63 protein-coding genes (1 of these 63 only partly in view) are annotated in these 52,800 nt (G+C 68.6%); 38 read left to right on the top strand and 25 right to left on the bottom strand.

The window, feature by feature from the left end:
• Positions 1–646, top strand: the 3' end of a protein-coding gene (locus tag AC1RUS_RS15700) for a dihydroorotase (RefSeq protein ID WP_492917513.1). It extends 689 nt beyond the left edge of the window; 646 of the gene's 1,335 nt are visible here — the last part of the coding sequence; its start codon lies off the left edge, out of view; the stop codon is at positions 644–646.
• Between the two features lie 133 nt (positions 647–779).
• Here AC1RUS_RS15700 and AC1RUS_RS15705 read toward each other — a convergent pair whose 3' ends face one another.
• Together AC1RUS_RS15705 and AC1RUS_RS15710 are read right to left on the bottom strand one after the other, a co-directional pair.
• Entirely contained in the window at positions 780–1,994 is a 1,215-nt protein-coding gene (locus AC1RUS_RS15705) for an RNA polymerase sigma factor (RefSeq protein ID WP_492917514.1), read from the bottom strand.
• Entirely contained in the window at positions 1,991–2,341 is a 351-nt protein-coding gene (locus tag AC1RUS_RS15710) for a YciI family protein (RefSeq protein ID WP_492917515.1), read from the bottom strand. Before AC1RUS_RS15710 ends, AC1RUS_RS15705 begins: the two co-directional genes overlap by 4 nt.
• A gap of 146 nt (positions 2,342–2,487) precedes the next feature.
• Between AC1RUS_RS15710 and AC1RUS_RS15715 the strand changes: the two genes are divergently transcribed.
• From AC1RUS_RS15715 to AC1RUS_RS15725, 3 genes are read left to right on the top strand one after another with little or no spacing between them, the layout of a single operon-like run.
• Positions 2,488–4,269, top strand: a complete 1,782-nt coding sequence (locus AC1RUS_RS15715) for a feruloyl-CoA synthase (protein WP_492917516.1) — start codon at positions 2,488–2,490, stop codon at positions 4,267–4,269.
• Positions 4,247–4,381, top strand: a complete 135-nt coding sequence (locus AC1RUS_RS15720; RefSeq protein ID WP_492917582.1) for a hypothetical protein — start codon at positions 4,247–4,249, stop codon at positions 4,379–4,381. Before AC1RUS_RS15715 ends, AC1RUS_RS15720 begins: the two co-directional genes overlap by 23 nt.
• Positions 4,382–4,401: 20 nt before the next feature.
• Positions 4,402–5,943, top strand: coding sequence for an acetolactate synthase large subunit (locus tag AC1RUS_RS15725; protein ID WP_492917517.1), 1,542 nt, complete (start codon positions 4,402–4,404; stop codon positions 5,941–5,943).
• A gap of 172 nt (positions 5,944–6,115) precedes the next feature.
• On the opposite strand, the gene AC1RUS_RS15730 is transcribed toward AC1RUS_RS15725, so the two are convergent.
• Positions 6,116–7,453 carry a hypothetical protein gene (locus AC1RUS_RS15730; protein WP_492917518.1) on the bottom strand — a complete coding sequence of 446 codons (1,338 nt, stop codon included), beginning with the start codon at positions 7,451–7,453 and terminating at the stop codon, positions 6,116–6,118.
• Positions 7,454–7,561: 108 nt separating this feature from the next.
• On the opposite strand from AC1RUS_RS15730, the gene AC1RUS_RS15735 reads away from it, so the two are divergent.
• The 6 genes from AC1RUS_RS15735 to AC1RUS_RS15760 all read left to right on the top strand — a co-directional run bounded on the left by AC1RUS_RS15735 (position 7,562) and on the right by AC1RUS_RS15760 (position 12,423).
• On the top strand, positions 7,562–8,653 hold the full coding sequence (locus AC1RUS_RS15735) for an MBL fold metallo-hydrolase (protein WP_492917519.1): 1,092 nt from the start codon (positions 7,562–7,564) through the stop codon (positions 8,651–8,653).
• A gap of 31 nt (positions 8,654–8,684) precedes the next feature.
• On the top strand, positions 8,685–9,128 hold the full coding sequence (locus AC1RUS_RS15740) for a MarR family winged helix-turn-helix transcriptional regulator (protein WP_492917520.1): 444 nt from the start codon (positions 8,685–8,687) through the stop codon (positions 9,126–9,128).
• Positions 9,125–9,895 carry an enoyl-CoA hydratase gene (locus AC1RUS_RS15745; protein WP_492917521.1) on the top strand — a complete coding sequence of 257 codons (771 nt, stop codon included), beginning with the start codon at positions 9,125–9,127 and terminating at the stop codon, positions 9,893–9,895. Before AC1RUS_RS15740 ends, AC1RUS_RS15745 begins: the two co-directional genes overlap by 4 nt.
• Positions 9,896–10,070: 175 nt before the next feature.
• On the top strand, positions 10,071–11,042 hold the full coding sequence (locus AC1RUS_RS15750) for an SDR family NAD(P)-dependent oxidoreductase (RefSeq protein WP_492917522.1): 972 nt from the start codon (positions 10,071–10,073) through the stop codon (positions 11,040–11,042).
• On the top strand, positions 11,042–11,569 hold the full coding sequence (locus tag AC1RUS_RS15755) for a hypothetical protein (protein WP_492917523.1): 528 nt from the start codon (positions 11,042–11,044) through the stop codon (positions 11,567–11,569). Before AC1RUS_RS15750 ends, AC1RUS_RS15755 begins: the two co-directional genes overlap by 1 nt.
• On the top strand, positions 11,566–12,423 hold the full coding sequence (locus tag AC1RUS_RS15760; RefSeq protein WP_492917524.1) for an SDR family oxidoreductase: 858 nt from the start codon (positions 11,566–11,568) through the stop codon (positions 12,421–12,423). The genes AC1RUS_RS15755 and AC1RUS_RS15760 overlap by 4 nt, the downstream gene beginning before the upstream one ends.
• 115 nt (positions 12,424–12,538) lie before the next feature.
• On the opposite strand, the gene AC1RUS_RS15765 is transcribed toward AC1RUS_RS15760, so the two are convergent.
• A complete protein-coding gene (locus AC1RUS_RS15765) occupies positions 12,539–12,868 on the bottom strand; it encodes a TfoX/Sxy family protein (RefSeq protein ID WP_492917525.1) in 330 nt (109 codons plus the stop codon).
• Between AC1RUS_RS15765 and AC1RUS_RS15770 the strand changes: the two genes are divergently transcribed.
• Positions 12,867–13,346: a GNAT family N-acetyltransferase gene (locus AC1RUS_RS15770; protein WP_492917526.1), complete on the top strand. Its 480-nt coding sequence runs from the start codon at positions 12,867–12,869 to the stop codon at positions 13,344–13,346. The two genes, AC1RUS_RS15765 and AC1RUS_RS15770, sit on opposite strands and share 2 nt — an antisense overlap.
• Here the strand turns inward: AC1RUS_RS15770 and AC1RUS_RS15775 are convergent.
• Positions 13,343–14,611 (bottom strand): MFS transporter, encoded by a 1,269-nt coding sequence (locus tag AC1RUS_RS15775; protein ID WP_492917527.1) that lies wholly within the window; start codon positions 14,609–14,611, stop codon positions 13,343–13,345. The two genes, AC1RUS_RS15770 and AC1RUS_RS15775, sit on opposite strands and share 4 nt — an antisense overlap.
• A gap of 97 nt (positions 14,612–14,708) precedes the next feature.
• Between AC1RUS_RS15775 and AC1RUS_RS15780 the strand changes: the two genes are divergently transcribed.
• The 7 genes from AC1RUS_RS15780 to AC1RUS_RS15810 all read left to right on the top strand — a co-directional run bounded on the left by AC1RUS_RS15780 (position 14,709) and on the right by AC1RUS_RS15810 (position 19,329).
• Positions 14,709–14,753 carry a hypothetical protein gene (locus tag AC1RUS_RS15780; RefSeq protein WP_199223529.1) on the top strand — a complete coding sequence of 15 codons (45 nt, stop codon included), beginning with the start codon at positions 14,709–14,711 and terminating at the stop codon, positions 14,751–14,753.
• A gap of 57 nt (positions 14,754–14,810) precedes the next feature.
• A complete protein-coding gene (locus AC1RUS_RS15785) occupies positions 14,811–15,335 on the top strand; it encodes a GNAT family N-acetyltransferase (RefSeq protein WP_492917528.1) in 525 nt (174 codons plus the stop codon).
• Positions 15,336–15,378: 43 nt separating this feature from the next.
• The gene (locus tag AC1RUS_RS15790; RefSeq protein ID WP_492917529.1) at positions 15,379–15,969 is read left to right on the top strand and encodes a DUF1285 domain-containing protein; all 591 of its coding nucleotides are present in this window, start codon (positions 15,379–15,381) and stop codon (positions 15,967–15,969) included.
• Complete coding sequence (locus AC1RUS_RS15795; RefSeq protein WP_492917530.1) at positions 15,966–16,616, top strand: CoA pyrophosphatase; 651 nt, start codon at positions 15,966–15,968, stop codon at positions 16,614–16,616. Before AC1RUS_RS15790 ends, AC1RUS_RS15795 begins: the two co-directional genes overlap by 4 nt.
• Before the next feature lie 82 nt (positions 16,617–16,698).
• The gene (locus AC1RUS_RS15800) at positions 16,699–17,952 is read left to right on the top strand and encodes a CCA tRNA nucleotidyltransferase (RefSeq protein ID WP_492917531.1); all 1,254 of its coding nucleotides are present in this window, start codon (positions 16,699–16,701) and stop codon (positions 17,950–17,952) included.
• Positions 17,952–18,653, top strand: coding sequence for a type 1 glutamine amidotransferase (locus tag AC1RUS_RS15805; RefSeq protein WP_492917532.1), 702 nt, complete (start codon positions 17,952–17,954; stop codon positions 18,651–18,653). The genes AC1RUS_RS15800 and AC1RUS_RS15805 overlap by 1 nt, the downstream gene beginning before the upstream one ends.
• 34 nt (positions 18,654–18,687) lie before the next feature.
• Positions 18,688–19,329 carry an Isoquinoline 1-oxidoreductase subunit gene (locus AC1RUS_RS15810; protein WP_492917533.1) on the top strand — a complete coding sequence of 214 codons (642 nt, stop codon included), beginning with the start codon at positions 18,688–18,690 and terminating at the stop codon, positions 19,327–19,329.
• A 105-nt stretch (positions 19,330–19,434) separates the two neighbouring features.
• Here AC1RUS_RS15810 and hemF read toward each other — a convergent pair whose 3' ends face one another.
• Both hemF and AC1RUS_RS15820 read right to left on the bottom strand, forming a co-directional pair.
• Positions 19,435–20,307: an oxygen-dependent coproporphyrinogen oxidase gene (hemF, locus tag AC1RUS_RS15815; RefSeq protein WP_492917534.1), complete on the bottom strand. Its 873-nt coding sequence runs from the start codon at positions 20,305–20,307 to the stop codon at positions 19,435–19,437.
• Between the two features lie 74 nt (positions 20,308–20,381).
• Positions 20,382–20,861, bottom strand: a complete 480-nt coding sequence (locus tag AC1RUS_RS15820; protein ID WP_492917583.1) for a tRNA (cytidine(34)-2'-O)-methyltransferase — start codon at positions 20,859–20,861, stop codon at positions 20,382–20,384.
• 204 nt (positions 20,862–21,065) lie between these two features.
• Between AC1RUS_RS15820 and petA the strand changes: the two genes are divergently transcribed.
• Genes petA through AC1RUS_RS15835 form a run of 3 tightly spaced genes read left to right on the top strand, consistent with a single transcriptional unit; the run spans position 21,066 to position 23,781 of the window.
• Positions 21,066–21,617 carry a ubiquinol-cytochrome c reductase iron-sulfur subunit gene (petA, locus tag AC1RUS_RS15825; protein WP_492917535.1) on the top strand — a complete coding sequence of 184 codons (552 nt, stop codon included), beginning with the start codon at positions 21,066–21,068 and terminating at the stop codon, positions 21,615–21,617.
• Positions 21,618–21,622: 5 nt separating this feature from the next.
• Positions 21,623–22,921, top strand: a complete 1,299-nt coding sequence (locus tag AC1RUS_RS15830; RefSeq protein WP_492917536.1) for a cytochrome b — start codon at positions 21,623–21,625, stop codon at positions 22,919–22,921.
• A 5-nt stretch (positions 22,922–22,926) separates the two neighbouring features.
• Positions 22,927–23,781, top strand: a complete 855-nt coding sequence (locus tag AC1RUS_RS15835) for a cytochrome c1 (protein WP_492917537.1) — start codon at positions 22,927–22,929, stop codon at positions 23,779–23,781.
• Between the two features lie 189 nt (positions 23,782–23,970).
• On the opposite strand, the gene AC1RUS_RS15840 is transcribed toward AC1RUS_RS15835, so the two are convergent.
• Positions 23,971–24,738, bottom strand: a complete 768-nt coding sequence (locus AC1RUS_RS15840) for a hypothetical protein (protein ID WP_492917538.1) — start codon at positions 24,736–24,738, stop codon at positions 23,971–23,973.
• 63 nt (positions 24,739–24,801) lie between these two features.
• Between AC1RUS_RS15840 and AC1RUS_RS15845 the strand changes: the two genes are divergently transcribed.
• From AC1RUS_RS15845 to AC1RUS_RS15855, 3 genes are read left to right on the top strand one after another with little or no spacing between them, the layout of a single operon-like run.
• On the top strand, positions 24,802–25,674 hold the full coding sequence (locus AC1RUS_RS15845) for an S-methyl-5'-thioadenosine phosphorylase (protein WP_492917539.1): 873 nt from the start codon (positions 24,802–24,804) through the stop codon (positions 25,672–25,674).
• 12 nt (positions 25,675–25,686) lie between these two features.
• Positions 25,687–26,382 carry a TMEM175 family protein gene (locus AC1RUS_RS15850; protein WP_492917540.1) on the top strand — a complete coding sequence of 232 codons (696 nt, stop codon included), beginning with the start codon at positions 25,687–25,689 and terminating at the stop codon, positions 26,380–26,382.
• A 52-nt stretch (positions 26,383–26,434) separates the two neighbouring features.
• On the top strand, positions 26,435–27,010 hold the full coding sequence (locus tag AC1RUS_RS15855) for a DUF1579 domain-containing protein (RefSeq protein WP_492917541.1): 576 nt from the start codon (positions 26,435–26,437) through the stop codon (positions 27,008–27,010).
• Positions 27,011–27,013: 3 nt separating this feature from the next.
• On the opposite strand, the gene AC1RUS_RS15860 is transcribed toward AC1RUS_RS15855, so the two are convergent.
• From AC1RUS_RS15860 to ychF, 3 genes are all read right to left on the bottom strand, one after another.
• On the bottom strand, positions 27,014–27,691 hold the full coding sequence (locus AC1RUS_RS15860; RefSeq protein ID WP_492917542.1) for a dienelactone hydrolase family protein: 678 nt from the start codon (positions 27,689–27,691) through the stop codon (positions 27,014–27,016).
• A complete protein-coding gene (locus AC1RUS_RS15865; RefSeq protein ID WP_492917543.1) occupies positions 27,691–28,371 on the bottom strand; it encodes a dienelactone hydrolase family protein in 681 nt (226 codons plus the stop codon). The genes AC1RUS_RS15860 and AC1RUS_RS15865 overlap by 1 nt, the downstream gene beginning before the upstream one ends.
• Positions 28,372–28,551: 180 nt before the next feature.
• Positions 28,552–29,652: a redox-regulated ATPase YchF gene (gene ychF / locus AC1RUS_RS15870; RefSeq protein WP_492917544.1), complete on the bottom strand. Its 1,101-nt coding sequence runs from the start codon at positions 29,650–29,652 to the stop codon at positions 28,552–28,554.
• Positions 29,653–29,772: 120 nt separating this feature from the next.
• Between ychF and AC1RUS_RS15875 the strand changes: the two genes are divergently transcribed.
• Positions 29,773–30,603 (top strand): pirin family protein, encoded by an 831-nt coding sequence (locus AC1RUS_RS15875; RefSeq protein WP_492917545.1) that lies wholly within the window; start codon positions 29,773–29,775, stop codon positions 30,601–30,603.
• A 31-nt stretch (positions 30,604–30,634) separates the two neighbouring features.
• Here the strand turns inward: AC1RUS_RS15875 and pth are convergent, their stop codons facing one another.
• The 7 genes from pth to lgt all read right to left on the bottom strand — a co-directional run bounded on the left by pth (position 30,635) and on the right by lgt (position 37,488).
• A complete protein-coding gene (pth, locus tag AC1RUS_RS15880; protein WP_492917546.1) occupies positions 30,635–31,249 on the bottom strand; it encodes an aminoacyl-tRNA hydrolase in 615 nt (204 codons plus the stop codon).
• Positions 31,250–31,456: 207 nt separating this feature from the next.
• Positions 31,457–32,053 (bottom strand): 50S ribosomal protein L25/general stress protein Ctc, encoded by a 597-nt coding sequence (locus AC1RUS_RS15885; protein ID WP_492917547.1) that lies wholly within the window; start codon positions 32,051–32,053, stop codon positions 31,457–31,459.
• A gap of 170 nt (positions 32,054–32,223) precedes the next feature.
• Complete coding sequence (locus tag AC1RUS_RS15890; protein ID WP_492917548.1) at positions 32,224–33,300, bottom strand: hypothetical protein; 1,077 nt, start codon at positions 33,298–33,300, stop codon at positions 32,224–32,226.
• Between the two features lie 165 nt (positions 33,301–33,465).
• Positions 33,466–34,404 carry a ribose-phosphate pyrophosphokinase gene (locus tag AC1RUS_RS15895; protein ID WP_421739317.1) on the bottom strand — a complete coding sequence of 313 codons (939 nt, stop codon included), beginning with the start codon at positions 34,402–34,404 and terminating at the stop codon, positions 33,466–33,468.
• A gap of 238 nt (positions 34,405–34,642) precedes the next feature.
• A complete protein-coding gene (gene pgeF / locus AC1RUS_RS15900) occupies positions 34,643–35,428 on the bottom strand; it encodes a peptidoglycan editing factor PgeF (protein ID WP_492917549.1) in 786 nt (261 codons plus the stop codon).
• A gap of 1 nt (position 35,429) precedes the next feature.
• Entirely contained in the window at positions 35,430–36,602 is a 1,173-nt protein-coding gene (locus AC1RUS_RS15905) for a class I SAM-dependent methyltransferase (RefSeq protein WP_492917550.1), read from the bottom strand.
• A complete protein-coding gene (gene lgt / locus AC1RUS_RS15910) occupies positions 36,589–37,488 on the bottom strand; it encodes a prolipoprotein diacylglyceryl transferase (RefSeq protein ID WP_492917551.1) in 900 nt (299 codons plus the stop codon). The genes AC1RUS_RS15905 and lgt overlap by 14 nt, the downstream gene beginning before the upstream one ends.
• Before the next feature lie 116 nt (positions 37,489–37,604).
• On the opposite strand from lgt, the gene AC1RUS_RS15915 reads away from it, so the two are divergent.
• From AC1RUS_RS15915 to AC1RUS_RS15940, 6 genes are all read left to right on the top strand, one after another.
• The gene (locus tag AC1RUS_RS15915) at positions 37,605–37,862 is read left to right on the top strand and encodes an accessory factor UbiK family protein (RefSeq protein ID WP_492917552.1); all 258 of its coding nucleotides are present in this window, start codon (positions 37,605–37,607) and stop codon (positions 37,860–37,862) included.
• A gap of 131 nt (positions 37,863–37,993) precedes the next feature.
• Positions 37,994–38,500: a type III secretion system chaperone family protein gene (locus AC1RUS_RS15920; protein ID WP_492917553.1), complete on the top strand. Its 507-nt coding sequence runs from the start codon at positions 37,994–37,996 to the stop codon at positions 38,498–38,500.
• Positions 38,501–38,629: 129 nt separating this feature from the next.
• On the top strand, positions 38,630–39,412 hold the full coding sequence (proC, locus tag AC1RUS_RS15925) for a pyrroline-5-carboxylate reductase (protein ID WP_492917554.1): 783 nt from the start codon (positions 38,630–38,632) through the stop codon (positions 39,410–39,412).
• A 99-nt stretch (positions 39,413–39,511) separates the two neighbouring features.
• Entirely contained in the window at positions 39,512–39,760 is a 249-nt protein-coding gene (locus AC1RUS_RS15930; protein WP_492917555.1) for a hypothetical protein, read from the top strand.
• Complete coding sequence (locus AC1RUS_RS15935) at positions 39,757–40,632, top strand: SPFH domain-containing protein (protein WP_492917556.1); 876 nt, start codon at positions 39,757–39,759, stop codon at positions 40,630–40,632. Before AC1RUS_RS15930 ends, AC1RUS_RS15935 begins: the two co-directional genes overlap by 4 nt.
• A 56-nt stretch (positions 40,633–40,688) precedes the next feature.
• Positions 40,689–41,231: a TetR family transcriptional regulator gene (locus AC1RUS_RS15940; protein ID WP_492917557.1), complete on the top strand. Its 543-nt coding sequence runs from the start codon at positions 40,689–40,691 to the stop codon at positions 41,229–41,231.
• 112 nt (positions 41,232–41,343) lie between these two features.
• Here AC1RUS_RS15940 and AC1RUS_RS15945 read toward each other — a convergent pair whose 3' ends face one another.
• Genes AC1RUS_RS15945 through AC1RUS_RS15955 form a run of 3 tightly spaced genes read right to left on the bottom strand, consistent with a single transcriptional unit; the run spans position 41,344 to position 43,893 of the window.
• On the bottom strand, positions 41,344–42,684 hold the full coding sequence (locus AC1RUS_RS15945) for an ATP-binding protein (protein ID WP_492917558.1): 1,341 nt from the start codon (positions 42,682–42,684) through the stop codon (positions 41,344–41,346).
• A 4-nt stretch (positions 42,685–42,688) separates the two neighbouring features.
• Entirely contained in the window at positions 42,689–43,390 is a 702-nt protein-coding gene (locus AC1RUS_RS15950) for a response regulator (protein ID WP_492917559.1), read from the bottom strand.
• Complete coding sequence (locus AC1RUS_RS15955) at positions 43,387–43,893, bottom strand: MarR family winged helix-turn-helix transcriptional regulator (RefSeq protein ID WP_492917560.1); 507 nt, start codon at positions 43,891–43,893, stop codon at positions 43,387–43,389. The genes AC1RUS_RS15950 and AC1RUS_RS15955 overlap by 4 nt, the downstream gene beginning before the upstream one ends.
• Positions 43,894–43,973: 80 nt before the next feature.
• Between AC1RUS_RS15955 and AC1RUS_RS15960 the strand changes: the two genes are divergently transcribed.
• Positions 43,974–44,870, top strand: a complete 897-nt coding sequence (locus tag AC1RUS_RS15960) for a branched-chain amino acid aminotransferase (RefSeq protein ID WP_492917561.1) — start codon at positions 43,974–43,976, stop codon at positions 44,868–44,870.
• Between the two features lie 74 nt (positions 44,871–44,944).
• Here the strand turns inward: AC1RUS_RS15960 and AC1RUS_RS15965 are convergent, their stop codons facing one another.
• Both AC1RUS_RS15965 and AC1RUS_RS15970 read right to left on the bottom strand, forming a co-directional pair.
• Positions 44,945–45,559, bottom strand: coding sequence for a peptidylprolyl isomerase (locus AC1RUS_RS15965; protein WP_492917562.1), 615 nt, complete (start codon positions 45,557–45,559; stop codon positions 44,945–44,947).
• 82 nt (positions 45,560–45,641) lie between these two features.
• A complete protein-coding gene (locus AC1RUS_RS15970; RefSeq protein WP_492917563.1) occupies positions 45,642–46,193 on the bottom strand; it encodes a glutathione peroxidase in 552 nt (183 codons plus the stop codon).
• Between the two features lie 1,189 nt (positions 46,194–47,382).
• Here AC1RUS_RS15970 and AC1RUS_RS15975 point away from each other — a divergent pair.
• Positions 47,383–47,901, top strand: coding sequence for a hypothetical protein (locus AC1RUS_RS15975; protein ID WP_492917564.1), 519 nt, complete (start codon positions 47,383–47,385; stop codon positions 47,899–47,901).
• Between the two features lie 73 nt (positions 47,902–47,974).
• Here AC1RUS_RS15975 and AC1RUS_RS15980 read toward each other — a convergent pair whose 3' ends face one another.
• Together AC1RUS_RS15980 and AC1RUS_RS15985 are read right to left on the bottom strand one after the other, a co-directional pair.
• The gene (locus AC1RUS_RS15980) at positions 47,975–49,414 is read right to left on the bottom strand and encodes an aldehyde dehydrogenase family protein (protein ID WP_492917565.1); all 1,440 of its coding nucleotides are present in this window, start codon (positions 49,412–49,414) and stop codon (positions 47,975–47,977) included.
• 206 nt (positions 49,415–49,620) lie between these two features.
• Positions 49,621–50,094 carry an NUDIX domain-containing protein gene (locus tag AC1RUS_RS15985; protein ID WP_492917566.1) on the bottom strand — a complete coding sequence of 158 codons (474 nt, stop codon included), beginning with the start codon at positions 50,092–50,094 and terminating at the stop codon, positions 49,621–49,623.
• Between the two features lie 101 nt (positions 50,095–50,195).
• On the opposite strand from AC1RUS_RS15985, the gene AC1RUS_RS15990 reads away from it, so the two are divergent.
• The 5 genes from AC1RUS_RS15990 (at position 50,196) to AC1RUS_RS16010 (ending at position 52,695) form a co-directional block, all read left to right on the top strand.
• Positions 50,196–50,492 carry a type II toxin-antitoxin system RelE/ParE family toxin gene (locus tag AC1RUS_RS15990; RefSeq protein WP_492917567.1) on the top strand — a complete coding sequence of 99 codons (297 nt, stop codon included), beginning with the start codon at positions 50,196–50,198 and terminating at the stop codon, positions 50,490–50,492.
• Positions 50,493–50,500: 8 nt separating this feature from the next.
• Positions 50,501–50,809 (top strand): HigA family addiction module antitoxin, encoded by a 309-nt coding sequence (locus AC1RUS_RS15995; protein ID WP_492917568.1) that lies wholly within the window; start codon positions 50,501–50,503, stop codon positions 50,807–50,809.
• Between the two features lie 155 nt (positions 50,810–50,964).
• Complete coding sequence (locus tag AC1RUS_RS16000; protein ID WP_492917569.1) at positions 50,965–51,720, top strand: SDR family oxidoreductase; 756 nt, start codon at positions 50,965–50,967, stop codon at positions 51,718–51,720.
• Positions 51,721–51,734: 14 nt separating this feature from the next.
• Positions 51,735–52,142: a dihydroneopterin aldolase gene (folB, locus tag AC1RUS_RS16005; RefSeq protein ID WP_492917570.1), complete on the top strand. Its 408-nt coding sequence runs from the start codon at positions 51,735–51,737 to the stop codon at positions 52,140–52,142.
• Between the two features lies 1 nt (position 52,143).
• Entirely contained in the window at positions 52,144–52,695 is a 552-nt protein-coding gene (locus AC1RUS_RS16010; protein WP_492917571.1) for a hypothetical protein, read from the top strand.
• Positions 52,696–52,800: the final 105 nt, after the last annotated feature.

Genomic DNA, 52,800 nt, shown 5'->3' on the forward strand with positions numbered 1-52,800 from the left:
CCACGTGCTGCACGTGACCACCAAGGAAGAGATCGACTTCCTGGCCCAGAACAAGGACGTCGCCTCGGTCGAGGTCACGCCCCAGCACCTGACCCTGGTGGCGCCCGAGGCCTATGAGCGGCTGAAGGGCTTTGCGCAGATGAACCCGCCGATCCGCTCGGCCGACCACGTGGCCGGGATCTGGCGCGGCATCGAGGCCGGCATCGCCGACGTGCTGGGCTCCGACCACGCCCCCCACACCCGCGAGGAAAAGGCCCGGCCCTATCCGGCCTCGCCCTCGGGCATGCCGGGCGTCCAGACCCTGGTGCCGATCATGCTGACCCACGTGGTCGACGGCCGCCTGAGCCTGGAGCGCTTCGTCGATCTCACCAGCCACGGCGTCAACCGCGTGTTCGGCCTGGCAGACAAGGGCCGCATCGCCGAGGGTTTCGACGCCGACTTCACCATCGTTGACATGAAGGCCCGCCGGGTCATCACCCACGACTGGATGGCCACCCGCTCGGGCTGGACCCCGTTCGACGGCTTCGAGGCCAAAGCCTGGCCCAAGGCGACCATCGTGCGCGGCATCGTGGTGATGCGCGACGACGAGATCGTCGCCGAGGGCAAGGGCGAGCCGGTGCGGTTCCTGGAGACGTTGGCGGGCTGACCGCCCGCTAAAATCTTGTCATCCCGGCCGTAGCGAAGCGGAGAGCCGGGACCCAGGGCAACCGCAGCGCGCCGGCCCCTGGGTCCCGGACAGCGCTACGCGCTTCCGGGATGACAAGGATTTTGAGCAAAAGTCAGACTTTACTCCGCCTGCGGATCAACCACGCCCGCTCCGCCACCCCAGGCTCCAGCTCCAACGCCCGGTCATAAGCCGCCATCGCCTCGTCACGTCGCCCAAGCCGCGCCAGCAGATCCGCCCGCACCGCGTGGAGCGGCTGGAACTTAGCCAGCTGCGCCGCGTCCAGCCCGTCCACCTCGGCCAGGGCCGCCGCCGGCCCCACGATCTCGGCCAGCGCCACGGCGCGATTGAGCCGCACGAACGGATCTTCCCGCCAGTCCAGCAGCAGGTCGTAGAGCGCCAGCACCGCCGGCCACGGCGGCGGCTCCGTCAGGGAGCGGCGCACACACCACACCGCGTGCAAAGCCGCCCGCAGCTGGCGCGGACCAGGAGCGTTGAGCCGCGCGGCCCGTCGCAGCAACGTGTCGCCCTGCGCGATCAGCGGCCGCCGCCACAGCGCGGGATCCTGCTCCGACAGCGGAACCATCACCCCCTCGGCGTCCAGCCGCGCAGGGCGGCGGGCCTCGGCGAAGCGGACCAAGGCGGCGAAGGCCAGGCACTCCGGCTCTTCGGGCAGGAGCTCGATCAGCACGGCGGTCAGGTCCAGCATTTCGCGGGCGTAGCCGGCATGGGCGCCGGCCCCGGCGGCGTCCTCGTGTGCCCGGGCGTAGGCGACCTCCAGGGTCGACAGCACCGCCGCCAGGCGCTCGGGCCAGGCCTCGGGACCGGGGACCTCGAATGAGACGCCGGCTTCCGCGATCTTCTTCTTGGCTCGGGTCAGGCGCTGAAGCATCGCCGGCTCGGCGACCAGGAAGGCCTGGGCGATCTCGCGCACGGACAGGCCGCAGACCAGCCGCAGTGTCAGGGCCGCGCGGGCCTCGGCCGTGACGGCCGGGTGGCAGCAGACGAAGATCAGCCGCAGCCGCTCATCGGGGATCAGCCGAGCGTCGGAGGCCAGCACATCCTCGGCCGAAGCTTCCGGTTCCGGCGCATCGGGCGCTAAGCGCCGGCGAACGCTCTGCTTGCGGATCATATCCAATGCGCAGCGGCGGGCGGTGGCATAGAGCCAGGCCGCTGGGTCGAGGGGCGGGGCGTCGGACCAGACGGCGGCGGCCCGCGCGCAGGCCTCAGCGAAGGCCTCCTCGGCCAGGTCGAGGTCGCGGAAGGTCGCGGCCAGGGCGGCGACAATGCGCCCGCCACTCTGCCGCGCCGCCTGGTCGAGCGTCTTCACCCCTCGTCGATCATCGGGCGAACCTCGACGGCCCCGTCGCCGGCCAGCGGGATGCGCTTGGCGATGGCGAGGGCCGCGTCGAGGTCGGGCACGTCGACCAGATAGAAGCCGCCCAGCTGCTCGCGGGCCTCGGCATAGGGGCCGTCGTGCAGGGCGTGTTCGCCGCCGGCCTTGCGCACGGTGGTGGCGGTGTCGGCGGTCTTCAGGCCCTGGCCGCCGCGCAGGACGCCTTGGGCCGCCAGCTCGCCGGCCAGGGCGCGGTGGGCGGCGATGATGTCGTCGAACGAGCGGCCGTTGTCGGCGCGGTAAAGGTCTTCGTTCTCATAGATCAGCAGGGCGTATTGCATGGCGTGTCGTCCTCGAGGCCCGCGACCATCGCGGCGCTTCGTGGGAGAGACGCGCCGGGTCGGCGGGATTCGACAGGCGCGCGCAAAAAATGTCGAGCGTCGTTCGTCGATTGAACAGTCGTATGAGCCGTCCCATAACTGCGGACATGGACGGATCGACCCCCAGCCCAGCGCCCTTCCGCGACGCCCGTTACGCGCCGCGCGCCCTCGAGGTCGAACAGCGTGGCGAGGCGTTGATCCTGCGCAATCCCATGCCCTATTCGGACGCTGTCCAGACGGTCACGGCGCCGCTGGCGCGCTGGGCCGTCGAGGCGCCGGACCGCGTCTGGCTGGCCGAGCGCGACGGCGAGCGCTGGCGAACGGTGACCTATGGCGACGCCAAAACCCGGATCGAGGCCCTGGCCGGCGGGCTGAAAGCCCTGGACCAGGGTCCCGGCAAGCCGCTGCTGATGCTGGCCCGCAACACCATCGATCACGCCCTGATCGGCTACGCCGCCATGAGCCTGGGCGCGCCGATCGCGCCGGTGTCGCCGCAGTACGGCCTGCTGGGCGCGGACCTGTCGCGCCTGGCCTTCGCGGTCGAACGGTTGAAGCCGGCGGCGGTTTATGCCGACGACGCGGTCGCCTTCGCCGAAGCCCTGGCCGCGCCGTTCCTGGCCGGTCTTCCGGTGATCGCCAGCCTGAACGCGCGCGACGCCGACATTCCGTTCGCCGACCTGCTCGAGGCGCCGCCCGTCGCGCCGGTGTGCCAGCCCGGCGACGTCGCCAAGCTGCTGCTCACTTCCGGCTCGACCGGCAAGCCCAAGGCGGTGGTGTGCACCCACGCCAACATCGCGTTGAACGCGGCGCAGATTCAGGGCTGCTACGACGATCCCGACTATCCGGTTCTGGTCAATTCCGCGCCCTGGAGCCACAGCCTGGGCGCCAACGCCATCCTGCACATGGTGCTGCACCGGGGTGGGACTTTGTACATCGACGCCGGCCAGCCGACGCCAGCGCGGTTCGCCGAGACGATCCGCAATCTGCGCGAGGTCTCGCCGACCTATCACAACATGGTTCCGGCCGGTTGGGGGCTGCTGGTGGGCGAGCTGGAGCGCGACGCGGCCCTGGCGCGGCGGTTCTTCGACAAGGTCCGGGTGCTGCAATATGGCGGGGCGTCGATGGCCCAGTCGATCCTCGACCGGGTCCAGGCCGTGGCCGTGCGCACCATCGGTGAGCGGGTGACCTTCGCGGCCGGCTATGGCGCGACCGAGACGGGCCCAACGGCCTGCAACATCCACTGGCTGAACGCCCGCTCGGGCATGGTCGGCCTGCCCACGCCGGGCACGTCCGTGAAACTTGTCCCCGCCGGCGACAAGTTCGAGATCCGCGTGAAGGGACCGCAGGTCTCGCCCGGCTATCTGGATCAGCCCGAGGCGACGGCGGAGGCCTTCGACGAGGACGGCTTCTACCGCCTGGGTGACGCCGCGCGGCTGGCCGATCCGGAAGACCCGGCGGCGGGCCTCGTCTTCGACGGGCGGCTGGTCGAGAATTTCAAGTTGGCCAGCGGCACCTTCGTGGCGGCCGGGGCCCTGCGGGTGGCGGCGGTGTCGGCGATCGGCGGCGCGGTGTCCGACGCCCTGGTCTGCGGCGAAGGGCGCGACGGCGTGGGGCTGATGCTGTTCCTCGATCCCAAGTCCTGCGAGCGGCTGGGCGATGAGACGGCGGTGCGCGCGGCGATCGTCGAGGGCTTGTTGCGCCTGAACGCCTCGGCCAAGGGCGGCGGCAAGGTCGCGCGTGCCCTGATCCTGGACGGCGCGCCGGACGCGGCCTCGGGCGAGCTGACCGACAAGGGCTATATCAACCAGGCCCTGGCCCGCGAGCGGCGGCCCCAGGCGCTGGAGCGGCTGTTCGCCGAGACGCCGGATCGCGACATCATCGTGCTCTAGAGGCTGTCATCCCGGCCGCAGCGCAGCGGAGAGCCGGGACCCAGGGACAACCGCAATGCGCCGGCCCCTGGGTCCCGGATCGGCTACGCCGTCCGGGATGACAAGCTTATGAGCGATAGGGAAAGAACCAGAATGAACGGCGCCGACGCCCTGATCACCACCCTGGCCGACAACGGCGTCACCGCCTGTTTCGCCAATCCCGGCACCAGCGAGATGCAGTTCGTCGCCGCCTTGGACCGCGAGCCGCGCATGCGCTCGATCCTGTGTCTGTTCGAGGGCGTGGCGACCGGCGCGGCCGACGGCTACGGCCGGATGGCGGGCAAGCCGGCCTGCACCCTGTTGCACCTGGGTCCCGGCTACGCCAACGGCGCGGCCAATCTGCACAATGCGCGGCGCGCCTACACGCCGGTGGTCAATGTGATCGGCGACCACGCCACCGACCATCGCCAGTACGACGCCCCGCTCAATTCCGACATCGCGGCGCTGGCTGCGCCCAACTCGATCTGGGTCAAGTCGGCGGAGACCGCAGATCAGGTCGGGCTCCTGGCCGCCGAGGCGGTGGCCGCCAGCTTCGGCGCGCCGGGCGGCAACGCCTGCCTGATCCTTCCGGCCGACAGCGCCTGGAACGAGACCAACGCCGCCGGGCCGGTGATCGAGACGCCGCGTCCGACCGCGCCCGACGCCTCGGCTGTCGCGACCGTCGCCAAGGCGATCAAGGCCGCGGCCAAGCCCGCGATCCTGCTGGGCTCCAGCGCCTGCGGCGAGGCGGGGATCGCCGCCGCCGGGCGACTGGCCGCCGTCGGCGTGCGGGTGCTGACCGACACCTTCACCGCCCGCCAGTCGCGGGGCGAGGGCCGCTTCCGACCCGACAAGATGATGTATTTCGGCGAGCAGGCCCTGAAGGACCTCGCCGGGACCGACCTGATCGTCCTGGCCGGGACCAGCCAGCCGGTGGCCTTCTTCGCCTATCCCGACCGGCCCAGCGTGCAGGTTCCGGAAGGCTGCGCGCTGGAGACCCTTTGCGGCCGGGAGGTCGACGCCGTGGCGGCTTTGAACGCCCTGGCCGACGCGCTGGGCGCGCCCGCCGAGGCGGTGGTCGAGGCCTATGTCGAACCCGCCGCGCCGGGCCCCAAGTTCGACGCCTGGACCATGGGCGCGTCGATCGCCCGTCACATGCCGACCGACGCGATCATCTCCGACGACGCGGTGACCGCCGGCCTGCCGATCTTCACCCAGACCCGCAACGCCCGCGCCCATGACTGGCTGAGCCTCACGGGCGGCGCGATCGGCCAGGGCATCCCCGTGGCCATCGGCGCGGCCGTGGCCTGTCCGGACCGCAAGGTGCTGAGCCTCAATGGCGACGGGGCGGGCATGTACACCGTGCAGGGGCTGTGGACGATCGCCCGCGAGAAGCTGGACGTGACGGTGGTCATCTTCGCCAACGGCGCCTATCGCATCCTGGGCATCGAGATGGGCCGCACCGGCGGCGGCGAGCCGGGGCCCAAGGCCTCGCGGCTGCTGGATCTGGGCGATCCCAGGATCGACTGGGTGGCGGTGGCCGGCGGGCTGGGCATGCCGGCGCAGCGGGTCGAGACGGCCGAGGCTTTCGACGCGGCGATGGCGGCCGCGATGACGACGCCGGGACCGCACTTCATCGAAGCGGCGATGCGCTAGCTCCCTTCCCCTTGATGGGGAACGGGCTGGGGATGGGGGTTGATGCGGCGGTTCAGCCGTATCGCCCTATCACCCTCACCCAACCCTCCCCATCAAGGGGGAGGGCCTAAGGTACAGAAAAGCCCGCCGGGATCGCTCCCGGCGGGCTTCCTGTTTCAGACTGTCGCCAGCCTTACTTCTTGACGTTGGTCGGCAGCTTGCAGCCGCCGCCGATGCCCTTGGCCTGGGCGCAGGAGAGGAACTCCTTGGCCTTCGGCGCGGCGACGTTGACCGGATAGGCCAGAACCCAGCCGGGCAGGCCGTCCGAGCAGGCGACTTCGACGAAACCGTCGGTGTCGTTGCGGCCGACGACGCGGACGCTGGAGACCGTGCAGGAGCCCTTGCCGAAGGCCTTCAGTTCGCCCGACAGGCGCGCGAACTCGGTGTCCGGCTTGGAGAAGCTGCAGCGATAGCCGTTCAGCTCGGCGGTCAGGCAGTCGTAGATCACGGCCGGACCGGCCGAGAAGACCGCGATCGCGCCGTCGGGACGGTCCGAGCACTTCAGCTCGACGACTTCCTTCTTGTTGTCCGGGCTCGGCAGCATGCCGTACTTTTCGACCTTGCAGTTGAAACCGCCCTTGGCGGCCAGCTTGCTATAGAGGCCGGCCTGTTCGGTCTGGGCCGCGACCGAGTCGGTCATGGTGCAGCCGCCGCCCACGAACGACGCCTGGGCGCAGTCGATGGTGCGGGCCAGGGCGCCGGTCGCCGCGGTCTGTTGCAGCATGTAGCCCTTGCCGTCGGCGCAGGCGACTTCGAAGTAGTTGTCGGCCTTGGTGCTGAGGACGTATTTGCGGTCCTTGACCTGGCAGTTCTTGCCCGAGGCCGCGGCCAGGGTGTCGACGATGCGCAGCTGGCTGGCCTTGTCGGTCAGCTTGCAGCTGACATTGCCGCCTTCTTCGTACAGCAGGCAGCTATTGGCGACGACTTCGCCGGCGGGATTGGCCGGAGCGGTGGTCTGCAGCACGTAGCCCGCGCCGCCCTTACAGGCGACTTCGAAGTACGAGTTCTTGGCGCCCGAACCGATGGCGCGAGCGTTCTCGATGTCGCACTGGGCGCCGGACTTGGCCACGAACGGCTTCAGGCCGGCCTTGGGATCGGCGTTGCCGGGCAGGATGCAGGCCAGAGCGCTGGGCTTGCCGTCCGGAGCCGGTTGGTTCGACTCCAGGCAGGTGAACAGCTGCGGCGCGGCGTCCTTCTTGGCGATGACGGCGAAGCCGATGCTGTCCTGACAGGCCACTTCGTAATAGCTGGCGCCGGCCTTCTTGTCGGCGCCGATCAGGCGCGCGTCGGTGACGGTGCAGCCTGAATTGGCGGCTTGAACGAGCGGCGGAGCTTCTTTCATGCCGGCTTCGCGCGCCTTGGCGTCGATAGCGGGCTTGTCCTTGCTCTCTTTCGGCGCCGAAATGACGGCGGCTGGAACGAGCGCGCCGAGCGCGAGGGCGGCGGCCAAGCCGATCGCGAATGGCCTCATGGGAAACATCTCCTGGGTGGATTCCTCGCGCGGACATAAGCGCGCGCTTGCATCGGGGGTCAAGATGTCCTCCGAGGTGAGCGAAAACATGGCGTGAAGGGACGAGAGATGCGCGACGGGCTGGAAGAGGATGCGACCGAACCGCGCAGACCCAAGCTGGTCTATCCGTTCGAGACCGTTCCGGAGCAGGGAACCGGCGAGGCGGTCGAGGTCGCGCCCGGCGTCCTGTGGCTGCGCCAGCCGCTGGGCGGGTCGCTGCAGTTCATCAATGTCTGGGCTATCCAGGACGGCGAGGGCTGGGCCATTGTCGACACCGGCGTGCAGACCAAGGAGACCAGCCAGGCCTGGCGGGCGGCCTTCGCCGGGGCCCTGGGCGGCAAGCCGATCACCCGGGTGATCGTCACCCACCTGCATCCCGACCATATCGGCCTGGCCGGCTGGATCGTGCGAAAGTTCGATTGCCGGCTGTGGATGACCCGCCTGGAATACTTCCAGTGCCGGATGCTGGTGGCCGACACCGGCCGCGAGGCGCCCGAGGACGGCGTGCGGTTCTTCAAGGCCGCCGGCTGGGACGAGGACGCCATCGAGAACTACAAGGCCCGCTTCGGCGGCTTCGGAAAGGCGATCTATGCCCTGCCCGACAGCTATCGTCGGCTGTCCGACGGCGAGGACTTCGACATCGGCGGCAAGACCTGGCGCGTGGTGACGGGGCAGGGCCATTCGCCCGACCACGCCTGCCTGTGGTGTCCCGAGCTGGACGTGCTGATCAGCGGCGATCAGGTGCTGCCGCGCATCTCGTCCAACGTCTCGGTGTTCCCGACCGAGCCCGACGCCGACCCATTGAGCGACTGGCTGCGCTCGCTGGCCAAGGTCAAGGCGACCGTGCCCGATAGCGTGTTGGTGCTGCCGGCCCACAACGACCCGTTCCACGGGCTGCACTCGCGGATCGACAACCTGATCGCCGGCCATGAGCGCGGCCTGGCGCGGCTGGAAAAGAAGTTGGCCGAACCCAAGCGGGTGGTCGACACCTTCGGCTCGCTGTTCGCCCGGCCGATCGGTCCGGATCTGCTGGGCATGGCGACCGGCGAGGCCCTGGCGCATCTGAACTGTCTGATCGGCCGCGGCCTGCTCAAGCGCGAGACCGACGCCGAGGGGGTGGCCTGGTACGGCGCCGAGGGGGGCGCTGAAACAACCGTTTGATATTTCGTGCGCGAAGTATAAACTTCGTCCCATGTCCGTCCCGCCCGACCGCCGCCTCGTCTTTCTGCTCAACGCCGGCCATCGGCGCGTGCAGCGCTGGATCGAGGCCAAGATGGCGGCCAAGGGCGGCCTGACGGCGGCGCAGTCGGGGGTGCTGTTCTTCCTCGGCGGCCAGGACGGCGCCCTGATCGGCGAAGCGGCCGAGGCCCTGGACCTGGCCCCCTCGGCCATGACCGGCCTGATCGACCGCATGACCCGCGCCGAGCTGGTCGAGCGCCGGCACGATCCCAGCGACGGCCGCGCCATGCGCCTGCACCTGACCGAAAAGGGCCACGCCGCCCGGCAGGCCGCCAAGGCGGGCCTGGACGGCATCAACGCTCACCTGACCGACGGCTTCTCTGACGACGAGATCGCCGTGGTCGCCCGCTGGCTCGCCAGCCTGCAGACCAAGTTCCCCAAAGGAGATTCCGCATGACCGATCTTGTGAAGGTCGAGATCGACGCGGGCGTGATGACCATCACCCTGGCCCGTCCGGACAAGAAGAACGCGCTGAGCAACGCCATGTACGGCGCCCTGGCCGACAGCCTGGACCAGGCCGAGGCCGACCCCGCCGTGCGCGTCGTGGTGTTCCAGGCCGACGGCGACAGCTTCAGTGCGGGCAACGACCTGAAGGACTTCACGGCCCAGGCCACCGGGACCTTCACCGAGGAGCGTCACGTGTGGCGGTTCCTGAAAGCCCTGGCCCGGGCCACCCGGCCGCTGGTCGCCGCCGTCCAGGGCCAGGCCGTCGGCGTCGGCACGACCATGCTGCTGCACTGCGACTTGGTCTTCACCAGCCCCGACGCACGCCTGACCGTGCCGTTCGTCAACCTGGCCCTGGCGCCCGAGGCCGCGTCCAGCTGGCTTCTGCCGGCCCGTATCGGCCATGCCCGCGCCTACGCCATGTTCGCCCTGGGCGAGGCGGTGGACGGGACCACGGCGGCCGCCTGGGGCCTGTCGAACGCGGTGGTTCCGCTGGACGAGCTGCGGGCCCGCGCCCGCGCCGCCGCCGACCAGCTGGCCAAGCGTCCGCTGGGCGCGCTGACCGTCACCAAGCGCCTGATGCGCGACGCCGAGAAGATCGCCGAACTGATGGACACCGAAGGCGCGCTGTTCGCCGAGCGGCTGCAGACGGCCGAGGCGCGCGAGGCATTCATGGCCTTCGCCGAGCGGCGCGCGCCAGACTTCAGCAAGGTGGCTTAACCGCCCATAATCTTGTCATCCCGGAAGCCTCGCAGAGGCTGTCCGGGACCCAGGGCAACCGCACTGCGTCGGCTCCTGGGTCCCGGCTCTCCGCTTCGCTGCGGCCGGGATGACAAGCTTTGTTGTGTCTTTAGTAGTGCGTTCAAAAACAACACCATAACGGGAGAGAAACGCCATGGCCGACCGCATCGTCTCGGGCTTCAAGCCTCACACCCCGGCCCGCGACGTGGTCGCCGGCCATGATCTGACCGGCAAGGTCGCGATCGTCACCGGCGCGGCCACCGGCATCGGGATCGAGACCGCTCGTGCTCTCGCCGAGGCTGGCGCCGAGGTGATCATCGCCGTGCGCAAGCCCGATCTGGCCGAGGCCGCCGTCGCTGAGGTCAACAAGACCGCGAAAGGCGCCAAGGCCTCGTGGTCGATGCTCGATCTCTCCAGCTTCAAGTCGATCCGCGCTTTCGCCGAGCGCTGGGGCGACAAGCCGCTGAACATCCTGATCAACAACGCCGGCGTGATGGCCAGCCCGCTCGCCTACACCGAGGACGGTCTGGAGATGCAGATCGGCACCAACCATTTCGGCCACTACCTGCTGTCGGCGCTGCTGGCGCCGAACCTGATCGCGGGAGCCAAGGCGTCGGGCAAGACCTCGCGGCTGGTGTCGCTGTCGTCGATCGGCCATCGCCGCTCTGGCGTCAATTTCGACGATCCGCACTACAAGACCCGCGCCTACGACAAGTGGGAGAGCTACGGCCAGGCCAAGACCGCCAACGCGTTGTTCGCCGTCGGCTTCAACAAGCGCTTCAAGGACCAGGGCGTGTTCGCCAACGCCGTGATGCCGGGCGGCATCATGACCCCGCTGCAGCGCCACCTGCCGATCGAGGAACAGATCGCCCTGGGCTGGATCGACGAGAACGGCAAGGTCCGCGACGGCTTCAAGACCCCGGAAGAGGGCGCCTCGACCAGCGTCTGGGCCGCCGTCGGCGACGAGCTGGAAGGCGTGGGCGGGCTCTATCTTGAGGACCTCGCCCAGGCCGAGCCGTGGTCGAAGGACAAGCCGTGGTTCGGGGTCATGCCCCACGCCCTCGACCCCGAGGCGGCCGATCGCCTGTGGGAGCTGTCGGTGAAGACCACGGGCGCCGGCGCCTGATGCGGCGCGAGACGCTGTGGGTCCTGGCCGGCGGCGCGGCGATCGTCGGCGGGCTGACCGACCTGGTCGGACCCTGGCTCTATCCGCACCTGGCCGAGCCCGCGCGGCAGGCGGTCTATGTGCTGATCGACCTGCTGCTGCTGTTCGGCCTTCTGGGCCTGCAGTCGGCGGCGGGGCGGGCGATGGGCGTTCTGGGGCTGGTCGGTTTCGTGATCGCGGTGACGGCCGTGCTGCTGGTGCGCTCGGCGGCGACCAATGTCCTGGGCGGCGCGACCTACGCTCTGGCCTCCAGCGTCTGGGTGATCGGGATGGTCGTCGTGGCCGCCGCCATCCTGCGCGGGCGGCTGCCCTACAAGGCCTCGGCCTGGCTGTGGATCGCGACCCTGGTCGTCGGCCTTGCCGGGATCGCGCTGAAGGACCAGGGTCTGGCCCATCGCCTGGCCGCCGCCTGTTTCGCCCTCGCTTCCGTGGCCCTGGGCGTTCAGCTGATCCGCCAGGGCCGAGCCCCATCCGGAGATCCCCAATGAGCCTCAGCGGCAAGACCCTGTTCATTACCGGCGCCTCGCGCGGCATCGGCCTGGCCATCGCCCTGCGCGCCGCGCGGGACGGGGCCAATATCGTCGTGGCCGCCAAGACCGCCGACCCGCATCCCAAGCTGCCCGGCACCATCTACGCCGCCGCCAAGGAAATCGAGGCGGCCGGCGGCAAGGCGCTGCCGCTGGTGGTCGACGTGCGCGAGGAAGCTTCCGTGCAGGAGGCGGTCGCCAAGGCCGTGGCGACCTTCGGCGGCATCGACATCTGCGTGAACAACGCCTCGGCCATCTCGCTGACCGGCACGCTGTCGACCGAGATGAAGCGCTACGACCTGATGCACCAGGTCAACACGCGCGGCACGTTCCTGACCTCGAAGGCCTGCATCCCGCATTTGAAGCAGGCGGCCAATCCGCACGTGTTGATGCTGTCGCCGCCGCTGGACATGTCGCCCCGCTGGTTTGGAAGCCACGTCGCCTACACCATGGCCAAGTTCGGCATGTCGATGTGCGTGCTGGGCATGGCCGAGGAGTTCAAGAGCGACGGGATCGCCTTCAACGCCCTGTGGCCGCGCACTGGCATCGCCACCGCCGCCATCCAGTTCGCCCTGACCGGCGAGGAGGGCCTCAAGCATTGCCGCACGCCCGAGATCATGGCCGACGCGGCGCATGCGATCTTCGAGAAGCCGTCGCGCGAATTCACCGGCAATTTCGTGATCGACGACACGTTCCTCCATGCCGAAGGCGTTCGCGACTTCGACCAGTACCGCGTCGATCCGACGGCGACCCTGATGCCCGATTTCTTCGTGCCGGAGGACAGCGTCCCGCCGCCGGGGGTGAAGATCGGCTGAGGCTCTGCGTCCTTCGAGGCAGGCTGAGTGGGCGCCTCAGGATGAGGGGCTTTTGTGCTCTGAATTCCTCATCCTGAGGTGCGAGGCGCGGCCGAGCCTCGAAGGACGCAACGCCTCACCGCCTCTTGCGCTTGGCCGCCACCTCGACCGACCGCCGCGCCCAGTCCACCAGCAGGTCGCCGTCGTCCAGCGCGTCGACCGGCGCATTCCAATAGGCCATGGGCTTGTCCATGCCGAAGGGCTGGAACGGCTGCGAGCCCGCCGCTTCGAAATCGGCTTTCAGCGACTCGTCGCCCTTGAGATAGAGGACGTCGTCATCGATCAGGGCGAAGAACAGGTCGTTCGCGTAGAGCCCTATGCCGCCGAACATCTTGCGCGACTTCAGCGTCCCCAGCGGGGCCAGCTGTTCGAGCACGAAGTCCAGATAGTCCGAAGAGACCGCCATGCCCGTTTCCGTCCGCCCCGCAACGCCGTCCGATAGCGCCCTGATTCTCCAGTTCATCCGAGACCTGGCCGAATACGAAAAGCTGCTCGACAGCGTCGAGGCCACGGAGGCCGATGTGGCGGCGGCCCTGTTCGGCGAGACCCCGCGCGCCTTCGCCGACATCGCCGAGATCGACGGCCAGCCGGTCGGCTTCGCCCTGTGGTTCTACAATTACTCGACCTTCGTGGGCCGGCACGGGATCTATCTGGAGGACTTGTTCGTGCGGCCGCAGGCGCGGGGCTCGGGCGCGGGCAAGGCGCTGCTGGCCAACCTGGCCAAGCGATGCGTCGACGAGAACCTGGGCCGGCTGGAATGGGCGGTGCTGGACTGGAACGCCCCGTCGATCGCCTTCTATGACAGCCTGGGCGCCGCCGCGATGGACGAGTGGATCGTGCGTCGGATGACGGGGGATGCGCTGCGGAGGCTGGCGGGGGCCTAGTCCAGCCGGTCGGCCTTGCGCAGGTCCGGGAACAGCCAGGCCCAAAGGCCGGTGACGCCCATGGCGCCGAGGCCGCCGAACACCGCCGCGCCGACGGGGCCCATCAGCCAGGCGACGATGCCGCTCTCGGTCTCGCCCAGTTCGTTGGAGGCGCTGATGAACACGCCCGAGACGGCGGCGACGCGGCCGCGCATGGCGTCGGGGGTGACGATCTGCACCAGGGTCTGGCGGACATAGACGCTGAGCATATCGGCCCCGCCCAGCAGGGCCAGGGCGCCGACCGACAGCCACAGCAGCTTGGACAGGCCAAACACCACCGTCGCCGCGCCGAACAGCGCCACGCCGGAGAACATGATCCGGCCGGCATGGCGGCGGATCGGGTTGCTGGCCAGGTAGATCGCCACCACCGTCGCGCCGATGGCGGGCGAGGCGCGCAGGATGCCGAAGCCGCCGGGGCCGATGTGCAGCACGTCCTTGGCGAACACCGGCAGCAGGGCGGTCGCGCCGCCCAGGATCACCGCGAACAGGTCCAGCGAGATCGAGCCGAAGACGATCTTGTTGTTCCAGACATAGGCCAGGCCCTCCTTGATCAGCTCGACGCGCGAGCCCGGCTGGGTCTCGGGCCGGGTGTTCTTGCGGATCAGCAAGGCCATCAGGGCCGCCGTCAGGTACATGACCATGGACGCGCCGAAGGCCAGGCCCGGCGAGTGGATCAGCAGCAGGCCGCCGAGGGCCGGGCCCATGATCGAGCCGCTCTGCCAGGACAGGGCGTTCCACGCGATGGCGCGCGGCAGCAGCGGGCGCGGCACCAGCATGGGTCCCATCGCGCTGCTCGCGGGCGACAGGAAGGCGCGGCTGGCGCCGAACGCCACCGACACCGCGAAGATCGGCCATAGGGCGTGCGAGCCAGTCAGGGCCAAGAACAGCAGCACGCTGGCGCTGACGGTGTCGATCGCCAGGGTGGTGGCCACGATCAGCTTGCGGGTGCGGCGGTCGGCGGTCTCGCCGGCGATCAAGGTCAGCAGGAACAGCGGGATGAACTGGGCCAGGCCGATCATGCTGACCAGGAAGGCCGACTCGCCGACCGAATGGGTCAGGCGGGCGATGGCGTAGACCTGCCAGCCGATGGCCACCGATTGGATCTGCACCCCCAGGGTCGAGACGAACCTCGCCGCCCAGAACAGCATGAAGTCACGTTCCCGCAACAGGGCGCGGGTAGAGGTGTCGGGCGTGGGTTCGGCGGACGCAGGGGGGAGGTCGGACATCGCGCCGCACCATAGTCTGGCTCGCCGGGGGAGCAACCTTATTGACCTGACGGAGGCTTGGCCCTACAGCGCCCGCGAGTTCATGAGAGGTCCGGCGATGCGACGCCAACGACGAATGACGCGCGAACGCGCCACGATCTGAAGCCCTCCCGCGTTAGGCGTCGGGAGTCCCGACCGACCTTTCGCATTCCGAAGGCTGATGACCTCCATTTCCTCTTCCACGCTTTCCGCCGTTTCCGCGCCCGTGCTGGTCCTTGAGACCCCCGCGATGGAGACCGCCGTCACCGCCCTGATCGACCGGGTGTTCGGCCCCGGTCGCTTCGCCAAGGTTTCCGAGCGCCTGCGCGAGGGCAATCGCCTGCTGGGCGACTGCTCCTATGTGGCGCTGCGGGGCGACAAGCCCGTCGGCTGCGTGCGCATGTGGCCGGTCACCGTAGGCGGCGCGCCCGTGGCCTTTCTGGGCCCGCTGGCGGTCGACCCCGACGAGCGCAGCGCCGGCCTGGGCCAGACCCTGGTCGAGAGCGCCTGCGCGGCCGCCCAGTCCGCCGGCTGGAAGGCCGTGTTGCTGGTCGGCGACGCGCCCTATTTCACCCGCGCCGGCTTCTCGGTCGCCCATACGGCCGGCGTGGCCATGCCCGGACCGGTCGATCAGCGCCGCGTGCTGCTGAAGCCTTTGGTCGCCGGCGGCGACGAAGGCTTCGCGGGAATGGTCGCCGTTCCTTAGGGGACGCTTGAGCCGGACGGCGGCATGGCCTACCTGAAAAGCCATGACCGCCGATGCTCCCCCAAGCGACGCTGGCAAGGCCGGACTGGACGGCGTCGCCCAAGCGGCCAAGGCCGCCGGCGCGCGCGGCCTGCCGCCGGTTTGGCTGTGGCATCCCGAGCATTGCGGCGAGATCGACATCCGCATCCGCAAGGACGGGGTGTGGTTCCACGAGGGCACGCCAATTGGCCGTGAGGCGTTGGTGCGGCTGTTCTCGACCGTGCTGCGGCTGGACCTAGACGGTTATCACCTGGTCACGCCCGTCGAGAAGATGAAGATCACGGTCGAGGACGCGCCCTTCATCGCCGTGCGCGTCGACCAGGAGGGCGAGACCCTGCGCTTCACGACCAATGTCGGCGACGTGGTCGAGGCGGGGCCCGAGAACATCATCCGTGTCGAGACCGATCCGGCCACCGGCGAACCGCGGCCCTATCTGCACGTGCGGCGGGGCCTGGAGGCGCTTATCGCCCGGCCGGTGTTCTATGAGCTGGCCGAGATGGCCCAGCCGCGCGACACCGCCGACGGCAGCGTGTTCGGCGTCGGCTCGAACGGCGCCTGGTTCCCGATCGCTCCGGCCGGCGCGGTTTCGGCATGACGCCGCAGGAACGCCGGGACTGGATCACCGGCCGCCTGGATCCGATCCATCTCTACGACCCCAGCCTGGCCGACCCGGTGCGGTCGGACTTCGATCTCAATCCCGGCCTGCGGATGGACAACCCCCACGCCCTGCGGCCCGCCGCCGTGCTGGTGGGGCTGATCGAGCATCCCGACGGCCTGACCGTGCTGCTGACCCGGCGTTCGGACACCCTGCGCAGCCACACCGGCCAGATCGCCTTTCCGGGCGGCCGCTGCGATCCGGGCGAGACGCCCTGGCAGACGGCCCTGCGCGAGGCGCAGGAAGAGGTGGGGCTGGACCCGAAGTTCGTGACCCTGGCCGGCCTGCTGCACGGCTACCAGACGGTGACCGGCTTTCATGTCACGCCGGTGGTCGGGTTCATCGATCCCGCCGCCGAATTCGTCGCCAGTCCCGAGGAGGTCGCCGACGTCTTCGAGACGCCGTTCGAGTTCCTGATGAACCCGGTCAACCACCAGCGCCAGCACCGCGAGACGCCCAGCGGAGAGCGGCGGAATTTCTACGCCATGCCGTGGAACGACCGCTTCATCTGGGGCGCGACGGCGGGGATGTTGCGGGCTCTCTACGAGCGCTTGCACGAAGAAACTGGTGACAACCCCCAGGCCTAGGGCGTTTGCCGGCTGGCGAAGGCCTATCTACCTGTCCTAAATACGCCCCTCGCTCTGGGGGGGCGCGTCGCGGAGTGACGTTTTGAGCAGTGAATCGATCGGCGTGGCGCCCTGGATGGCGCTGCCGGAGACGCGGGCGGTGATCGCGGCCCTCGAGGAGCGCGGCTTCGTCGGGTGCGCTCGCTTCGTCGGCGGTTGCGTGCGCAACACCCTGATGGGCAAGCCGATCGACGACATCGACATCGCCACCACCCTGACCCCCGACCAGGTGATCGACGCCCTGGCTCATGCCGGACTGCGGGCCATACCCACCGGCGTCGACCACGGCACCGTCACCGCCATCTCGAACGGCCGGCCCTACGAGATCACCACCCTGCGGCGAGACGTCTCCACCGACGGCCGCCGGGCGGTGGTGGCCTTCAGCCAGGACTGGGGCCAGGACGCCGAGCGCCGCGATTTCCGCTTCAACGCCCTCTATGTCGATCCCGAGGGCCGGCTGTACGACCCGACCGGCGAAGGGGTGAACGACGCTCGCGAGGGCCGGGTGGTGTTCGTCGGCGATCCGATGACCCGGATCCGCGAGGACTATCTGCGCATCCTGCGCTTCTTCCGGTTCCACGCCTGGTACGGCAAGGGCGACGCCGACCAGAAGGCCCTGGCCGCCTGCAAGGCGCTGAAGGGCATGGTCTCGGGCCGCGCCGCCGAGCGCACCCAGAAGGAGCTGATGAAGCTTCTGGCGTCCGACGATCCGCGTCCGGCCCTGCGGCTGATGGCGGCCACCGGCGTGCTGGGCTCGATCCTGCCGTTCGTCAAATCCCTGGCCCGCTTCGACAGCCTGCTGGCCATCGAGACCGAGCAGTTGTTCGAGAACGATCCCGAACTGCGCCTGGCCTCGCTGATCCCCGACGATCCCAAGACCGCCGAACAGATGGCCGAGCGGCTGCGCCTGCCCAACAACACCCGCGACCGTCTGGTCGACGCGGTGGGCAAGAACCCGCGCATCGTCAGCTGGATGAGCCCGCGCGAGGCCCGTCGGGCGATCTACGCTCTGGGCGTGCGCACCTTCTGCGACCGCATCAAGCTGGCCTGGGCCGGATCGGGCCGTCCGGTCACCGCTCCGCAATGGCGCGGCCTGCTGGCCATGGCCGAGACCTGGACCCCGCCGCCGTTCCCCCTGAGCGGCGAGGAGGTCATGAAGGCCGGCGTGTCCAAGGGGCCCCTGGTGGGGGAAGTGATGCGCGAGATCGAGATCTGGTGGATTGACCAGGACTTCATTGAGGACAAGTTCAGCGCCATCGAGCGGCTGAAGGCCGTGGCCCAGGGCATGGTCTACTGATGCGGATCGGGCTGCTGGAGACCGGCGAGCCGCCGAGCGAACTGCAGCCGGCCTTTGGGCGCTATGGCGGCATGTTCCAGACCCTGCTGGGGCCGGATCATACCTACACGACCTACGACGTCCAGGCCGGCCAGCTGCCGGCCGCGCCGGGCGAGCAGGACGCCTGGCTGATCACCGGCTCGTCGGCCGGGGTCTATGACGACCTGTCCTGGATCGAACCGCTGTCGGACTTCCTGCGCGCCGCCAAGGGCGAGGTTCCGCTGGTCGGGGTGTGTTTCGGCCACCAGATCATGGCCCAGGCCTTCGGCGGCCAGGTGGTCAAGTCCGAGCGCGGTTGGGGCGTGGGCCTGCACCGCTACGCCATCGAGCAGCCGCAGGCCTGGACCGACGCGCCCAGCGTCGCCATCCCGGCCTCGCACCAGGACCAGGTGGTCGCTCTGCCGCCCGGCGCCACCGTGGTCGGCGGCAGCGCCTTCACGCCGTTCGGCATGCTGAGCTACGATGGCCAGTCGGCGATCTCGATGCAGTTCCACCCGGAATTCGATCCGGCCTACGCCGCCGCGCTGATCGAGGCCCGGCGCGGGACGCGCTACACCGATCCCCAGGCCGACGCCGCGATCGCGACCTTGCAGGCGCCCAACGACCGCGCGCGGGTCGGCGGCTGGATCGCCGCGTTCCTGGAGCAGGCAACCGCGAGGTAGCTTGAGCGTTCCGGTCTCCGAGGGAGACCTGCCCATGCGCCCCGCCACCATCGTCATCGTTCTTGGCCTCGCCCTGGCGGGCGGCGCCGTCACCGCCAGCGTCAACGCCGCCCCCGAAGCCGCCAAGCCCGCGCCGGCGCCACTGAAGGCCGCCGCGACCTTCACCTCGATCAAGGACCCGGCCGCCCGGTCGGTCGCCCTGTTCGCCGAGGCCGGCAAGGTGATCCAGAGCCCGCGCTGCCTGAACTGCCATCCGGTGGAACGTCGTCCGACCCAGGGCGACGACCTGCATCCGCACAATCCGCCGATGTCGGCCGGCCAGAGCGGCCACGGCGTGCCGGGCCTGCCGTGCCTGTCGTGCCACGGCGTCGCCAACGTCCCGACCTGGAGCGACAGCATCCGCTCGATCCCCGGCGATCCGAAATGGGCGCTGGCCCCGGTCGAGATGGCCTGGCAGGGCAAGTCGCTGGGCGCGATCTGCGCCCAGATCAAGGACCCAGCCCGCAATGGCGGCCGCTCCCTGGAAGAGATTCACCACCACATGGCCGAGGATCACCTGGTCGGCTGGGCCTGGAACCCTGGCGAGGGCCGCAAGCCGGCCCCCGGCACGCAGGCGCAGTTCGGCGAGCTGATCCGGGCGTGGGTGGATACCGGGGCGAAGTGTCCGAAGGCCTAAATTGCTGTCACCCCGGCCGGAGCGCAGCGAAGAGCCGGGACCACGGCAAGCGCGGTGTTTCTTGCGGTCCCGGATCGTCCCTTCGGGCCGTCCGGAATGACAAGTTTACGGCCACTTCACCGTCGGCGGCATCGAGCTAAGGATCGACTCGACGTTGCCGCCGGTCTTCAGTCCGAACATCGTGCCGCGGTCGTAGAGCAGGTTGAACTCCACATACCGCCCGCGCTGCACCAGCTGTTGTTCGCGCTCGTCGGCGGTCCAGGCCTCGCCCATCCGGCGGCGGACCAGCTCCGGATAGATTTCCAGGAACGCCTTGCCGACGTCTTGCGTGAAGGCGAAGTCGCGGGCCCAGTCGCCGCTGTCGTGGTGGTCGTAGAAGATGCCGCCGATGCCGCGCGGCTCGTTGCGGTGGGGCAGGAAGAAGTACTCGTCGCACCAGGCCTTGTATTTGGCGTGCCAGGTCGGGTCGTGGGCGTCGCAGGCGCGCTGGTAGGCAGCGTGGAAGTCGACGGCGTCGGGGAAGTCCTGCTGGCGCTGATAGCCGAGCAGGGGCGTCAGGTCGCCGCCGCCCCCGAACCAGCTCTTCGTCGTGGCGATGAAGCGGGTGTTCATGTGCACGGCCGGCACGCGCGGATTGGTCATGTGGGCGATCAGGCTGATCCCCGTGGCGAAGAACCGGGGGTCTTCGTCGGCGCCCGGCATGCCCTTGGCCATTTCCGGCGTGAAGGTTCCGAACACCGTCGAGCAGTGCACGCCGACCTTTTCGAACAGGCGCCCGTGCATCACCGACATCACGCCGCCGCCGCCGGCCGCGCGATCCCACGGCTTGCGGGCAAAGCGGCCGGCCTCGCCGGGATAGAGATCGGCCGGGGCCTCGTCCTCCAGGCGCTCGAACTCCGCGCAGATCTGGTCGCGCAGGGTTTCGAACCAGGCTCGGGCGGCCGCCTTCTTGTCGTCGAGGGTCGAGATCGTGCTCATGGGAGCCGATTAAGCCCTAGGCGCGGCCGGCGCAAATCGGGGAAGGCGCATAAGGGATTTTGCGGAGGCGTCCGTCAGGGCGCGGACTTGGGTTCCCAAGTCGGGAAACTGTCCGTCTGCCGCAGCGCCTCGCCCATCGCCATGGCCACCGTCGTGGCCAGGTTCATCGACCGGGCCTCGGGCCGCAAGGGAATCACCAGCCGGCCCTGGGCCGCCGCGTGGACCTCCTCGGGCGCGCCCCGGCTTTCGTTGCCGAACAGCAGGGTGTCGCCGGACTGAAACTCGAATTGGTGAAAGGGCGTGGCGCCTTTCGTCGTGAACAGCAGCAGCCGGCCCTCGACCCGTTCGGGCGCGGCGAGGAAGGCCTCCCACGAAACGTGCCGTTTCATGTGCGCCAAGGGCCCATAATCGAGCGCCGCGCGCTTCAAGCTCTTGTCGTCCAAGGGAAAGCTGCAAGGCTCGATAACGTCGAGACCGGCGCCGAAACACGCGGCTAAACGGATCGCGGCGCCGACGTTTTGCGGAATGCCTGGTTGAAAAAGTGCGACACGCATTCTAAGCGAACCAACCACAGGGCTAGCAGGGACATTACTGCGAATCGAAAGGGCTTGCGGACTTGCGCCGCGCGTCCGATAGGACGATCCGACCGCTGCCTTGTGGCGGAGATCCGCTTGCGGGTCGAGAAAGATACGGCGCCGCAAGGCGCTTCTCCTGGCCGGCCGGTTTCTCGGCGCGGCGGAATCGAAGGGTGACTTAAGGTGGCCGACACCGCCGTGGGCGCAACGACCGAGCCGGAACATGGGGCTGACCCCAGCCGGCGCGACTTCATTTACATCGCGACGATCGCCGCCGCCGCCGGCGCTGGCGCGTCGCTGGTGTGGCCGTTCGTCGATCAGATGAACCCGTCAGCCGATACGCTGGCCCTGGCCTCGATCGAGTTCGACCTGACCAAGGTCGTCGAGGGCCAGCAGGTCACGCTGAAATGGCGCGGCAAGCCTCTGTTCGTCCGCAACCGCACCAAGGCGGAAATCGCCGCGGCGGTGAAGGACGACGGCGCGTCGATGAAGGATCCCCAGAAGGACGCCGACCGGGTGAAGCCCGGCAAGGCCAACTGGCTGGTGCTGATCGGCAGCTGTACGCACCTGGGCTGCGTGCCCACGTTCGGCGGCGGCGACTACGGCGGCTGGTTCTGCCCGTGCCACGGCTCGGTGTACGACACCTCCGGCCGTATTCGTAAGGGCCCGGCGCCCCTGAACCTCGCGGTTCCGGAGTACGCCTTCCTCTCCGACACCAAGGTCAAGATCGGCTAAGCGAGATGAGCGGACATTCGACCTATGAACCCAAGACCGGTATCGAGCGCTGGCTCGACGCCCGTCTTCCGATCGTGCGCCTCGGCTATGACAGCTTCGTCGATTACCCGACGCCGCGGAACCTGAACTACTGGTGGACCTTCGGCGGCATCCTGTCGCTCTGCCTGGCCAGCCAACTGATCACCGGCATCATCCTGGTGATGCACTACACGCCGAGCGCGGACCACGCCTTCGCCTCCGTCGAGCACATCATGCGCGACGTGAACTACGGCTGGCTGATCCGCTACATGCACGCCAACGGGGCGTCGATGTTCTTCATCGCCGTCTACATCCACATGTTCCGCGGTCTCTACTACGGGTCCTACAAGGCGCCCCGCGAAGTGCTGTGGATCCTGGGCTGCGTGATCTACCTGCTGATGATGGCCACCGCCTTCATGGGCTACGTGCTGCCCTGGGGTCAGATGTCCTTCCACGGCGCCGTCGTGATCACCAACCTGTTCGGCGCCCTGCCGATCGTGGGCCCGGCGATCACCACCTGGCTGTGGGGCGGCTTCGCCGTCGACAACGCCACGCTGAACCGCTTCTTCTCGCTGCACTACCTGCTGCCCTTCATGATCGCGGGCGTCGTGATCCTGCACATCTGGGCCCTGCACGTGGTCGGCCAGAACAACCCGACCGGCGTTGACCCGAAGTCGAAGGCCGACACCCTTCCCTTCACGCCGTACGCGACGGTGAAGGACGGCTTCGCGATGAGCGTGTTCCTGATCCTCTTCGCGATCTTCGTGTTCTATCTGCCGAACGCCCTGGGCCACTCGGACAACTACATCCCGGCCAACCCGCTGGTGACGCCGTCGCACATCGTTCCGGAATGGTATTTCCTGCCGTTCTACGCGATCCTGCGCGCCGTTCCGGACAAGCTGTTCGGCGTGCTGGCCATGTTCGGCGCCATCGCCTGCCTGTTCGCCCTGCCGTGGCTGGACACCTCCAAGGTGCGCTCGATGCGCTACCGCCCGACCGCGAAGGTCTACTTCCTGTTCTTCGTGGTGGCGTGCTGCGTCCTGGGCCTCTGCGGCGCCAAGCTGCCGAGCGATCCGGTCATCCCGCACCTGACCACGTTCACGCTGATCGACTCCGACCTCAACAGCTTCGTCTGGCTGTCGCGCGTCGCGGCGCTGTACTACTTCGCCTTCTTCCTGGTGATCCTCCCGATCCTGGGCCTGAAGGAAACGCCTCTGCCCGTGCCGGACTCGATCGCCTCTCCGGCGCTCTCGCACCCGGCCGCCGCGCCTGCTGAGAAGGGCTGATCCAGATGCTGCGCAAACTCTCCATCATCGCAGCCGTCGCGGGTCTGATGACGGCTGGTCTGGCCGCTCCGGCCCTAGCCAGCGGTCACAAGGAAGAACCCAAGGACGTCCACTGGTCGTTCGAAGGCCCCTTCGGCAAGTTCGACCAGGCCCAGCTGCAACGCGGCTACAAGGTCTATCGGGAGGTCTGCTCGGCCTGCCACTCGATGAGCCTGGTGTCGTTCCGCAACCTCGGCGACAAGGGCGGCCCGTTCTATAACGAGAAGTACAAGAACTCGAACGACAACCCGTGGGTCAAGGCGATCGCCAAGGACTACGAGGTCGCCGACATCGACTCCGAGACCGGCGACGCGATCAAGCGTCCGGCCACCAGCGCCGACCGCTTCCCCGCGCCGTTCCCGAACGAGCCGGCCGCTCGCGCCAGCAACGGCGGCGCCCTGCCGCCGGACATGTCGCTGCTGGCCAAGGCCCGCGAAGGCGGCCCGGCCTACATCTACTCGATCGTGACCGGCTACGAGCCGGCTCCGAAGGGTCTGAAGGTCGGCCCCGGCCAGCACTACAACCCCTACATGGCCGGTGATCTCACCTCGGCCTGGTCGGGCGACCACGAGCACGTTCCGCCGGGTGGCTTCATCGCCATGAACCCGCCGCTGAAGGCTGGTCTGGTCAGCTTCGACGACGGCACCAAGTCGACCCTGGACCAACAGGCCAAGGACGTCTCGGCCTTCCTGATGTGGGCCGCCGAGCCCAAGCTGGAAGAGCGCAAGAAGATGGGCTTCGCCGTCATCCTCTATCTGCTGATGTTCAGCGGCCTTCTGTACGCCAGCTACCGCAAGGTCTGGAAGAACGAGTCGCACTGATCCTAGGGATCGGACGAAAGATCGGGGCCCGGCGGAAACGCCGGGCCTTTTTCTTTGCCTGCTCGGGTGTGAGCGTCGTTCCCCTGTCATCCGGAACAAGCGCGTAACGCGCAGATCCGGGACCGCTGCGAACCGCCGGTGCCTGCTGTGGTCCTAGGTCGGCGCTTCACTCCGCCCGGGATGAAGGCGTTACGGCGTCCTGGCCGCCGGCGTCAGCCACAGCCGGCCCGCCGCAGCGTCCAGCCGCAGCCGGTAGGCCGACAGCACCTGAACACCCAGCGCCCCGACCACGCCGTCGGGCAGATCGCCGGCCTTCACCGCCGGCAGGTCCTGGCGCAGCACGCCGTCGAGCGACAGGGCCCGCAACCGTCCGGCCGGCTTCTGGCGCGGAGCGTCGGCCGGGCCTCGTGCGCGCACGCCGCCGTTCGAGGCGGTGTCGATGGCGAAGGGACCGGCCAGGGCTCTGCCGTCGCCGGCGGCGGCCGCCAGCACCGTGGGCACGCCTTGGACCAGGGTCACCGCCAGCGACCGCCCCTTAGGCGCGCGTGACGCGCCGGGGTCGTCCAGCCGCAGCCGGCAGGAGGGGGCGAAGTCGATCGTCACCACATAGCGGTCCAGGATGTCGGCGCCGATCACCCCGGCGATCGGCGCGACGAAGCCGACGCCGCGATAATCGAGGTCCTTGACCACCACCGGCGCGCTGGCCACCCGCTGGCCGGCCAACCGCACCGGCAGGGCCAGGTCGGTCTCGGCGTAGCCGCTCATCTGGGCCTTGGTCTCGTGCAGCAGGGTCTGGGGCGCCGACAGGTCGATCACATAGTCGCCGGCCATGTCGGCGATGGCGGCCGGCGCGACGACGGCGCCGTTCTCGAACCAGCAGGCGGTCTCGCCGGCGCGCGCCGATCCGGTCGCCGCCAGCGACAGGAACGCGATCAGGACTGACGAGCGGCGGCGCATGGGGCGATCCTAGCCAAGCCTTTTGCGTCCGGCGATAAGCGTCAGCATGTTGGAGGGGCGACGATGACGAATTGGGCGATCGGGATCATCGGCGGCTCGGGCCTGTACGACATGCCCGGCCTGGAGAATCGCCGCCGCGTCGCAGTCGAGAGCAGCTTCGGCGCACCGTCCGACGAGATCGTCATCGGCCGGTTGGCGGGTGTCCGCGTGGCCTTCCTGCCCCGCCACGGCCGCGAGCACCGCCTGTCGCCCACCGAGGTCAATCCCCGGGCCAATATCGATGCGCTCAAGCGGTTGGGCTGCACCGACATCCTGGCCCTGTCGGCGGTCGGCTCATTGAGGGAGGACCTGCCGCCGGGCGCCTTCGTGGTGATCGATCAGTATGTCGACCGCACCTTCGCGCGGGCAAAAAGTTTCTTCGGCAAGGGCGTGGTGGCCCACGTCTCAATGGCCCAGCCGGTCTGCTCTCGGCTGTCCGCCATGGCGGTCGCCGCGGCCAAGGCGGCTGGCGCGTCGGTGGTCGCGGGCGGGACCTATCTGGCCATGGAGGGCCCGCAGTTCTCGACCGCCGCCGAGAGCCGGCTCTACCGCTCGTGGGGCTGCGACGTGATCGGCATGACCGGCATGCCGGAGGCAAAGCTGGCCCGCGAGGCCGAGCTGCCCTACGCCAGCGTCTGCATGGTCACCGACTACGACGCCTGGCGCGAGGGCGAGGCCGGCGTCGAGGTCGCCGACGTGCTGGCGGTGATGAAGTCCAACGCCGATCGCGCCCGGGCCCTGATCGCCGCCTTCGTCGCGGCCCTGCCGGCGAAGCGGGAGCCGAGCCCTATCGACACTGGCCTGGACGGCGCCATCATCACCCCCAGGAGCGCCTGGGACCCGGCCGCCGTCGCGCGGCTCTCGGCCGTGGCGGGACGGGTCTTGGGGCGAGGCTGAAGGGGGCGAGGCATGGCTGACGATCAGGACCACGAGCACGAGGCCGCCAAGCGCCTGGACGCTTTCGTCGACGCCGCCTTCGCCTTCGCGGTGACCCTGCTGGTGATCGCTGGCGCGGAGGGGCCGCCCAGTCTGGCGGCCTTGGGAACGGCCATGGGCCGCATCCCGGCCTCGCTGGGCGCCTTCGTGCTGATCGCCATGTTCTGGCTGGCCTATCGCGACTTTGGCCGGCTGGCCCCGCGCCGCGACACGGTCTCCAGCCTCAACGGCCTGGCCATCGTCTTCGTGGTGTTGGTCTATGTGTTCCCGCTGCGCATGTTGGTGGAGTCGGGCTTCGTCTGGATCTCGGGCGGCCGGCTGCCTGGGGAGATCATCATCCACACCCTGGACGATCTGCGCCTGCTGTTCCGGGTCTACGGCCTGGGCTTCCTGCTGCTGGCCGGCCTGTTCGTCAGCCTCTACGCCCACGCCGCGCGGTCGCCCCAGCGCCTGGGCCTCAGCGCCGAGGACGCGGTGGTGGCGAGCGGCGTCGCCCAGATCTGGATCATCGTGGCCGGCGGCGGGCTGCTCTCGGTGCTGCTGACCTATGCGCCGATCGGCTTCGCGCCTTGGCTGCCCGGAATGGCCTACTGGGCGATCCCGATCGGCCTGGGCGTGCGCGGCTTCATCATAGGTCGGGCGGCGCGCAAGATCGCTCGAATGGATTGACATCAAGAACTTTGAATAACAAAGTGAAGGCGTCTCATGCAAGGAGCCGCCCATGTTTCGTCATTTCGCAGGCCTCACGGTCGCCGCCGCCCTCTCGCTGTCCGCCCCGGCCTTCGCCCAGATGCCGCCCGATCAAGCCCCGCGTCTGGCGGCGCAGAAGCTGGCCATGGAGAAGCTGTCCTGGATGGATGGCGTCTGGCGTGGCTCGGCCTGGACCCTGACCCCCAGCGGCAAGCACGAGATCACCCAGGCCGAGCGCATCGGTCCGCTGCTGGACGGCACGGTGAAGGTGATGGAAGGGCGCGGCTACAACGCCGACGGCTCGACCGGTTTCAACGCTCTGGGCGTGCTCTCGTATGAGCCGTCGACCTACGCCTACACGCTGCATTCCTACGCCATGAGCCAGAAGGGTGACTTCAAGCTCACGCTCACCTCGGACGGCTATGTCTGGGACATTCCGGCCGGGCCGATGACCATCCGCTATACCGCCGTCGTCAAGGACGGGGTCTGGCGCGAGATCGGCGAGCGGATCATGGACGGCCGCCCGCCGGTCCAGTTCTTCGAGATGAACCTGACCCGGGTCGGCGACAGCGCCTGGCCGACGGCCGGGGCGATCCCGCCGAAATAGCCTTCAGGCCTCGCCCTTGTTTCCGCCGCCGCGCTGGAACAGCTGCAGGGTGCGCAGCATGGCCAGCTTGGCGCTGTCGGCGTGATAGCCGCTGGGGGCCACGAAGGCGTGGCCGGCGTCGTAGACATAGACCGGCAGGTCCGGATGGGCCTCGCGGATCGCCTCGACGTCGACCAGCGGGATCAGGCCGTCGGTCTTGCCGAAGTGCAGGGCCGTCGGCGCCTTCGGGGTCTCGCCGACATACTGGAGGATGTCGCCGCCATAGAAGCATGACACCGCCGACAGGCCCTCGCAGCGCGCCGAGGCCAGCCAGGCGGTCGTGCCGCCATAGCAGAAGCCCATGGCGAACACCGGCCCTTGCAGGGCGTCGATGCAGGCCTGGACGCGAGGCAGGGCGCTGACGCCCCAGCCGGTGGCCTCGCCCATGCTCATGCGCTGATCCAGGATCGCCGGCTCGGTGTTGGCTTCGGGAAACGGCGCGTCGACGGCGTCGAACAGGGCCGGCGCGATCACCTCGTAGCCTTGCTCGGCGAGGGTGTCGGAGAGCTCGCGGATGTGAGGCGTCACGCCCCAGATGGCGTGCAGGATCACCAGGCCGCCGCGCCGCGCCTCCTGGTTCGGCGCGTGCCAGGCGCTGAACGGCGCGCCGTCCCGCGTGGCCAGGGCGATCTTGTCGCCCATCAGGCCGCGCCGTTGGCTTGGAACAGGGCCAGGGTCCGCTCGCGCGACAGCTTGGCGTCTTCGAGGTCGGAATCCGGCCGGCCGTCATTGTTGAAGCCGTGGCCGCTGTTTTCGTAGATGTAGACGGGCACTTCCGGGTGGGCGGCCTCGACGGCGGCCTTCACCTCGTCGGCGGGGATGTGGCCGTCCTTGCGGCCCAGGTGGACGATCACCGGGCACGATAGGCTGAACTTGGCCATCTGGCCCACCTGGCTGCCGTAATAGCTGGAGCCGGCCGACAGGCCCGTCAGCCGCGAGGCGGCCAGCCAGGTCATGCTGCCGCCGTAGCAGTAGCCGGTCATGAACACCGGGCCGCGCGCGCCCAGGAAGTCGATGCAGGCCTGCAGGTCGCCCATGGCGTTGTCGGGGCCGTTGGCCATGGCGTACTTCACGCCGGCCGCGAAGCCGTCCGGATCATGCAGGGCGGTGAAGCCCTTCTCCTGGCGGTCGAACATCGACGGGGCCAGCACCTCGAAGCCCAGCGCCGCCCAGCGGGCGACGTCTTCCTGGACGTACTGGTCGATGCCGAAAATCTCCTGGATCACGATCACCCCGCCCTTGCGTTGGCCTTCCGGCTGGGCGTGCAGGGCGGTGAACTGGAAGCCGTCGTGGGCGGCGGTCAGGGTGATGATCTCGGACATCTGGGCTCTCTTCTCTCTGCGGCGGCGGATCGAAGACTCTCTATCCGAGCAGGTCAAGCCGTGAGGCCTTGCGTCCTTCGAGGCCCGCTATGCGGGCGCCTCAGGATGAGGAGCTATATTGCTATGATTTCCTCATCCTGAGGTGCTCGCCTCTAGGCGAGCCTCGAAGGACGCACAGTTCTAGACGTTGAAGCGGAAGTGCATCACGTCGCCGTCCTTGACGACGTAGTCCTTGCCTTCGGCGCGCATCTTGCCGGCTTCCTTGGCCGGGCCTTCGCCGCCCAGCTTGACGAAGTCTTCGTAGGCGATCGTCTCGGCGCGGATGTAGCCCTTCTCGAAGTCGGTGTGGATGACGCCGGCCGCCTGCGGGCCGGTGTCGCCGACGTGGATGGTCCAGGCGCGGGCTTCCTTGGGGCCGACCGTGAAGTAGGTCTGCAGATCGAGAAGCTTGTAGGCCTCGCGGATCAGGCGGTTCAGGCCCGGCTCCTCCAGGCCCAGGGTCTCGAGGAACTCGGCGCGCTCCTCGGCGTCCAGCAGGGCGATCTCGCTCTCGATCTGGGCTGAGATGACCACGCTCTTGGCGTTGTCCTTGGCGGCGCGTTCGGCGACCAGGTCGCTGTACTTGTTGCCCTTGTCGGCGCTGCCTTCGTCGACATTGCAGACATAGAGAGCCGGCAGCGCGGTCAGCAGCTGCAGCATGTGCCAGGCTTTTTCGTCATCGGCGTCGATCTTGGCGGCGCGGGCCGGGCGGCCTTCGCGCAGCAGGGCCAGGGCGATATTGGCCAGACGCAGGGTGTTGGCGCTTTCCTTGTCGGCGCCGACCTTGGCGCGCTTCTCGAGGGCGGGGACGCGCTTTTCCAGGCTTTCCAGGTCGGCCAGCATCAGCTCCATCTCGATGATCTCGAGATCGCTGATCGGGTCGATGCGGCCTTCCACGTGGACGATGTCGCCGTCCTCGAAGCAGCGGGCCACGAAGGCCACGGCGTCGCAGTCGCGGATGTTGGCCAGGAACTGGTTGCCCAGGCCTTCGCCCTTGGACGCGCCGCGCACCAGGCCGGCGATGTCGACGAAGGTGATGCGGGCCGGGATGATTTCCTTGGAGCCGGCGATCTTGGCCAGGGCGTCCAGGCGCGGCTCGGGCACCGCGACCTCGCCGGTGTTGGGCTCGATGGTGCAGAACGGATAGTTGGCGGCCTGGGCCGACGCCGTCTGGGTCAGGGCGTTGAACAGGGTGGACTTGCCGACATTGGGCAGGCCGACGATGGCGACTTTAAGGGCCATGGAACTCTCGTGAATTTCGTTGGCCGCGACCTAGCACGGATCGACGGCGAACGCGAAGTCGCAGGGACTTGAACGAACTGTAACCGCATCCGATATCAAAGGCCGAGAAGGAGCAGTCAGATGAGCATTCGGCCGGTAGTGAAGATCGTGAAGGGCGTCCCCGCCTCGGACGGCGACGGCGTGCGCCTGACCCGCATGCTGGGCACGGCCGAGGCCCAGATGTTCGACCCGTTCCTGATGCTGGACTGTTTCGACAACGACCAGGCGTCCGACTACATGGGCGGCTTCCCCGACCATCCGCATCGCGGCTTCGAGACCGTGACCTACATGCTGGAAGGACGGATGCGGCACCGCGACAATACCGGCCGCGAAGGCGTGATCGGTCCGGGCGGCATCCAGTGGATGCGGGCCGGCAAGGGCATCGTCCACTCCGAAATGCCCGAGCAGAGCGAAGGCCGCATGCGCGGCTTCCAGTTGTGGGTGAACCTGCCGGCCAAGCTGAAGATGAGCCAGCCGGGCTATTCGGAGTTCGAGAGCGATGCGATCCCGGTCGAGGCCCGCGACGGCGGCGTCACGGTCAAGGTGATCTCGGGCGTCACGGATGGCGGAACCGCCGGTCCGATCGGCGGCGGCGCGGTCGACGCACTCTATTTCGACGTCGTGCTGCCGGCCGGGACACGGTTCGAGGAACCTGTCGGAGCCGATCGCAACGCCATGCTGGCGGTCTATGAAGGCCAGGTCCGGGTGTCCGGCGGCAAGGTGGACGCGCTGAGCGGCGTGTTCCTGGGCAAGGGCGACAAGGTGGTGGTCGAAGCGATCACCGACGCCCGCGTCCTGCTGCTGGCCGGTCGTCCGATCGAGGAGCCGGTTTTCTGGCACGGCCCGTTCGTGATGAACTCCCGCGACGAGATCGTGCAGGCGTTCCAGGATTTCCAGAGCGGGAAGTTCTGAGGCGATCCTCTCCGTTCAGGGAGAGGATCTGCTACTCCGCCTTCGGCTTCCGCGGATCGGCCTTCGGCGCGGGCGCGAGGCGCAGCACCTCGGCCTGATAGCGCTCGTCGTCGCCGGCGGCCGCGAAGGGCAGGGCGTCGCAGAGTGCGTCCAGCATCGGGTCCAGCCACTGGTGCTCGACCTTGTGGAAGTCGCCCAGCACGTAGTGCATGACCATGGCCTTGTCGCCGGGATGGCCGACGCCGATGCGGCCCCGGCGGAACGTGTCCCCGATCTGGCTGGTCACCGAGCGGATGCCGTTGTTGCCCGCCGCTCCGCCGCCCGCCTTCATCCGGAAACGGCCGGGCGCCATGTCGATCTCGTCGTGGAAGACGATGACGTCGGTCGGGGCCAGCTTGAAGAATTTCATCGCCTCGCCGACGGATCGGCCGCTCTCGTTGTAATAGGTCTTGGGCTTGAGCAGCAGCAGCTTCACCGCCCCGTTCGGGGTCGGCACGGAGCCTTCGCAGGCCAGGCCCTGGAAGCGCGCGCGCCACGGCGCCGTGCCCCACTTGCGGGCCAGGGCGTCGACGGCCATGAAGCCGACGTTGTGGCGGTTCTTCTCGTACTTGGGCTCGGGATTGCCGAGACCGGCGAGGATCAGCATGGCTAAGGCTCCGTGCGTCCTTCGAGGCCTTGCGATGCAAGGCGCCTCAGGATGAGGGATGTCTGCGCGTTCGATCTGCCGAGTTCCTCATCCTGAGGCGTCCGCGATAGCGGGCCTCGAAGGACGCAAAGCCTCGGCCGAAACGAAAACGGGCGGACCCGAAGGCCCGCCCGTCTGATAGTCGATCGGAGACCCGATCCGAAAGCCTTAGGCTTCGGTGGTGTCGCCTTCGTTCGATTGCGAAGCGGCCGAGGCCTTCAGGTTGGCGATCACGAAGTCGCGGTCCTGGGCGGGCTTCACGCCTTCCGGCAGCTTCACTTCCGAGATGCGGATGACGTCGCCGATGTCGTGCGAGGCCAGGTCGATGACCAGTTCCTCGGGGATCTTGTCGGCCGGGCAGGCCAGCTCGACGGTGTGGCGGATGACTTCCAGCGTGCCGCCCTTCTTCAGGCCGACCGAGATGTCGTTGTTCTTGAAGTGCACGGGCACTTCGATCTTGATCAGCTGGTGCTCGTCGACGCGATACAGGTCGAAGTGGACCGGCTCGTCGGTGACGGCGTGGAATTGCACGGCCTTGGCGATGACCGATTGCTTCTCGTCGCCGTATTGCAGGGTCACCAGGTGGCCCAGCAGCTTGCCGGTGTAGAGCGCCTTGCGGAATTCGTTCGACTTCACCGCGATGTTCACGGGAGCCTTGGCGCCGCCGTACAGCACGCCGGGGACCAGGCCCTTGCGGCGGGTTTCGCGAGCGCCGCCGGTGCCGGCGCGGTCGCGGAGTTCAACGTTCAGAATGATCTCGGCCATTGTTGTCTCTCTTGAGAGCCCATGCTCTCGAAATGCGAAATCGCCGCACAGGACTGGATTGTCCCGCTCGGTCGACCATTTTTGGGTCGCGCTACATACACAGAAGGGCCGGACGATGCAACGTCCGGCCCTTCCTAAGCTTTTCCAGGCTTTTGCTCCGCGAGAGCGGCCTACCTCTTGGAGGCGGGCTTCTTGGTCGCGGTCTTGGCGGCCTTGGAGTTGCGGCCCGCGCCGCCGGCCTGGCTGATCGAGGCCTTTTCCGGCAAGGCGCGCGGCGGCTCGACGGGCATGGGCGCGCCCGAGGCCTTGATCACGCACTGTCCGGTGTCCATCAGGACGTGCTGGCCCAGGCAGAAGACGTCCTCATAGTGCGGCTTGGAGACGGCGAGGCACTGGTAGAGGTTCAGCTTGCCCATGTTCAGGCACATGGCCGAGGTCGGGTCGGCCATCACCGCCTCGATGGTCGGCAGGTTGTTGTCGCCGGCGGCGCCGAGGGCGGCCAGGGCGGCCACGGCCATGCCGCGGATCACCACCGGCTGGTAGGGACCAGGAGCCGAGCGCGGGGTCAGGGTCAGGGGCTGAGCGCCGACCGAGGCCTGCTGCAGCACAGAGACGTCGTTCATGTCGCCCTGGGCCGGGATCGCCGACTGGGTCTTGGCGTAGGCCAGGCGGCCGTCGCGGTCGTTGACGGTGGCCTTCGACCAGTTGGAGCGCTGGACGTCATAGGCGGCCTGCTTGACCGCCTTGCCGGCGGTGAAGACCTTCAGGCCCTCGGCGCCCAGGGTGTCGATGATCAGGCCGGCGGCGGTGTCGCTGCCCTTGAAGCCGACGGCGTAGGCCGGGTCGGCGACGATGGCGTTGATCACCTGCTGGCGCTGGGCCGGGTCTGCCGCGAAGCTGCGGACATTGCCGACGAAGGTCGGGTCCTGCAGGGCGATGACGGCGGCGTAGGCCACCGCGCCGCTCAACAGTTGCTTGGGCTCATAGGCGACGCCGACCTTCAGCGAGGTCTGGATGTCGTCGCCGCTGGTGAAGTTGGGGCTGATCGCCCCGGCCCGGGCCATGTAGCCGCGGAAGGCGCTGGCGCGCTCGACCAGGGTGTTGGACAGGGTGATCGACGGCGGCGGAGCCGGCGCGGCGACCACCGGCGGCGGCGGGGGAGGCGGGGTCTCGCAACCGGCCACGACGGTGACCAGCGCGATCGCGGTCGTCATCCATACGACGCGCGCACGCGAAAAGATGTGCATTCGGGCGAACTTCCCCATGAGACTGATTTTACGCGGATATCACCCGCGGCAGGCCATATTGTGACAGTCAGCCCGTTAACCAGTCTTTAGCAAGCGTGGCCGTGCGAGAGGCGAATTCCTGACGGCCAGTTCCCGTCCCATCCGACGTCCCGCTCGCGCCGGCCGCTAGTCGAACAGCTTGGAGACCGATTCTTCGTTGGCGATCCGGCGGATGGCTTCGCCGATCAGCGGGGCGCACGAGACGTAGCGGATCTTCGGGCAGGCCTTGACGGTGTCGGAGGCCTCTATGGAGTCGGTCACCACCAGCTCGGTCAGCACCGAATTGGCGACGCGCTCGGCGGCCGCGCCCGACAGCACGCCGTGGGTGACATAGGCGCTGACCGAGGTCGCGCCCTGGGCCACCAGGGCGGCGGCGGCGTTGCACAGGGTGCCGGCCGAGTCGGCGATGTCGTCGAACAGGATGCAGCGGCGGCCCGAGACGTCGCCGATGATGTTCATCACTTCCGACTGGCCGGGGCCCGAGCGGCGCTTGTCGACGATGGCCAGGTCGGCGTCGTTCAGGCGCTTGGCCAGGGCCCGGGCGCGCACCACGCCGCCGACGTCGGGCGAGACGACCATCAGGTCGTCGCCGATCGAGTAGTTGCGGATGATGTCGTCGGCCAGCAGGCGCGAGGGCAGCAGGTTGTCGGTGGGGATGTCGAAGAAGCCCTGGATCTGGCCGGCGTGCAGATCCATCGTCAGCACACGGTCGGCGCCCGAGCGGGTGATCAGGTTGGCGACCAGCTTGGCCGAGATCGGCGTGCGGCCGCCGGTCTTGCGGTCCTGGCGGGCGTAGCCGAAGTACGGCAGCACGGCGGTGATCCGCTTGCCCGACGCGCGCTTCAGGGCGTCGATGCAGATCAGCAGCTCCATCAGGTTGTCGTTGGCCGGATAGCTGGTCGACTGGATGACGAAGACGTCCTCGCCCCGCACGTTCTCGTCGATGGTGACGAACACCTCGAGGTCGGCGAACCGGCGCACCTGGGCGCGGGTCAGCGGCATGTCGAGATACTCCGCGATCGACTGGGACAGCGGGCGGTTCGAGTTGCCGGACAGCAGCTTCATGGGGGCGCTCGGAGCAGGGGGTGTCGCGTTGCGGGGCTTCTAGCAGTCATCGGCTCCGGAGCAAGACCTTAACGACCCCGCTGACGGATCGGCGCCGTTTTGTGTCTTTCGGGTTTGGCTGGAGCACTACGCGCAGTGCGTGACCCTCGTCCTTCGACAAGCTCAGGATGGACCATTCACAAGCCTCAGCAGCCGAAAACCTCATTCTGAGCTTGTCGAAGGACGAGATTTGCGCGGCTCACGCCTCCAGCGCGATCGCCGACAGCAGGCGGCCGTAATCGCCTTCGCCGTTCAGGAAGGCGCGGCGGTTGGAGAAGAACAGGGCCTCCTCGGCGCGGGTGTCGCGGCCGACCCATTCGCGTTGATCGATCCCGGCCGTGCGCAGGCGGTCCAGCACGAAGGCGGGCAGGTCGAAGAAGCGCTTGTCGTCGCCGACGCCGGCCCGGAAGAACTGGCCCGAGCCCGGGCTGTCGGCCTCGAACCTGTGCAGGAAGTCAACGCCCACCTCGTAGGAGTCGGGGCCGATACAGGGGCCGACGGCGGCGATCATACGGGCCGGATCGCCGCCCAGCTCGACCATGGCGTCGACGGCGGCCTGCACCACCCCGTCCAGAGCGCCGCGCCAGCCGGCGTGGGCGGCGGCCACGATGCGGGCCTCGGGGTCGACGATCAGCACCGGGGCGCAGTCGGCCGCCAGGGCGCCGCAGACCACGCCGGGGGTCTTGGTGACGACCGCGTCGCCCTGCGGGCGGGCGTCGCCCCACGAACCGTCGGCCTTGATGGCGATGGTCGAATGGATCTGGAAGCAGGTGTTGAGGTCTTCGGGATCGACGCCGAACCAGCGAGCGGCGCGGGCGCGGTTCTCGACCACGTCGGCGGGATCGTCCTTGCTGCCGCGCCCGACATTGAGGCTGTCATAGATGCCCGTCGAGACCCCGCCCTGACGGGTGAAGAAGGCGTGGCGCACGCCGGGCACGGCGGCCAGCAGCGGCGACTGGATCGTGGGCAGTTGGCTGTGCGGCATGTCAGGCGACCTCGAAAGCAGGCGGCGTGAAACCGGGCGCATAAAGGCACACGGCCTTGAACAAGGCGCCCATCTGCGCCTCGCCGGTCAGTCGATCAAGCTGTCTTGCGATCTGGTCGGCGCGATCGGGCCGAGCGGCGGCCAAGGACTGGGCCCGCGCCTCGATGCCGAGCATGCCCAGGAACGCCGCCTGGCTGAGAATCGGACCCGCTTGCGCGCCCGCCGCGACGCCGGCCGCCAGCACGGCGGGGAAATCGGCCCAGACGGTCAGGTCGGCCTGGCCGGGACTGGCCAGCGGGTCGACCTTCCGGTGCCCCTGGATCGCCTGCAGCGTGTCGCCCGGCCCGGGCGCGTCGCGGCCGTAGTCGATCAGCAGCGCCGCGCCGCCGTCGACCGCGAGGCGGTGGCCGATCTCGGTTCCGAGGGCTTCCTGGGCGGGCGAGGATTCGAGGATGGCGCCCAATGCAAGGCTCCCTTCACCCTTGATGGGGGAAGGGATGGGGGTGGCTACTGAGCCGGCGGCTTCGCGACGGCGCTCTTCGTCAACCGCCGCAGCCACCCCCATCCCTGCCCTTCTCCCATCAAGGGGGAAGGGTTCTTTTGAGATGGCCTTCAACCCGAACGCCAGCTCGCCCGCCTCGTCCAGCCCGATCACCCGCTCCGCCCAGCCCTTTTCGGTCCGCACGAACTGCCGCGCGGGCAAACAGTCGAGCACCTCGTTTGCGATCAGGATCATCGGCGCTCCGCCAGGCACGGCCTCCAGCCGGTCGGCCCAGTTCGGCGCTGCCCCGGCCAGACGCTCGGCCTGCTTGGCGCGGAGCGGTGGCGAGACCTCGACCAGCCACAGCTGCGCGGCGGCCATGAAGTCCGGCGCCAGCTTCGCCGCCCGCAGCAGATCGCTCATCAGCGTGCCGTCGCCGGGGCCCATCTCGACCAGGCGGAACGGCGCGGGTTTCCCCATGCGGGTCCAGGTCTCGACCGCCCACAGGCCGATCAGTTCGCCGAACATCTGGCTGACCAGCGGGGCGGTGATGAAGTCGCCGCCGGGGCCGAGATCGGGCCGCGTGGCGTAATAGCCGTCGCGCGGGTCGTGCAGGCAGCGGGTGAAATATTCGGCGACGCCGATCGGACCGTCCTGGGCGATCTGCGCCTTCAGGCGATCAAGCAGGCTCATAGGTCTCGTCGACCACCGGCTCGCGCAGGGCCTTCCACAGCAGCCACACGCCCACCAGGAACATCGGGATCGACAGCATCATCCCCATGGTCAGGCCGAACGGGAAGGCGGGCATGCCGACGTCGGGATTGCGCACGTTCTCAAGCGCCGCCCGGAACAGGCCATAGCCGACCAGGAAGGTCCCGGTCAGCGCGCCGCGCCGCTGCAGCCACTTCAGCTTGTGCGAGGCCAGCCACAGCAGGGCGAACAGCACGGCGCCCTCCAGGGCGGCCTCGTAGAGCTGGCTGGGATGGCGCGGCAGCGGGCCGGCCGGGCAGCGGTCGGCGTTGGCCGCCTTGATCGTGGCGTTGCAGAAGATCATCCCGAACGGATGGTCGGTGACCCGGCCCCACAGCTCGCCATTGATGAAGTTGGCGCAGCGGCCGAAGAACAGGCCGATCGGCGCGACCGGCGCGACGAGGTCGCCCAGCCGCAGGATGTCGATCTTCTGCTGGCGGGCGAACAGCAGCACCGCGGCGCAGACGCCCAGGAAGCCGCCGTGGAACGACATGCCGCCTTCCCAGATCTTGAAGGCCTCGACCGGGTGGGCCAGCAGGCCCGCGCGCTGGTCGGGATTGATCATCATGTAGAACAGGATGTAGCCCAGCCGCCCACCGATGATGATGCCCAGGGTGATCCACAGCACCAGATCGTCGATCTGCAGCGGCGTGGCCGGCGGCTTCTGGCCGCCCCACAGCGGCGTGTCCTTGACCAGCCGCACGGCGTAGCGCCAGCCCAGCAGGATGCCCGCCACATAGGCCAGGGCGTACCAGCGGATGGCCAGCGGACCGATCTGCAGGGCCAGGGGGCCGAGGTGAACGACGGGGTCGATATCGGGAAAGATCACGCCGTTGGGCTCCCTTCGGGACAGATCGTCGCAGGCATAGCCTGTTCGTCCTTCGCTTTCATCCCCCGCATCCCATATAAGGAGGGCGGACAAGAACGCCCGCGCGTGGAATCTCGATGCACAGCCAGAACCCCTTCCTCGACGAATTCGCCAAGCTGACCCAGGCGGCCATGGGCATCGCCCAGACGGCCGGCGAAGAGGCCAAGACCGCCATGCGCGCCCAGGCCGATCGTCTGGCGGCCGAGTTCGACCTGATCCGCCGCGACGATTTCGAGGCCCTGAAGGCCGAGGTGGCGGCGCTGCGCGAAGAGGTCGCGACGCTGAAGGCCAAGAAGGCTCCGGCCACGCCGAAGGCCCCCAAGACAGGCGAATAGACGAATCGTCGCTCGCCCTCGACGTGAAGTGGTTGTGACGCCGCCCACGAAGCAGATTAGACTCATCGCGACGTAAGCGATTCATGGGGGGTCTCACGCCCGCCATCGCTCACGGGACGCGCAGGATTCCCATGGACACCCAACCGGAAGACGACGACGTCCTGATGGCTCTCGACCCCCTCGAAGTGGTCGAGCATGTCCTGTCGGCCGAAAACCTGACCTTCGATCGCACGGAAGACGGCGACCTTGCGTTCGCCCTGACCGGCGACTGGAAGGACTACGAGCTGTGGTTCGCCTGGCGACCCGAGGCCGACTGCCTGCAGCTGTGCCTGTCGCTGGACCTGCGCGCGCCCAAGGCCAAGCGCGCCAGCGCCTACGAGCTGCTGGCCATGATCAACCAGCGCGTCTGGCTGGGCCATTTCGAGGTCTGGACCGAGGACGGCGAGGTGGTCTTCCGCCACGCCCTGGCCCTGCCCTCGGGCGAGCGCCCGACCATGGCCCAGGCCGCCTCGATGATCGACGCGGCGGTGGAAGCCGCAGACCGCTTCTATCCGGCCTTCGACTTCCTTCTCCAGGGCGCCAAGACCCCGGACCAGGCCATGGCCGCCTGCATGTTCGAGACGGTCGGTCAGGCATAATCGACTTGTCATCCCGGCCGAAAGCCCGCATCGCGGGCTGAAGAGCCGGGACCGCGGCAAGCGCTGGAGTTTCCGGCGGTCCCGGCTCGGCCTTTCAGGCCGTCCGGGATGACAGCTAGGAGCAAGTCCATGACCCCCATCCTCCTCCTCGGCGCCGGCCGCATGGGCGGCGCGCTGATCCAGGGCTGGCGCGAGGCTGGCGCCTTCGCCGCCGCCGACCTGATCGTCCGCGATCCCCATGTCGACCCCGCCGCCTTCGCGGGCGCGCTGGTCAATCCGCCGCTGGAAGCCCTGTCGGCCGCCAAGACCGTGCTGCTGGCCGTCAAGCCGCAGATCTGGCGCGAGGCGGTCAAGGATGTGGTCCCGCACCTGGCGCCCGACGCCGTCATCGTCTCGATCGCCGCCGGTGTCCGCGCCGCTGACATTTCCGAGGCCTTCGGCGGTCGCGCCGTCGCCCGGGTGATGCCGACCACGGCCGTCGCCATCGGCCGGGGCACGGCCAGCATCTTCGCCGACGAGCCCAAGGCCGCCGCCGCCGCCCACGCCCTGTTCGCCCCGGTGGCGACCGTGGTCGACCTGCCCAGCGAAGAGCTGATGCACGCGGCCACCGCCGTCTCGGGCTCAGCTCCCGCCTATCTCTACGCCTTCGTCGAAGCCCTGGAGGCGGCCGGCGCCGGCGCGGGGCTGGATCCCGCGGCCTCGGCCCAGCTGGCTCGGGCCACTATCATCGGGGCGGCCGCTCTGATGGAAGCGGGGGGCGAGGAGCCTGCCGAGTTGCGCAAGCAGGTCACCTCGCCGGGCGGCACCACGGCGGCCGCCTTGTCGGTGCTGATGGGGCAGGGCGGCTTCGGCGACCTGTTGCCCAAGGCGTTGGAAGCCGCCATCGCCCGTTCCCAAGAATTGGGCGGCTAACGATTCGCATTATCCAAGATAAACGAAAAGTCATTCGCCATAATTCCGCCTTGCGCTAAAATACTGGCGTAATCCGAGCGCCGCTCGGCTGGAGGGCTTATGACCGACAGGCAGTATTTCAGCGCCGCGAAGGCGGTCGCCTACGTTATTCTGTTCGTCGCGGCTGTTATAACATTGCTGAGGATCGTGATCGGACCACTTTGGGGTTCGGCTTCGGATCTCGGGATGATTGCGGCTGTTCTCTCCGGCGCGGGTGGCGTGATCGGACTGGCATGGCTGGCGCGCGTGATGATGCGCGACGTCGCCAAGGGCCTCGCGCCCGACGAAGGAGAGAACCAACCCCGATGACCACGAGCCTTTCCAAGGGCGTGTCCCCCAATGCGGTCCGCAATAGCCTGATCATCACGACGGGCGTGCTGGTGCTGCTGGTCGGCGGATGCAGCGTCGTCTCGCACAGCACCACGGTCGAACCGGGCAATGTCGGGGTGAAGATTCGCACCCTGGGCTCCGGCGCCGGCGTGTCGCCCGAAGCCCTGCCGGCCCGCTGGTACTTCCGGGGGATCGGTGAGCGCATCGTCCAATATCCGGTGATCCAGCGCACCTACAGCTACACCCGCGAGAAGGACGAGCGCGGCAACGAGAACGAGGAGATCACCTTCTCCGACAACACCGGCCTGCCGATGACGGCCGACGTGTCGGTGACGATGCAGGTCAATCCGGCCTCGGCCCCGAACCTCTACCAGACCTACCGCCTGACCTTCGACCAGCTGCTGGACGGACCGATCCGCAACGACGTCCGCTCGGCCGTCGCGGCCGAGGCCGAAAAGGTCGGGGTCGAGACGCTCTACAGCGGCGGGCGCCAGATGGTCATCCAGAAGGCCTTCGCGCGGGTGTCGGGCAAGTGGTCCAAGCACGGGGTCACGGTCTCGCAGATGGATTGGATCGGCTCGATCCGCTACCCGGCCGCCGTCATCGACCAGATGCAGCGTAAGACCCAGCTGGAGCAGGAAGCCCTGGCCGCCAAGGCGCTTGAGGCCAAGGAGACGGCGCTGGCCAACGCAGCGGTCGCCAAGGCCAAGGGCGAGGCCGAGGCCACGCGGATCAAGGGCGAAGCCTTGCGCTCTAATCCGCAGGTCTTGCAGCAGCAGGCCATCGAGAAATGGGACGGCGTCCTGCCCAAGGTGACCGGCGCCTCCACGCCGTTCATCAAGATCGACTAGCCACGATACGAAGGCGGCGCCTTGCCCGCGCCGCCTTCACCCGCCATCTGAAGACCATGACCGCTTCGGAAGACATCCTCGACCGCGCCGCCGCCGCCGCCCTGGCCCTGGCGTCGGACCGTCCCTGGCCGCAGATCAGCCTGCGCGACATCGCCTTCAAGGCCGAGGTCTCGTTCGCCGAACTGTACGCCCTGGCCGACGGCAAGAGCGCGGTGCTGGGCCACCTGTCGACCCGCTTCGACCGCGCCGCCCTGGCCACCGTCTCGGCCGACGACGCTACGGCTCACGATCGCCTGTTCGATGCGGCCATGGCCCGCCTGGAGGCGATGGAGCCGCACCGCGCCGCGCTGATCGCCATCAGCCGGTCCGAAAGCGTGGTGGTCTCGGCGTTGCGTTTCCCCAAGACCGCTCGCGCGATCCTCGAGGCCGGCGGCGTCGACGCCACCCCGGCCCGCCTGGCCGCGATGACGGCGGTGTGGGCCCGCACGGTCCAGGTCTGGCGCGACGACGAAGGCGCGCTGAACCGCACGATGGCGGAGCTCGACAAGCGGCTCAAGCAGATGGCGGAGCGATTGGGGAAGGTCGGGGCGGGGTTCTGAGACTCGCCCCCTCCGCGCTTCGCGCTCCTCCCCCATGGGGGGAAGATGATCTTTTCTGCCCCCTATGGGGGCGGACGACCGCGAAGCGGTCAGGTGGGGGCTAGTCTGGCGGTCACCCCGGCAACCGCATCACCGCCCTAAGTCCCCCCATCGCCGAGCGCTCCAGCACCAGGTCCCCGCCCAGCCCGCGCGCCATGTCCCGCGCGATGGCCAGGCCCAGGCCGACGCCCTTCTCGTTCTGGTTTCGCGACTCGTCGAGCCGGTTGAAGGGCTTGAAGGCCTCTTCATAGCGATCCTCCGGAATGCCCGGCCCGTCGTCGTCGACGGCGATCTCGACCCCCCCGGTCAGGCGCGGCGCGGCGGTGACCCTGACGTGTTCGCCGTGCGAGGCGGCGTTGTCGATCAGGTTGGCCAGGGCCCGCTTGAAGGCGTTGGGACGCAGCTCCACCGACATGTCGGGGGCCACGGCCGCGTCGACCGTCGTGCCGGCCCGGGCCGCGTCGGCCAGGATCGCGCCGATCAGCTCGGTCAGGTCGACCCGCTGCGGCGCCTCCCCGCCCTCGCCGCGGGCGAAGGCCAGGTACTCGTCGATCATGTGCTCCATTTCGGAGAGATCGCCCTTCATGGCGTCCAACTGCTCGCTGGGCTCCGACAGGGCCATTTCCAGCTTCAGCCGGGTCAGGGGCGTGCGCAGGTCGTGGCTGACCGAGGCGAGCAGGGCGGTGCGCTGCTCGATATGGCGCTGGATGCGGGCCTTCATCGATAGGAAGGCCTGGGCCGCCTGGCGCACTTCGCGTGCGCCGTGCGGCTTGAAGTCGACGTCGCCGCCGCGTCCGAAGGCGTCGGCCGCCTCGGCCAGGCGCTCGATGGCCCGCACCTGGTTGCGAATGAACAGGATGGCGATGGCCGTCAGCAGCATGGTCGCCATCACCATCCACAGGATGAAGATGTGACCCTGGGTGGCGAAGGCCCGGTCGCGCAGGGCGTAGATCTGCAGCACCCCGCCCTCGACCTGAACCCGGATGTCGATATAGGCCGTGTAGCGGGTGGTATCGAACCAGAACGGCGCGTTCAGCCGATCGGACAGGGCTTCCTGCAGCGAATGGTCGAGGGCCGCGAACAGCGACGGCCGCTGGCTGATCGGCAGCTTCTTGCCCTTCTGGAAGGCGATCGACAGCGACAGCGACTGCTCGGCCCGGTCGGCCAGCCGGGTCACGGCGGCGGGGCTGGGATCGTCCTCATAGCTGGCCACCGCCCAGGCGATGTCGCCGGCCAGGCCTTCGGAGAGCTTGCTGTTCACCGTCTGCCAGTGGGCGTCGAAGAAGGCCCAAGTCACGGCAATCTGCATCACCGCCACCGGCAGGACGATAATCAGCAGGCTGCGCCCGAACAGCGAGGTCGGCAGCCAGCGCTTGATCTGGCGCGGGAGGTAGAGCTTGGCGCGAAGGCGCATCAGGTCAATCCGGCGCCAGCCGATACCCAATGCCCCGCACCGTCTGCAGATAGCGCGGGTTCTTCGGGTCCGGCTCGATCTTGCGGCGCAGGCGGGTGACCTGGACGTCGACCGCGCGGCCGGTGGCGTCGGCGGTGTCACGGGCCAGTTCCAGGCGGTCGACGGGCTCGTGGGCGGCGCGGGCCAGGCGACGCATCAGCACGACCTCGGCCTCGGTCAGGCGAACGGGCTCGCCGTCGCAGGTCAGCTCGCCGCGCTCGGGTTCGAACGAACAGCGGCCCAGCGACAGCTCGCGCGGGCCGGACGGCTTGGCGGCGGTGCGGCGCAGGATCGCCTCGATGCGCAGCAACAGCTCCTGCGGCTCGAACGGCTTGCCCAGATAGTCGTCGACGCCGTGGGTGAGGCCCTCGATGCGGTCGGCGGCCTGGTCGCGGGCGGTCAGCATCAGGATCGGCGTCTTGCCGACATCGCCGCCCTTGGCCCGCAGGCGCTTGGTGAAGGCAAAGCCGTCCTCGCCGGGCATCATCACGTCCAGCACCATGAGGTCGAAGTCCAGCGAGCCGCACAGCCGGTCGGCCCCGGCCGCGTCGGCGGCGGTGCTGACCCGGAAGCCGGCCCGGACCAGGAACTCCTTCAAGAGCTTGCGGATGCGGTCGTCGTCATCGACGACCAGAAGGTGGCGTTCGCGGCGTTCCTCGGGGGTCATGCCACCACTCTACGCGTGGGACCCACGCCCTGTCTCGGCCCCGCCAGGGCCGCCAGGATCCGGCGGGTGCCGGCCACGCCGTCCAGGCCGCCGGTGCGATAGGCCCGCGCCAGAAGTCCGCGCAGCCGCTCGGCCACCCGGGCCTCGAAGGCCACGCCCTCGGCGGTCAGCACGGTGGGCTTGCGACGGCCGTCCAGGTCGCCGCCCGAGCGCTCGACCAGCCCGGCCTTGGTCAGGTCCGACAGGGTGCGGCTGGCGGCCTGCTTGGAGAGGCTGGTCAGTTTCGACAGGTCCTGCACGCCGATCCCGGGCCGCCGGCGCAGCAGGAAGGCGGCGCGCCAGTGCGAGCGGCCCAGGCCAAGCGTCTCGGCTTCCAGCGCCGCGTCGACCGCCGCCCACAGGGCCGCCTCGGCCAGCAGGATCAGTTCCAGGCCGCTATCCAGCTCCTCTTCCCGCAGGATCAGTCGGGGGTCGGTCGCGCCGGGCTGCAGGGGCGCTATCATCGCCGTAAGTCCATTTTATTTGACGTCACAAGTCGCGAGGCGTCTAAGAACCCCGTCTCAAATAAGGAGGTCTCGGACCGATGTCTCTCGTTCCCTTCGACGATCGCGATGGATGGATCTGGCTGGACGGCCAGTTCGTAGCCTGGCGCGAGGCGAAGGTGCACGTACTGACCCACGGTCTTCACTACGCCTCGTCGGTGTTCGAAGGCGAACGCATGTACGGCGGCGAGATCTTCAAGCTCACCGAGCATACCGAGCGCCTCTTCAAGTCGGCTGAAATCCTCGATTTCAAGATCCCCTACACGGTGGCCGAGATCGACGAGGCCTGCAAGGCGACGGCCGCCAAGAACAACCTGGATGACTGCTATGTGCGCCCGATCGCCTGGCGCGGCAGCGAAATGATCGGTGTTTCGGCGCAGCAGACCAAGATCCACGTGGCCATCGCCGTGTGGGAATGGCCCAGCTATTTCGACCCGGCCACCAAGGCCAAGGGCATCCGCCTGACCTGGGCCAAGTACCAGCGTCCGGATCCGAAGACCGCCCCGGTCGCCGCCAAGGCCGCCGGCCTCTACATGATCTGCACCATCTCCAAGCACGCCGCCGAGAAGGACGGTTACGCCGACGCGATGATGCTGGACTATCGCGGCTATGTGGCCGAGGCGACCGGCGCCAACGTGTTCTTCGTCAAGGACGGCGTGCTGCACACCCCCAAGCCCGACTGCTTCCTGGATGGCATCACCCGCCGCACCGTGATCGCGATCGCCAAGGACAAGGGGATCGAGGTGGTCGAGCGCCACATCCAGAAGGAAGAGCTGGCCGGCTTCTCCGAGTGCTTCATCGTCGGCACCGCCGCCGAGGTGACCCCGGTGTCGGAGATCGGCGAGTTCAAGTTCACCCCGGCCGCCCTGTCGCTGGACCTGATGGACACCTATGCCCGCCTGGTCCGCAACGAGGCCCCGGCGACCGTTCCGGCGTAGAGCGACCCTATAACCTCCGTCATTCCCGCCCTTGTGGCGGGAACGACGGATAAGGGTGATTGGCCGCCCGGCCCCTAGCCCGTGCGCTTCATGCTGATGATCTGGATCGGCGGGTTCAGCATCTGGCCCTTCATCTCGGGGACCATGGCCGGGCCGTCGGCGCGCGCGGCCAGGATCTTGCGGACCACGTCCATGCCCTGCACCACCGCGCCGAAGGCCGCGAAGCCCTGGTTGTCGCCCGGCGCGCCGGGGTGGGCGTCGAGATAGGGCATCGGGCTGGCGCAGATGAAGAAGTCCGCCGTCGCCGAGCCCGGCGCATTGCGGGCCAGCGAGATGGTCCCCGCCTTGTGCCGCAGGCCCGTCGTGCGGGTGCTCTCGTGGGCGATCGGCGCATAGCGCCGCGCCCGCACCGCCGGCCCGCCCTGGATCGAGCCGGCGCCAGGGACGCCCTTCTTGCGCTGAGCACGATAGAAGGCCCCGCCGTCGTACTTCCTGGCCTCGACATAGCGCAGGAAGTTGGCCGAGGTGATCGGGGCCTTCTTATCTTCCAGCTCGAGGACGATCGCGCCCTGCGGCGTCTGGATCGTCACCCGCGGCTTGCCGGCCGCCAGGGCCCGCACGGGCCCCGCCGCCGCCATCACCCCGACCGCGCCCAGCAGGCCTCGACGTGCAATTCCCGCGCTGTCCATCGGCGTTTCCCTTCGCGTGTCCGGGATGATCCTTAGCGTTCGGGGGCGTGGGAAGGGAAGGGCGCCCACGCCCGGGATCTCGCTAGCCCGCCGCCGCCAGGGCGCCGTCGATGGCTTCGGCGATGCGAGGATCGTCCGCCGTCACGTCGGGCGCGAAGCGGCCCACGACCTTGCCGTCGCGGCCGACCAGGAACTTCTCGAAGTTCCACACCACCTCGCCCGGCGCGCCGGGCGGAATGCCGAAGCCAGCCAGCCGCTCGCGCATGGGACCATCGCCCGTGGCGGTCGGCTGAGCCGCCGTCAGGCCGCTGTACAGCGGGTGGATGTCGTCGCCCTTGACGCTGATCTTGGAGAACATCGGGAAGGTCACGTCATAGGTCGTCGCGCAGAAGCTGGCGATCTCGTCGTCCGAGCCCGGCTCCTGTTCGCGGAAGTTGTTGGCCGGGAAACCCAGCACCTCCAGCCCGGCGTCCTTCTTGTCGCGATAGAGGGCCTCAAGCCCTTCGTACTGCTTGGTCAGGCCGCACTTGGAGGCGACGTTGACGATCAGCAGCACCTTTCCCCGGTAGTCGGCCAGGCTGGCCGGCGCGCCGTCGATGCGCTTGAGGGGAACGGTCTGGATCGCGTCGCTCATGGGAGTGCTCCTGGGTTGCGTGTGGGGAGTGTAGCCGGCGGCGGGGCGGGGTCCAGCGGCGTGGACGCGATGATCGCGGGGTGGGGGTTCGCCGCCCTGGCCCCCTCCGCGCTGCGCGCTCCTCCCCCATAGGGGGAAGACGAGGTCGGCGCGCTTCATCCGCCCCCTATGGGGGCGGACGACCGCGAAGCGGTCCGGTGGGGGCAAGTCTCGGCGCCCTCGCGCTTTCGCTGCGAAGTCATGGGAAGGGTCGCGGAGCGCCCGGGCCTCGCCCGGAGGGAGTTTGAATAAATACCGTTTCGACGAAGACAGGCGCTCCGCGTGACCGTTGTCCGGTGAGCCTTCGAGGCGCGGGGTCTTAACCCGCTCCCGACCTAGGCCCCCGACGGGCGGAGGGGCAGCGAACCCCGTCCGGACCGCACGGGCGATTTCAGCCCGCGCCTGCCGCGTCCGCCGAACCCTCGCCGTCTGGCTTTCGTCCCGATGTTTCAGGGAGCCCGTCCAGATCCGTCGCGAGGGCGGTCATCGAAGACCCCCGGCGAGCGCTTCCCGCTCGATCACCGCCAGAAGCCCATCAGGTCGCCGGCCGACGTCCCTTCCCTTGCTCCTGGGTGCAGACAGTATGGGGGCGGTTTCCGGCGCCTTGGACAGCGCTATGCGAGAAAGTCATAGGGCGTTGATTTGGCGGGGTTTGAACCGACGAACGCTCGGGATGGGGCGGGCTTTGTCCCCGCGCTCTCAAACATAAACTCCGTCATTCCCGCCCTTGTGGCGGGAACCCCTGGTTCAGCCGCACGTGAAGCGCATTGGCGCGCCGGCGCGCCACACATCCGCCCTTGCGGCGGCGCGAGGGGTTCCCGCCACAAGGGCGGGAATGACGGGAGTTTATATGGGCTGTGGCTTGCCGCCCCTTCGCTCGCGAAGGGAGCCAACCCTTCATCTCACGGCGAGACGATCGCCGGTCTGGAGAGGTCACTCAAGGACGACGCGTCGCGTCGCCGCGACGCGGCCGCCAGAGGCAGTCCTTGACTGACCTGTCCAGACCGGCACGCTGCTGCCTACGAGAGATGAAGGAGTTGGTGGGACGCAGGGCGTCCGAAATGAAAAGACTGCACGCTGTCTGCTTACTTTACTGGACGCCCGCGAAGCTTGGCCCTAGCGTCTCGGCACAACTTCCAAGGGGGGAAGCATGAAAATGCAAGTCGCCGCAGCGTTCGGCATATTAGCGCTTTGGGTGTCCACTTCCGCCTTCGCGGAGATCAAGGTTCCCGAGGGCACTGAATTCCCGATCCGCGTGGACGAAGCGCTTTCCAGCTCCATCGCTAAGGAGGGTGACCGCTTTACAATCAGTCTTGATGACGACGTAAAGCTTCCCGACGGAACCGTTTTACGCGCTGGCTATCGCGGGGTTGGCGAAGTTGTCGAAGCCCGGGACAACGGCATGCTCGGTAAAAACGGCAAGCTCAACGTTCGCTTGGTTTACCTCAAGGTTGGCGATGATCGTGTCAGGCTTCGCGCCAACAAAGGTACTAAGGGCGAGACGCGCGTTGGCGCCACAGTCGCGACAGTAATCTTGTTCTGGCCTGCCGCGCCTTTCATTAAAGGCAAAGACGTCTCCATCAAAAAGGGGACAATCATGACGGCCTACGCTGATCAAGATACGAGCTTGGCTTCACCTCTGCCGCCGCCGCCTGGCGGACCAGACTAACGCATCTTGCGATATAAAAAGGGACGGAGCCCTTCGACCCCGCCCCTCCAAACCCGTCTAACGCAGTAAAACCCTACTCCGCCGCCACCTTCGGCGAGTACCCGAGGATCGCCTTCGTCTCGAGGAACTCGCCGAACGCGTGGTCGCCCCACTCGCGGCCGTTGCCGCTCATCTTGTAGCCGCCGAACGGGGCCATCAGGTCGGGGCTGGCGCCGTTCAGGTTCACCTGCCCAGCACGAAGCCTAGACGCCACCTTGCGGACGTTGTCCTGGTCGCCGCCCGAGATATAGGCCGCCAAGCCGTACTCGGTGTCGTTGCCGACCTTCACCGCCTCGTCGACCGTCTCGTAGCCGAGGATGGCCACAACCGGGCCGAAGATCTCTTCCTTGGCGATGGTCATGTCGTTGGTGACGTTGGCGAAGACGGTGGGCTTGACGTAGTAGCCTTTGTCCAGGCCCTCGGGACGGCCGACGCCGCCCGAGACGAGGGTGGCGCCCTCGTCGATGCCCTTCTGGATCAGGCCCTGGATCTTGTTCCACTGCACGTCGGAGACGACGGGGCCCATCTTGGAATTGCCGTTGGGGTCGCCGACCGTGTGGGCCTCGGCCGTGGCGCGGGCGATGGCGATGACCTCGTCCATCTTCGCGCCGGGCACCAGCATGCGGGTGGGGGCGTTGCAGGACTGGCCCGAGTTCATCATCACCGAAGCCACGCCGCCCGAGACGGCGCGCTGGAAGTCGGCGTCTTCCAGGATGATGTTGGGGCTCTTGCCGCCCAGCTCCTGGTGCACGCGCTTGACGGTCGGGGCGGCGTTCTTGGCCACCTCGATGCCGGCGCGGGTCGAGCCGGTGAAGGACACCATGTCGACTTCCGGATGGCTGGACATCGCCGCGCCCACCGTGGGGCCGTCGCCGTTGACCAGGTTGAAGACGCCGGCCGGAACGCCGGCGGCGTGCAGAACCTCGGTCCAGATATAGCCGCTGAACGGCGCGATCTCGGAGGGCTTGAGCACCATGGTGCAGCCGGTGGCGAGAGCCGGGCCGACCTTGCAGGCGATCTGGTTGACCGGCCAGTTCCACGGCGTGATGAACGCGCAGACGCCGATCGGCTCTTTGACGATGCGGGTGGTGCCGCGGTCTTCCTCGAACTTGTAGTCCTTCAGCACCGCCACGGCGGTCTGGACGTGGCCGATGCCCATGGCCGCCTGGGCGCGCTGGGCCAGCCAGGCGGGGGCGCCCATCTCCTCGGTGATGGCTTTCGCCATGTCCTCGAAGCGCTTCTGGTACTCGGCGATGATGCGTTCCAGGAGGTCGATGCGCTCTTCGCGGCTGGTCTGGCTGAAGCTCTCGAAGGCCTTGCGGGCGGCCAGCACGGCCTTGTCGACGTCGGCGACGCCGCCCATCGAGATATGGCCGCACACCTCTTCGGTGGCCGGGTTGATGACGTCCAGCAGCTTGGGCGCGACCGGATCGACCCAGGCCCCGTCGATATAGAACTTGGTGTAGTCGCGCATGCCGTGCTCCTGCCCGTTTGAGGCCCTGCTCGGTCGGCGGGCCTTCTTCAAACAATCATTTTAATGATCGGCGTTAATGTGGCTAGGGGGCGCGAGATCAAAACACATGTCATCCCGGGCGAAGACCCGGGACCGCCGGAAGCTCGGCGCTTGCTGCGGTCCCGGCTCTCCGCTGCGCTGCGGCCGGGATGACAGCTATTTTCGGATCACCAAAGCGGATCGCTCTCGACCCCCTCCAACGCCTCGACGATCCGCCGCCGCGTGGCCGGGGTGGTGTCGTCCGGCAGGGCGTCCGGCGCGAACCAACCCACCGCGTGGATCTCGGCCTGGTTCGCGGCCGCGTCGCACGGCTCCCAGGCGTCGATGCGATAGACCAGCACGTGGTCGCCCGGATGACGCACATGGTTGTCGTGCACCGAGATCAGCCGAGGCCGGCCCAGCACGCGGATACCGGCCTCCTCCTGCAGTTCGCGGATCACCGCCGTCTCGGCCGTCTCGCCCCGCTCGACCCCGCCGCCGGGCATGTACCAGCCGGGCACATAGGTGTGCTGGATCAGCAGGATCCGCCCCTCGGCGTCGGTGACCAGCCCGCGCACGCCCATGGTCAGACCCCGGTTCCAGCGGAACCAGGCATAGACGAAGGGCCGAGTGAAGGGTTCGATGCGACGACGCCAGAGCATGAGGGCGAGATTACAGTAAAGCGATCCGTCGCGCCGCCTGTGACCGCGATCTTGCCGCATGACCCACTGAGTGGTACAGTGGATCTAATCGGGATCGCTCCATGATTGTCAGTTTCGGAGACGAGGACCTACGCGCCTTCTTCGTGGAGGATCTAAGGTCGCGGCGCGTTCCCCCGGATCTGGAAAGTCGGGTGTTCCGCAAGCTCCAGATGATCGACGACGCGACCAGCGATCAAGATCTGCTCGCGCCGCCCAGCAATCATTTCGAGAAGCTGCGCGGATCGCTGGACGGGCTGCATTCGATCCGGGTCAACAAGCAGTGGCGGCTGGTGTTCCGCTGGGATGGCGCGCGGGGCGAAGCGTCGGACCTTTATCTCGACGACCATAGCTACAGGTGAGACGAGCCATGTTGATGACCACGCGCAAGCCGGCCACGGTTGGCGAGATTCTCACGGAGGAGTTCATGACGCCTCTGGGCCTGACCCAGGTCGCCCTGGCCCAGGCGATGGGCGTGCAGCGCAAGCACGTCAACGAACTGTGTAACGATCGCCGCACCGTCACCGCTTCGACGGCCCTGATCCTGGCCCGCGTCTTCGGCAACAGCCCGGAGTTCTGGCTCAACGTTCAGCGGCGCGGCGATCTTTGGGAGGCGCTGCACTCGCCCACCGAACGCGAACGTATCGAACGCGCCCGCCCCCTGAAGACGGCGGCCTGACGCAGGCGAGCTCTTGCCCCCAGCCACGCGCCTCGCTAAAGCCCGGTCAGACCTTTCCTCTTACGGAGCCGCGCCATGCTCGCGATCCTCGTCATCGCCGCCTTCCTGGGCGTCATCTTCGCGCTGAACGCCTTCGAGTTCGGCCGCATCGACTGATGAGCGCCTCGCGCGGCGCGGCCCTGGTCACCGGCGCGGGGCGTCGGATCGGCCAGGCCCTGGCCCTCGAAGCCGCGCGCGCCGGCTACGACGTCGCCGTCCATCATCGCGGCCCGCCCGACGAGGCCGCCGAGACCGTGGCGGCGATCCAGGCCCTGGGGCGTCGCGCCCTGGCCGTGTCCGCCGAGCTGTCGGAAGAGACCCAGGTCTTGGGCCTGATCGGCCAGACCGCGCCGCTGGGCCCGCTGACCCTGCTGGTCAACAGCGCCTCCAGCTTCCACGACGACCGCGTCGGGTCTCTCGACCGCGCCGTGTGGGACGCCCATCTCGAGACCAATCTGCGCGCCCCGATCGTGCTGGCCGAAGCCTTCGCGGCGGCCCTGCCGGACGGCGCCGAGGGGCTGATCGTCAATATCGTCGACCAGCGGGTCTGGCGGCCCAATCCGCAGTTCTTCAGCTACAGCCTCAGCAAGGCCGGCCTGTGGTGGGCGACCCAGACCTTGGCGCAGGCCCTGGCGCCGCGCATCCGCGTCAACGCCATCGGTCCCGGCCCGACCCTGCCGTCGGTGCATCAGGCGCCGGGCGAGTTCGAGGCCGAGGCGGCGGGCACCCTGTTGCAGCGCCACGCCGATCCGTCCGACATCGCCGCCGCCCTGCGCTATCTCATTGACGCCAGGGCGGTCACGGGCCAGATGATCGCCGTGGACGCCGGCCAGCATCTGGCCTGGCGCACGCCCGACATCGTCGCACCTTAAGAAAGGCGCTCCGCTTGGCCGCCTCCTCCCTCGCCGAAACCGACACGGACGCCCAGCCGGTGGCCCGCGTGATCGTGACCAAGGTCTTCGTCCGCGCCCTGAAGGTGGAAGCCTGGATCGGCGTCTACGACCACGAGCACGGCGCCCGCCAGCCGCTGGTCATCGATGTCGAGCTCGACGTCGCCGCCAGCCACTGCGAGCGCATCGGCGACACGGTCAATTACGAGACCATCGGCGAGGCCGCCCGCGCCATCGCCGACGCCGGCCATATCGACCTGGTCGAGACCTTCGCCGAACGCCTGGCCCAGGCCTGCTTCGCCGACGCGCGCGTCACCCGCGCTCGGGTGCGGGTCGAAAAGCCCCTGGCCCTGGCCCCGCACGCCGCCGCCGCCGGCGTCGAGATCACCGCCGTCCGGGCCTGAGATGTCCGACACCCACAGCGCCCGCCTCGCGCCCTTCCAGCCCGAAACGGTCTGGGCGCTGAAGGACGAGACGCTGGTCGAGACGCGCGGCCTGAAGGTGCGCGGTTTTCCGCTGAGCGCTCTCACCCAATATCGCCTGGCCGCCGCGCCCAAGGGTGGTCGCCGCCGCGTGCTACAGCTCAGCTTCGGCCGAGCCCGGATGGTGATCATCGCCCAGAGCTATGTCGCGCCCGGCGTCGCCGAGGACCGGCTGGCAAGCTTCTCGGCCTTCGCTCGCGAGCTGTCGCGCCAGGCCGCCGACGCCGCCCCCGCCGCCCGCTTCAGCCTGGCCCGGATCGAGGCCCGTCCGGCCCTGACTTGGGTGGCCGGCTTCCTGGCCATCGGCGTCGTGGCCCTGCTGCTGTCGTCCCTGACCGCCGGCATGGCCGCCGTCGGGATCGACATGGCCGCGCGGATGGCCTTCGTGCTGATCCTGCTGCTGGCCGCCCTGCCGTGGCTGACGCAAGGCGACGCCTTCGATCCGCGCGATCCGCCCCGGGACCTGCTGCCTTAAGAGGCCGCAAACAGATGCTCCCCCTCTGGGGGAGCTGTCGCGGAGCGACTGAGGGGGTCCTCAACGGCGTAGGCCGGAGAGGGGGGGGGGGGGGGGGGGGGGGGG

It is taken from the genome of Caulobacter sp. GW821-FHT10F06, from assembly GCF_058809215.1.

Bases quoted from the DNA above. Each gene is read 5' to 3' on its own strand.
- AC1RUS_RS15760 (WP_492917524.1), top strand. From the start codon at position 11,566: ATGAGCCTCAGCGGCAAGACCCTGTTCATTACCGGCGCCTCGCGCGGC.
- AC1RUS_RS15875 (WP_492917545.1), top strand. From the start codon at position 29,773: ATGAGCATTCGGCCGGTAGTGAAGATCGTGAAGGGCGTCCCCGCCTCG.
- AC1RUS_RS15785 (WP_492917528.1), top strand. From the start codon at position 14,811: ATGACCTCCATTTCCTCTTCCACGCTTTCCGCCGTTTCCGCGCCCGTG.
- AC1RUS_RS15750 (WP_492917522.1), top strand. From the start codon at position 10,071: ATGGCCGACCGCATCGTCTCGGGCTTCAAGCCTCACACCCCGGCCCGC.
- AC1RUS_RS15905 (WP_492917550.1), bottom strand. From the start codon at position 36,602: ATGAGCCTGCTTGATCGCCTGAAGGCGCAGATCGCCCAGGACGGTCCG.
- ychF (WP_492917544.1), bottom strand. From the start codon at position 29,652: ATGGCCCTTAAAGTCGCCATCGTCGGCCTGCCCAATGTCGGCAAGTCC.
- AC1RUS_RS15915 (WP_492917552.1), top strand. From the start codon at position 37,605: ATGCACAGCCAGAACCCCTTCCTCGACGAATTCGCCAAGCTGACCCAG.
- AC1RUS_RS16000 (WP_492917569.1), top strand. From the start codon at position 50,965: ATGAGCGCCTCGCGCGGCGCGGCCCTGGTCACCGGCGCGGGGCGTCGG.
- hemF (WP_492917534.1), bottom strand. From the start codon at position 20,307: ATGAGCACGATCTCGACCCTCGACGACAAGAAGGCGGCCGCCCGAGCC.
- AC1RUS_RS15855 (WP_492917541.1), top strand. From the start codon at position 26,435: ATGTTTCGTCATTTCGCAGGCCTCACGGTCGCCGCCGCCCTCTCGCTG.
- AC1RUS_RS15740 (WP_492917520.1), top strand. From the start codon at position 8,685: ATGTCCGTCCCGCCCGACCGCCGCCTCGTCTTTCTGCTCAACGCCGGC.
- AC1RUS_RS15775 (WP_492917527.1), bottom strand. From the start codon at position 14,611: ATGTCCGACCTCCCCCCTGCGTCCGCCGAACCCACGCCCGACACCTCT.
- AC1RUS_RS15795 (WP_492917530.1), top strand. From the start codon at position 15,966: ATGACGCCGCAGGAACGCCGGGACTGGATCACCGGCCGCCTGGATCCG.
- AC1RUS_RS15730 (WP_492917518.1), bottom strand. From the start codon at position 7,453: ATGAGGCCATTCGCGATCGGCTTGGCCGCCGCCCTCGCGCTCGGCGCG.
- AC1RUS_RS15960 (WP_492917561.1), top strand. From the start codon at position 43,974: ATGTCTCTCGTTCCCTTCGACGATCGCGATGGATGGATCTGGCTGGAC.
- AC1RUS_RS15830 (WP_492917536.1), top strand. From the start codon at position 21,623: ATGAGCGGACATTCGACCTATGAACCCAAGACCGGTATCGAGCGCTGG.
- AC1RUS_RS15790 (WP_492917529.1), top strand. From the start codon at position 15,379: ATGACCGCCGATGCTCCCCCAAGCGACGCTGGCAAGGCCGGACTGGAC.
- AC1RUS_RS15885 (WP_492917547.1), bottom strand. From the start codon at position 32,053: ATGGCCGAGATCATTCTGAACGTTGAACTCCGCGACCGCGCCGGCACC.
- AC1RUS_RS15840 (WP_492917538.1), bottom strand. From the start codon at position 24,738: ATGCGCCGCCGCTCGTCAGTCCTGATCGCGTTCCTGTCGCTGGCGGCG.
- AC1RUS_RS15710 (WP_492917515.1), bottom strand. From the start codon at position 2,341: ATGCAATACGCCCTGCTGATCTATGAGAACGAAGACCTTTACCGCGCC.
- AC1RUS_RS15805 (WP_492917532.1), top strand. From the start codon at position 17,952: ATGCGGATCGGGCTGCTGGAGACCGGCGAGCCGCCGAGCGAACTGCAG.
- AC1RUS_RS15850 (WP_492917540.1), top strand. From the start codon at position 25,687: ATGGCTGACGATCAGGACCACGAGCACGAGGCCGCCAAGCGCCTGGAC.
- AC1RUS_RS15765 (WP_492917525.1), bottom strand. From the start codon at position 12,868: ATGGCGGTCTCTTCGGACTATCTGGACTTCGTGCTCGAACAGCTGGCC.
- AC1RUS_RS15980 (WP_492917565.1), bottom strand. From the start codon at position 49,414: ATGCGCGACTACACCAAGTTCTATATCGACGGGGCCTGGGTCGATCCG.
- AC1RUS_RS15965 (WP_492917562.1), bottom strand. From the start codon at position 45,559: ATGGACAGCGCGGGAATTGCACGTCGAGGCCTGCTGGGCGCGGTCGGG.
- AC1RUS_RS15895 (WP_421739317.1), bottom strand. From the start codon at position 34,404: ATGAAGCTGCTGTCCGGCAACTCGAACCGCCCGCTGTCCCAGTCGATC.
- pgeF (WP_492917549.1), bottom strand. From the start codon at position 35,428: ATGCCGCACAGCCAACTGCCCACGATCCAGTCGCCGCTGCTGGCCGCC.
- AC1RUS_RS15975 (WP_492917564.1), top strand. From the start codon at position 47,383: ATGAAAATGCAAGTCGCCGCAGCGTTCGGCATATTAGCGCTTTGGGTG.
- pth (WP_492917546.1), bottom strand. From the start codon at position 31,249: ATGCTGATCCTCGCCGGTCTCGGCAATCCCGAGCCCAAGTACGAGAAG.
- AC1RUS_RS15970 (WP_492917563.1), bottom strand. From the start codon at position 46,193: ATGAGCGACGCGATCCAGACCGTTCCCCTCAAGCGCATCGACGGCGCG.
- AC1RUS_RS15995 (WP_492917568.1), top strand. From the start codon at position 50,501: ATGTTGATGACCACGCGCAAGCCGGCCACGGTTGGCGAGATTCTCACG.
- AC1RUS_RS15735 (WP_492917519.1), top strand. From the start codon at position 7,562: ATGCGCGACGGGCTGGAAGAGGATGCGACCGAACCGCGCAGACCCAAG.
- AC1RUS_RS15955 (WP_492917560.1), bottom strand. From the start codon at position 43,893: ATGATAGCGCCCCTGCAGCCCGGCGCGACCGACCCCCGACTGATCCTG.
- AC1RUS_RS15845 (WP_492917539.1), top strand. From the start codon at position 24,802: ATGACGAATTGGGCGATCGGGATCATCGGCGGCTCGGGCCTGTACGAC.
- AC1RUS_RS15770 (WP_492917526.1), top strand. From the start codon at position 12,867: ATGCCCGTTTCCGTCCGCCCCGCAACGCCGTCCGATAGCGCCCTGATT.
- AC1RUS_RS16010 (WP_492917571.1), top strand. From the start codon at position 52,144: ATGTCCGACACCCACAGCGCCCGCCTCGCGCCCTTCCAGCCCGAAACG.
- AC1RUS_RS15930 (WP_492917555.1), top strand. From the start codon at position 39,512: ATGACCGACAGGCAGTATTTCAGCGCCGCGAAGGCGGTCGCCTACGTT.
- AC1RUS_RS15890 (WP_492917548.1), bottom strand. From the start codon at position 33,300: ATGCACATCTTTTCGCGTGCGCGCGTCGTATGGATGACGACCGCGATC.
- AC1RUS_RS15715 (WP_492917516.1), top strand. From the start codon at position 2,488: ATGGACGGATCGACCCCCAGCCCAGCGCCCTTCCGCGACGCCCGTTAC.
- AC1RUS_RS15745 (WP_492917521.1), top strand. From the start codon at position 9,125: ATGACCGATCTTGTGAAGGTCGAGATCGACGCGGGCGTGATGACCATC.
- AC1RUS_RS15865 (WP_492917543.1), bottom strand. From the start codon at position 28,371: ATGTCCGAGATCATCACCCTGACCGCCGCCCACGACGGCTTCCAGTTC.
- AC1RUS_RS15950 (WP_492917559.1), bottom strand. From the start codon at position 43,390: ATGACCCCCGAGGAACGCCGCGAACGCCACCTTCTGGTCGTCGATGAC.
- AC1RUS_RS15835 (WP_492917537.1), top strand. From the start codon at position 22,927: ATGCTGCGCAAACTCTCCATCATCGCAGCCGTCGCGGGTCTGATGACG.
- AC1RUS_RS15920 (WP_492917553.1), top strand. From the start codon at position 37,994: ATGGACACCCAACCGGAAGACGACGACGTCCTGATGGCTCTCGACCCC.
- AC1RUS_RS15990 (WP_492917567.1), top strand. From the start codon at position 50,196: ATGATTGTCAGTTTCGGAGACGAGGACCTACGCGCCTTCTTCGTGGAG.
- AC1RUS_RS15755 (WP_492917523.1), top strand. From the start codon at position 11,042: ATGCGGCGCGAGACGCTGTGGGTCCTGGCCGGCGGCGCGGCGATCGTC.
- AC1RUS_RS15860 (WP_492917542.1), bottom strand. From the start codon at position 27,691: ATGGGCGACAAGATCGCCCTGGCCACGCGGGACGGCGCGCCGTTCAGC.
- AC1RUS_RS15725 (WP_492917517.1), top strand. From the start codon at position 4,402: ATGAACGGCGCCGACGCCCTGATCACCACCCTGGCCGACAACGGCGTC.
- AC1RUS_RS15820 (WP_492917583.1), bottom strand. From the start codon at position 20,861: ATGCGTGTCGCACTTTTTCAACCAGGCATTCCGCAAAACGTCGGCGCC.
- AC1RUS_RS15940 (WP_492917557.1), top strand. From the start codon at position 40,689: ATGACCGCTTCGGAAGACATCCTCGACCGCGCCGCCGCCGCCGCCCTG.
- AC1RUS_RS15985 (WP_492917566.1), bottom strand. From the start codon at position 50,094: ATGCTCTGGCGTCGTCGCATCGAACCCTTCACTCGGCCCTTCGTCTAT.
- AC1RUS_RS15945 (WP_492917558.1), bottom strand. From the start codon at position 42,684: ATGCGCCTTCGCGCCAAGCTCTACCTCCCGCGCCAGATCAAGCGCTGG.
- AC1RUS_RS15935 (WP_492917556.1), top strand. From the start codon at position 39,757: ATGACCACGAGCCTTTCCAAGGGCGTGTCCCCCAATGCGGTCCGCAAT.
- AC1RUS_RS15810 (WP_492917533.1), top strand. From the start codon at position 18,688: ATGCGCCCCGCCACCATCGTCATCGTTCTTGGCCTCGCCCTGGCGGGC.
- proC (WP_492917554.1), top strand. From the start codon at position 38,630: ATGACCCCCATCCTCCTCCTCGGCGCCGGCCGCATGGGCGGCGCGCTG.